The following is a 57,671-nucleotide window of genomic DNA, read 5'->3' on the forward strand; positions in this document are numbered from 1 at the left end:
ATCCAGTTTCAGCTGTTTGGCAATTTCGCGGGACTTCTTGATGAAGTCTGGCGCGGAAATCTCGTCCTCGCCGCGCAGCTTGCGCTGGGAATTCATGGCCGTCCGCACGAAGGTCATCACCGGCACGCCGGGGATCTCGACCGGGTACTGGAAGGACAGGAACATGCCTTTGGCGGCGCGCTCTTCCGGCTCCATAGACAGGATGTCTTCGCCGTTCAGCGTGACGCTGCCGCCAGTGACTTCATAGCCGCTGCGGCCGGTCAGCACATAGGACAGGGTGGATTTGCCGGCGCCATTGGGACCCATGATGGCGTGCACCTCACCTGCGGGCACCTCAAGGGTCAGCCCGTTGATAATCTGCTTGGCCTCTTCAGCCTCGCCCACGGTGGCGGTCAGGTTCTCAATCTTCAACATGGGGCCGATGTAGGACCGACCGGGCCTCAGGGAAAGCCCTTAGGTCAGGAATGGGGTGTTCAGAAAAGCTATTTCGCCTGCCAGTTCTAGCCGACACTGCCTTCGAGGCTCACTTCCAGCAGTTTCTGGGCCTCTACGGCGAACTCCATCGGCAGTTCCTGCAGGACTTCACGGACAAAGCCGTTGACCAGGAGGGCAACCGCCTGCTCCTCGCCGAGACCGCGCTGGCGGGCGTAAAAGAGCTGGTCTTCGGAGAGCTTGGTCGTCGTCGCCTCATGCTCAAGCTGTGCGTCGGCGCGGCGATTCTCGACATAAGGCACCGTGTGGGCACCGCAGCGGCCGCCGATCAGCAGGCTATCGCACTGGGTGAAGTTGCGGGCCTTCTCGGCACGCTTGTTGATCGAGACGAGGCCGCGATACGTGTTGTCAGACTTACCGGCGCTGATGCCCTTGGAAATGATCCGGCTCTTCGTGCGCTTGCCGAGGTGGATCATCTTGGTGCCAGTGTCTGCCTGCTGGCGGCCATTGGTGACAGCGATGGAGTAGAACTCGCCCACGCTGTCGTCGCCGCGCAGGATACAGGACGGGTATTTCCAGGTGACGGCAGAGCCGGTTTCGACCTGGGTCCAGCTGATCTTGGAGCGAGCGCCCCGGCAATCGCCGCGCTTGGTCACGAAATTGTAGATGCCGCCCTTGCCATCTTCATCGCCGGGCCACCAGTTCTGGACGGTGGAATATTTGATTTCGGCATCGTCGAGGGCGACCAGTTCCACCACGGCGGCGTGGAGCTGGTTCTCGTCACGCATCGGCGCGGTACAGCCTTCGAGATAGGAAACATATGCACCTTCGTCGCAGACGATCAGGGTACGTTCGAACTGACCGGTATTTTCCGCATTCATGCGAAAATAGGTCGACAGCTCCATCGGGCACCGCACGCCCTTCGGCACATAGACGAATGTGCCGTCCGAGAACACGGCGCTGTTCAGCGTGGCAAAGAAATTGTCAGACTGCGGAACGACAGTGCCGAGATATTTCTTCACCAGCTCCGGATGCTCGCGCACGGCTTCGGAGATCGACATGAAGATCACGCCAGCCTTTTCCAGCTCCTTGCGGAACGTGGTGGCGACGGAAACCGAATCGAAGACGGCATCGACGGCAACGCGCGGGGCCTCACGGGCAGCAGCCGCGGTCTCGGCAGCGCCTTCCACACCCAGCAACACTTCGGCCTCTCGCAGCGGGATGCCGAGTTTCTCGTAGGTCTCGAGGATTTCCTTCGGAACATCATCGATGGACTCATACTTCGCGCCGCTCTTCGGGGCCGCGTAGTAATAATAGGCCTGATAATCGATCGGCTCGTACCGGACCTTGGCCCAGGTCGGCTCTTCCATGGTCAGCCAGCGGCGATAGGCAGCAAGGCGCCAATCCAGCAGCCATTCCGGTTCTTCCTTCTTGGCCGAGATGAAGCGGATCGTGTCTTCCGACAGGCCCTTCGGCGAGAACTCCATGTCGATGGCGGTGGAGAAGCCAGCGGAATAATTCTCGGACTCGAGCGCCTTCGCGGCCTCGACCGTTTTCGCGTCGATACCTTCCTTGACCGTCACTTCCGTGCAGTCGTCTTCGTGCTCGTCCGTTCCGCCGCAGCAGTCCATCTTACTTATTTGTCCTCATCGGTCTGGCCGGTGCTACGCTCATGCCGCGCCTTGTCCAGCCGCTCAAAGCAGGCTCGACGGGCTTCGACGTCGACCTCCTGCTCGCAGGCCCTGATTGCTTCGCGGTCGTAGAACCCACTCCCGAACACATTCAGCGCAGAGCAGCCAGACATCACCAGAGTGCTCACCAGCACCGCGATTGGCAGAATACGTTTGCCTGTCAGTCGCATCAGGTTGTCTCCTTCTGTACTGCGCGCTCGGCCGCCTTCAGCCATGCATCCGCGACGCCGTCAAAGTCTGACGGCAGTGTACTCCATCCAAAGCTGGTGCGGATTGCCGATTCTGCAAGGGTGTCATCCGCGCCCATCGCCATGAGGACAAGGCTGCGTTTGACCTTGCCGGAGGAGCAGGCGGAGCCCGCAGAGATGCACACGCCTGCCAGATCCATGGCCATGACCTGCGTTTCCGCGGAGAAGCCCGGCTTTGCGAAATTTGAGACGCCCGAGAGCCGTGGGGCTCGCTTGCCAGTAACCAGCACACCGCCTTCAGCTTCGAGGCGGGCCTCCATGGCATCACGAAGAGGGCCAAGCGCCGCGTATTTCGACAAATCGCGCATGGCCGCCTCAATCGCTGCACCAAACCCGGCGATCGCAGCGACATTCTCCGTACCGGAGCGGAGCCCTCGCTCCTGCCCGCCGCCATATTGGACGGCTTTCAGCGGCGCACCGGCCCGGTGCCAGAGGGCACCTGCGCCCTGCGGCCCGCCGATCTTGTGGGCGCTGACAGCGAGGTAGTCGACGCCCAACAGACCCACATTCACCGGTATTTTTCCAAGGCCCTGGACTGCATCGCAGATGGTCAGCCCGCCAGCTTCGCGAACCAGCGCGGCGGCCTCTGCGACCGGCTGGATGATGCCCGTCTCGTTGTTCGCGAGCATCAGGCACAACACAGGCGTGCCTTTGGCAGCATGATTCCATGTCTTCAACCGACCTGCGAGGTCTTCCAGGTCCACCGTCCCGGCAGAGGTAAGGTAGGCCGTCTCCATCACGACGCCGGAATGCGCCGCGGCCTTGCCAATGGCTTCATGCTCCAGCGCCGAAACGATCAGCGTGCATTTGCCCTCAAGTCCTGCCACTGCGCCGTGGACCGCCAGGCTGTCGGATTCGGTGCCGCCGGAGGTGAAAACGATGTCCTCCGCCCGGCTGCCGATGGCACCCCCCAGCACCGAGCGCGCCCGCTCGACAACGCCACGCGCCGCGCGCCCAGCCGCATGCACAGAGGACGGGTTTACGGCCCCCATGTCATAAACGGCGAGCATGGCCTCGCGCGCTTCCGGGCGCAGCGGGCTGGTCGCATTGTGGTCGGCATAGATCATGCGCCCCATATAGCCTTTCATGCGCATGGGTGCACCTGCAGAAAAATTTGCTTTTCAGTGCGCGTTTGGCTTATCACCCGGCGCTTAACCCGAAATTCCGAGGATGCCATGGCAGAACTCATCATTCCGGGCCCTCAGGGCCGTATCGAAGCGCGTTACACAGAGCCGCCATATGATGGCGCGCCGATTGCGTTGATCCTCCATCCCCACCCGAAAGCCGGTGGCACGATGCAGGACCCGATCTCGATCATGTTGTACCAGATGTTCGAGAAGCATGGCTTCGGCGTTCTGCGCTACAATTCCCGCGGCGTCGGCCGCAGCCAGGGCCAGTATGACCAGGGCATTGGCGAACTGGAAGACGCCGCCTATGTTCTTGATTACATTGAAAACATGGCAGAAAGCCCACGCTATGTCTGGTGCGCCGGCTACTCTTTCGGCGCCTGGATCACGCTTCAGCTGCTGATGCGCCGCCCGGAAATCGATGGCTTTCTCGCCATCTCGCCGCCGGCCAACCATTACGACCTGTCGTTCCTGGCCCCGTGCCCGGCGTCCGGCCTGATCGTGTCCGGTGACAGTGATGCGGTTTCTTCCCCGGAAGATGTGGAGCGCGCTCTCACCAAAGTGCGGGTCCAGAAAGGCGAGGAAATCGAGCGGACCACCGTGAAAGGTGCGAACCATTTCTACCAGGATCGCCGCGAAGAACTGATCGGCACCTGCGAGGAATACCTGCTTCGCCGCCTTGCTGCCGCCGAAGAGAAACTGCGCCTTGAAGCTGAAGGCGACTAAGCCAGCACAATTCCACCCGTCATTGGTTCCGGCACGCCCGTCGTGCCGGGCCAGCTGATGGGCAGGCCCCGAGCCGAACGCGCAGCCAGATAGGCAAAGGCTTCAGCCTCGATACTGTCACCTCGCCATCCGGCCGCCTCCGCACTCAGCACGGGGCACGGCAATGCCCGGGCGAGGGCATCCATCAGCGCCGGATTATGGCGCCCGCCACCGCAGGCAATGACCCGGGAAGGCACTTCCGGAAGTTGAGAAACACCCGCAGCGACAGCCCGCGCCGAAAACTCTGTCAGGGTCGCTGCGCCATCTTCCACGGACATGCCCTCAACCATGGCGGCCGAAAAATCATAGCGGTCCAGCGATTTGGGCGGCGCCTCGCTGAACCAGTCATGCTGCAACAGCCGCTCAAGCAGCGCCTCGTCCGCCGTGCCGGTCTTCGCAAGGGCGCCGCCAAAATCATGCGTGCCTCGCCCATGCCCTTCGACCCATTCGTCAATCGGGCCATTTGCCGGGCCAGTATCGAAGGCAATCAGCGTACCGTCAGCCAGTTTGGCCGTGATGTTCGCCACACCGCCAAGATTCAGGACGCAAGCCGCACCATCTCCCAGACGCTGCAGGAGTGCTGAATGATAAGCCGGGGCGAGCGGCGCGCCCTGCCCGCCTGCGGCGACATCCGACGTCCGGAAATCGCAGGCCAGCGGCACACCCAAAGCCGCCTGCATGGCAGGCGCATTAATCAGCTGCAGCGTTGCGCCCGGTTTGCCGGGCACAGGACGCCGATGGAGAACCGTCTGGCCATGCACGCCCGCCAGCACCGGCGCCGGACCAGACCAGGCCGAGAGCAATTGCTGCATGGTTTCAGCATGCGTCTGCGTGACGACCGCTTTCGCCGCCTCAAAGGCCGATTCCGGCTCGGGGCCGGACCAGTTCCAGGCGCGGGCCGCATCTGTTGCCTGCTGCAGGATACGGCGTTCCTCAGGCAGGTATTTACGCTCGGCTGTCGCGCCAAACTCCAGCACCTGCTCGCCATTCGTCAGGATCAGCGCTGCATCCACAGCGTCCAGAGAGGTGCCGGACATGAAGCCCGCCACCCATTTTGGCCCAGAATCTGAGAGGGAATCTGAAATCGCGGTGTTCAAGCGGCTCCCTTTCCGTGCTACGCGCCCTGCCTTCACGGAGACACGAGAAGATGAGCGAATACAAGTCGGAATTCCTGAAGACGCTGCAGACGCGCGGCTTCATCAAGCAGGTCACTCACCCGGCCGAGCTTGACGCCTATTGCATGGCGGGCGTTCCAATTGCGTATATCGGCTTCGACGCGACGGCGGACAGCCTTCACGTCGGCTCGCTCCTGCAGATCATGATGCTGCGCCACCTTCAGAAGGCCGGCGGCAAGCCCATCGTCCTGATGGGTGGCGGCACCACGAAAGTGGGCGACCCGACCGACAAGGAAAAGTCCCGCCCCCTGCTGACAAATGAGCAGATCGAGGCGAACATTGCCGGCATCAAGAAAGCCTTCGAACCGTTCCTCACCTTCGGCGACGGCCCGACCGACGCCATCATGGTCAACAATGACGACTGGCTGGGCAAGCTCGGCTACATCGAACTGCTGCGCGAAGTCGGCGTGCACTTCACCATCAACACGATGGTGAAACAGGACACGGTTGCCCGGCGTCTGGCCAATGAGCAGCCCTACACCTTCCTCGAATTCAACTACCTGCTGATGCAGTCCTACGACTTCCTTGAGCTGTTCCGCCGGCAAAATTGCCGTCTGCAGCTCGGCGGATCTGACCAGTGGGGAAATATCGTTGGCGGCGTGGACCTCGTTCATAAGGCAGCGGGCGGTGACGTTTTCGGACTCACAGCCCACCTGATCACGACCGCTTCCGGCGGCAAGATGGGCAAGACGGCCGATGGTGCGGTCTGGCTGAATGCAGACCGCAAGAGCCCCTACGAATACTGGCAGTTCTGGCGTAACTGCGAAGATGCCGACGTCGGCCGCTTCCTGCGCCTGTTCACCGAGTTGCCGCTGGATGAGATCGAAGCACTGGAAAACCTTGAAGGTGCCGGGATCAACAAGGCCAAAGTTGCACTTGCCAATGCAGCGACAACAATGCTGCACGGCGAAGCGGCAGCAAAGGAATCCGAAGCGGCAGCGTCCGCTGTATTTGCCGGAGGCGGAACAGCCGCCGCCTTGCCGACCGTGGAGATTCCGTCTGCGGAGCTGTTCAGCGATTATCTGGTTGCCGCGGCTTTTACAGCCGCAGGCCTGACAGAAAGCAATGGTGAAGCCCGCCGACTGATCAAGCAAGGCGCCGCGAAGATCAATGACCAGCAGGTGAAAGATCAGAACGCTACGCTGGCGGAATCCGACGTGGTTGACGGCACGATCAAGCTGTCCGCCGGCAAGAAACGCCATGCACTGGTAAAGCCAGCCTAACCCCTAGAACTCTTCGTCTGGAATGGGCGGCAGCTCCGAGGGGATCGGCTCATCCGGCGGGCGCGGCCTGGCTTCCGGGATCCGCGTATCCGACGGGTTTTCAAAGATCCGTCGGATGACGCCCGGTGCCAGCGCGGAAAGCGGATTCACCGAGACGTTCGCTTTCTCCATCGTGCCGCGGATCGCATAGGTAAGCGAGAACACGCCCTCACCGTCCCGGCCGACAACCAGATCCCCCAGGATCGGGATTGTTCCGAGGGCGGAGTTCATACCGAAGCTTGGCACGAGGACGCCGTCGAACTCGATCGTGCCGTCCTTGGCGTCGAAATAGCCGTTCGTCGTGAGGCCGAGAGCAGGCCCCTGTGCTTTTGCACCTGATACGACGTATCGCTCCCCCGCCACGGTCAGCGGAATATCCAGCCGGGAGAACAAGACGCCCTCTCCGCCGAGCGTATCCGCCAGTCCGCGCAATGACGCGAGCGAGAGAATTTGCGTCAGGAAGGGTGCATTGTTCAGACGGGTGTTGGTGATGGAAATATCGAACTTGGACGGCTTGTTGTCGTTCGCCAGCATGCCATCCATTTCCAGCTTGCCGCCATCGAGATAGTCGATGCCGAGGAAAGCGCTGGCGATGAAGCCTGCATCTCCACTGGAAACATGGAAGGTCGCCGCCTGGCCACCATTGGTGTCGAAACGCGCCTCAAAGGGGGATCCATCGGCAGCGAGACCTGTGGCCTTGAAAGTCTCTATGCCGGCGGCGCCGGTGGCCATGGAGAACTTCGCCTCCGTCATGTCGAGGCCGGGGCGCAGGGTGAGCGTGTCGACATTCGCCGAAACGCGAATGGGCGTTTTACTTCCTGCATCATCCGCATCCCCAATGGCACCTACACCGGGCATCGCGCCGGAAAGATCCAGATAGGTGCCGGTCAGGCCAAAATTGAGCGCACCGTCCCTGCGCGTGACGGTTCCGCCGACATCCGCCTTGTTCTTCAGATAAGCCCGACGCAGCGTCGCGGAAACAAGTTTGGAATCGCCACCCAGCGTGAAGTCACCGTCGAGATAGGCGTCGTCCGCATGGAACACCACTGTGGCCGTATAGCCTTCTTCGAACCCTTCATAGTGAACCGAAGCCTTGGCCGGCTTGTCCCGTCCTTTCACCCAGCCGATCTCGGAAAGATCCAGTCGGGATTCGGTCAGGTCCAATGCGGTGTCTGCAATGATGCGGGATCCCTCCCCGATTTCAGCCTGCACCTCGATCGGGATTTCTCCTGACAGATAAGCACGGCCCAGAACACCGAACTCGTTCAGGAAGTCCGGCGTAACAATACTGGTCGCCGACAATAGCGATGGCTGGTCACTGTCATTGAATGCATCGCGCCAGGTGAATTGAACAGGAGACGGACCAAGGTTTCCAAAGCCGGAAATGGTCATGCCGTCCTGGTCAACATTCACTTTCGCCGAACCTTCCGTCAGATCGAAGCCAAGCGCAGCATCCCTGAGCCCAGCCTCAGCGACGTTGCCGATCGCAGTGAACCGGATATCTTCATACGGAACATCGTCCAGCGCAGGCCGGAACATTTCGAAAGTCATTTCCCCGTCGCCAGACAGGCGCGCAGGGTCGAAATCGATTTCAAGGCGAGAGTCGACCAGCATTTTCATGATCAGAGAAATGGGCCCATGACCGCGCGCAAAAACCCGGAAATCTCCACCGCGAACATTGAATGCTGGCATCAGAAATGCGCCCTCGTCGAGGTCCCACCCGCCATATTCGCCGGAATCCAGCGTCACCCGGAAAGAGTTGCCGGTCAGCCACCCAGTCCCGCGTCCTTTTTCGACGGGAGGAAGGTCCGACAGGAATTTCACCCAGGCGTCTTCCGCTACGAAGGTAAGCTCAAGGTCTGAATCGCGCAGGTAGCCGTCTTCGCCAAAGCTGTCGCGCTTCAGGTCGATATGGCCTTTGATGTCCTTAAGTGCGCCGGCCTCGACATGATCCCGCGCGAAGTTCCTGCCACCGGTCCCAAGCCCAACGGGCCAGAACGCCATCACCGTATCCTTGGTCACATCCCCGCTGGTCTCCAGAGCGATGTGGCCGAGGACCGGCGGCTCACCCTCCTGCTGGTCCTGCGTAAGGCCAATGTTACCCGTCACAAGAAAGCCTGCGTCCTGCTCCATAAACACGAGGGCGAGCTCGTCGACTTTCCGGTCAGCGACACTCATCAATCCGGACGCCTTCAGGCCAGTCAGGGTAATTGGACGCTCGAACACCGGCGTGAAATCCAGCGTGAGCTCTTCACTCGAGAGCTCAAAGTCGTGTGCGGACTGTCCTTGCAGGATGTCTTTCAGCGTCAGGCTCGCCTGTCCGCTGGCCGGACCAACCTTGTCGCCCGTCACGTCCACCCGCATCGTGTCGTCATTGGCAAGATAGGTCGCGGTGACATCGAGCCCTTGCACGTCAAGACCACCAGCAAACGGCATGTGACCTTCGCCCATATTGGAATGAAAGGCGATCTCGCTGATGCCGGTGGCCTGAGCGTAGTCGAGAGTCACATCGGCATTGGCGGGCAGGCCATCGAAGGCATCCACTTGCGCACCGAAGCGGGCCGCCAGATCCGCCAACGGCCAATCCGCCACCGCGAACTCTGCATGCAGCTTTTCCTCAAGCGTGTAGGAGCGGATCGTCGCCGCCAGCCCGCCTGGCAAACCCGCGCCCGCGCCAGTCCCGGCCGCGCTGACCAGGATACCGTCCTCCTCACGTGAAATCCGCCCCTTCGCATCTGTTATGTCGAGAACGGGTTGCTGGTTGCTGTCCCGGAGACGGAATTCGAAGCCGGCAAAGCCCAGATATTCGAGCGCATAGTTCTGCTCGCCCTGCTTCAGCGCCTCCAGGATCGGCGGAATCACTTCATTAGCGCGCTGCAGCCACTCCTGCGGGGTTTCAGGCAGCTTTCCGACAGGGATTTCCGGCAGAGGCTCACCGCCGACAAACCAGGTGGAGGGTGTTTCCTGGTCGATATTGACCCAGCCATCCTCGAGATCGAGGCGAAGGACTTCTATATCGCCCAGAACCAGCGATGATCCTGAAAGGACGATATTGGCATGTTGTGCTTCCGCACTGACATTGCCTTTCGCATCCATCATCTGGAGCCGTGATCCGGAAATATGGAGACGTTTGTCTTCCGCCGACCATTCGAGCTGCACTCCGCCGAGGCGCACCTCCCGTCCATCGCGCGCTTCTGTCATTGCGCGCTCCAGGTCGTCCCGGAACATCGACAGGTCCATCGGGCCGGAATAGAGCCGGGCGGCGAGCAATCCCGCTGCCACAAACACAAGCAGGATCAAACCGCCGAGGATTTCGAGAAAAATCAGTGAGGCGGTCTGGCGGACCAAGGGCGCGCTCCGTACAAGTCGGGTCCAGTCATATACGCCGTTCAGCGCTGTGTCTGGTATAAGCAGTACAGCCGGAGCGCACCATAGGAGGATTACATGGCAATCGGGCCCAAAGAAGGCGGACGTGCCCCGAATTTCAGCATGGATTCAACGCAAGGGCCGATAAAGCTCGGCGACTACAAGGATCAGGTGTTGGTTCTCTACTTCTATCCGAAGGACGACACGCCTGGCTGCACGACCGAAGCGAAAGACTTCACAGACCTTGCACAGGAGTTCGAAAAGGCCGGCGCGAAAGTCGTGGGCGTGTCTCGTGACACGCTGGCGAAGCACGAAAAATTTGCGGCAAAACATGATCTCGCCGTGACGCTTGCGTCGGACGAAGACGGCAAGGTTTGCGAAGCCTACGGCGTCTGGGTCGAGAAGAAGAATTATGGCCGGACGTATATGGGAATCGAGCGCTCAACATTCCTGATCGGACCTGACAAAAAGGTAATCCGAATCTGGCGAAAAGTGCGCGTCAAAGGCCATGCCGAAGATGTACTCAATGTCATCAAATCGGGCGCCTGAAATCTGGCCTCGTGCAAACAATTTTCCCATGTTTAACAAGCCTTTTACCCTCATGGGCGAAAATTTACATGAATTCTGTGCCCGAGGGGTTACACCTCGTATCGAAATCGGTATGTATTATCTTCAAGGGTTTGGGAAACCTGCTGTAGTGACTGCTGCAGTGGGGGCGTGATTTTCCGGTTCTACGGGTGGCGTGAATGGCGAAGTTGAGCGCGAATCTGAAGGCGGCCTTCAATAAAGCCTTCCCTGAGCGTCAAATTTACCATCGTAGCGGCGGCACAGTCCGCTATATTTCTGTGTCTCCATGGCAGCAGGCGATTTTTGCTGCGGGCATTGCCGCCCTGGCAGGATGGACCGTTTTTGCGACCGGCTCCTTTGTCCTCAGTGGCGGTAGCAGCGCCCTTTCCGGTAATCCGGATGGCCGCGAACTCGCCAAGTATGAGCGCTGGGTTCAGGAACTGCGCGCCAAGGATGCGCTGTCCCGTTCGCTGCTGGAAGAACGTACCGACGCCTTCCAGAAAGAAACCGTGGAGTGGGAAGAGCGTCAGAAGGCCCTCGAAGACCTCTACAAGCAGCTTAAAGGCGAGGACGACCTCGAAACGTCTTCCCTGAAGGGCGATGGCGCTGCGCTGCTTGTGCAGGCATCTATCGAAGAAGCCGACAGCCGTCAGTCGCGTGAACCTGTCCGCATCACCGCCCAGTTTGAAACAGCCAGCTCTCGCGGGTCGGTGCGAGCCCTGAAAATGGATCAGGAACGCATTCTAGATGAAGCCGAGGAAATCGCCACGGAGCGCACTGAACGCGCCCGGGGCATCCTGGCACTCACATCCGTTGGCTCAGACCGAATCGTGGCCAGCAGCGAAACGGGCGGACCGTTCATTTCGCTCGCCAATGCGACCGCCGGGCCCGATCTCAGCAATCTCTCGCTGACCGATACCACTTTCTATTCCCGCCTGTCGCAGACTCAGGCGCGCGTCGCGGAAATGCTTTACTATGAGGACATTGTTTCCTCACTGCCGCTGGGACGCCCCGTCGGGGTACCGTACCGGCTGACCAGTAATTACGGCGTTCGCGTCGATCCATTCAAGAAACGCCCAGGCTGGCACAACGGCATCGATATGGCGGCTTATCACGCAGCCCCGATCGTCGCCGCAGGGCCTGGCGTCATCTCTTATGCAGGTCCCCGTTCGGGCTACGGGCGGCTTGTAGAAATCGACCATGGGCACGGCTTCAAGTCGCGCTATGGCCACCTCAGCGGAATTACGGTAAAAAAGGGACAAACCGTGGAGGTCGGCGATCTTGTGGGCAAGATGGGTACAACCGGTCGAAGCACGGGGGACCACCTTCACTTCGAAGTCTGGTTTAACGGCAAACCTTATGATCCAATAAAATTCCTGAAAGCAGGCCGTCATGTTCACCAAGAGTAACAAACACAACGATACGCCGCCGGCTCCTGAGCCAGCAAAGGTCCAACCTTCCGTCGATGCCATCCGTGGCGCCGCTTCAAAGCCGGCTGCCCGGGCTGCGTCCATCATTTGCGCAGACATGAAGATCAACGGTTCGGTGACCTCTGAAGGCGCACTGCAGATCGACGGCACCGTCGATGGCGACGTCGCCGCAACCGACATCACGATCGGCGCTTCCGGTCACATCACCGGCGAAGTGAAAGCCGAAGTCGTGAAGGTCAAAGGCCGTATCAAGGGCTCGATCCGTGCCCGTAAGGTCGAGCTTGAGACGGGTGCTCATGTGAAGGGTGACATCGTGCACTCCTCACTGCAGATCCAGTCCAACGCTGTGTTCGAAGGCCAGGTGAAGCATTCCGAGGATCCGCTGAAGGATGCCGCACCGCGCGCTGCCGCCAGCGATGCTCGTCCTTCTACTTCGCCGTCGTCCAGCGCGGCCCCGAACGCGACCAGCGGCTTCGGTATTGCACCGACCGCTTCCTGATCGGTCCTGCTTCTGAATTGAGACGCCGGCATCAAGAGATGCCGGCGTTTTTCTTTGTTTCGCAAGACATTGGCCTGAGCCCTGGTCTTGCCCGGCGTTTTCCACCTGATAGGGTCCGCCGCAATCGTGATTGCGGAGTATCTGATATGCGTGCGTGTTTGATTGCCTTAGGTCTGGCCCTGTCCATGGGACCCGCATTTGCTGAAGAACCGGCAAGACCTGGAACGTCTGAACCCGCCGCCAGCAAAGCAGATATTCCTGAGGCGAAAGTCTTCACTTCCGACCACACGTTCAAACTTCGCGGCCAGACCATCAAGTACAAGACGATCGCGGGTGAAACCTATCTCCGGGATGAGAAAGACGAGCCGACCGCATCCATCTTTTCGGTGGCCTATATCCGTGATGGCGTGAGCAATCCGACCACCCGCCCTGTGACGTTCGTCTTCAATGGTGGCCCTGGGTCCGCGTCGCTGTGGCTGCACATGGGCGCCTTCGGACCGAAACAGGTGATCACGCCATCGGACGCGCGCGGTGTCGGCGCCCCGCCCTACACGATCCAGGACAATCAGAATTCACTCCTGGACGTCAGCGATCTGGTCTTCATCGATCCCGTCGGGACGGGTTACTCTCGTCCGCTGGGAGACACAGAAGGCAAGGAGTTCTACGGCGTCAACGAGGACGCGGAGAGTATTGCCGAGTTCATTCGCATCTGGCTGACCGAAAATGGCCGTTGGAACAGCCCGAAATTCCTGGCCGGTGAAAGCTACGGAACCACCCGGGCGGCTGCCCTGACGGAGAAGCTGCAAGGCGGCTGGAACGGCATCGGTCTCAATGGTGTCATCCTGATCTCGGCGATCCTCGACTTCCAGAACGCCCGATTTGCGCCTGGAAATGACTCCGCGCATATCTCTTTCTTCCCAACAGAAGCAGCCATCGCCTGGTACCACGGCAAGGCAAACAAGGCACGATGGAACAATAATTTCGATGCGTTCGTGGCTGACGCCCGCAACTATGCGACAGACACATTGGCCCCGGCCCTGATCCGCGGTTCCACTCTTACCGCAGAGCAAAAGAGCGCCATTGCCGCTGACATGAGTGACTATCTGGGCGTTGCTGCGAAGTGGATTGAGCTGGCCAACCTGCGAGTGGACCCAACGCGGTTCCGCAAGGAGCTGCTGCGCAATGAAGGCTATACGGTTGGGCGGTTCGATGGCCGCTACAAAGGCATCGACAGCGAAGGCACGTCAGACACACCTGAAAATGATCCATCCGGATACGGAATGGATACAGCCTATGTCGCTGCGATCAACGACTACTTGACCCGCGAGCTGGACGTGGATTTCACGCGCCCCTACAAAGTCCTGACTGGCGGACCGGGTTCCCAATGGAACTGGAGCATGAGCGAAGGTGGCTGGCCTGCTTACGTGAACGTCACCCCCTGGCTTGGAAAAGGCATGCGTGAAAACCCGGATCTGAAGGTACTTCTCGCCTCAGGCTGGTACGATCTGGCGACCCCGTTCTTCGGTGCCGAAATGGCCATGTATCAGAATGGCGTCGTTCTTGATCGGGTTCAGTTCGATTACTACGACGCCGGTCACATGATGTACCTGAAGGAATCTGACGGCACGAAGCTCTCCGACGACGTCCGTAAATTCATCGAGGCTGGCCAGTAAGCTCCATCGGAATCACGCACTCTTTCGGACCAGCGCTGTGTTCATACGGGCGCCTTCGACCACGATGACATCGCCATTGTGGATGATCTCGGAGCCATCGACGATCTCCGCGCCCCAGACAGTGTCGCCGATCTTTACGCGTCCCTGCCCGGCATTCGTGAAGTCCGATGTGGCGACGCCGCGCTGACCGACAAGGCTATCCATTCGCTTGTTGAGCGTCGGATGTTCTGGTGTGGTCTTGCGCATGCCCGACAGGACCGTGCGCCCAACAACAAACAAGCCGACCGATGCTGCGCCGAAGAACAGGACTTGCCCCTGCCATGTGGCGAGACTGTCCGGGGCGAGCCAGGCAAAAGCGGCGGTAAGCCAGGCTGCGATGGAAATCATCAGCAGATCGAACGTCCCGGTCATCATCTCGATGCCGAAGAGCATCAAGCCAAGCGCAAGCCAGTGCCAGACAGTGAGATGGGTGAAGAGTTCTTCCAACATTGTCGGTCTCCTAGAAGCAGGTTGGCATTCCGGTCCCCGGCCGAGGCCGGGACACCAGGAAAAATCCAGCCTTAAGTCCGTGTGGGCGGCACAGCGCCCGATTGAACCTGAACGTCCTTCGCAGCGCCCGTAAGGCCTTTAATGCCCTCGATCGCTCCGATGATGCTGGAGAACTCTGCCGGAATGATGACCGTCTTCTGCTGGTTGGAAGTCGCCAATTTGCCGAAGGCTTCGACATAGGCCTGGCCGAGGAAGTAGTTGATCGCATTAACGTCACCGCGCGCGATCGCTTCGGACACCATTGCGGTGGCCTTGGCTTCCGCTTCGGCTTCGCGTTCCCGGGCCTCAGCATCCCGGAAGGCGGCTTCACGGCGGCCTTCTGCTTCAAGGATCTGCGCCTGTTTCTGGCCTTCAGCTTTCAGAATCGCCGACTGCTTGTCGCCTTCTGCGGTCAGGATCTCCGCACGCTTCAGACGTTCAGCTTTCATCTGGCGGGCCATGGCTTCAGTGATGTCTGCCGGCGGGCTGAGGTCGGCGATCTCGATCCGGGTCACCTTTACGCCCCACGGATTGGTCGCGGCATCGATCACGTTGAGCAGGCGGGCGTTGATGTCATCGCGGTTGGACAGGACTTCGTCGAGGTCCATCGAGCCGACCACGGTACGGATGTTTGTCAGTGAAAGGTTCTGGATAGCGTGGTGAAGATTGTTGACTTCGTAAGCCGCAGCCACCGGGTCGATCACCTGGATAAAGACGATGGCATCGCAGGACACCATGGCATTGTCCTTGGTGATGACTTCCTGTTGAGGAACATCAAGGACCGTCTCCATCATGTTCATTTTCCGCCCCACTCTGTCGATGAAGGGCGTGATGACAGACAAGCCGGGCGTCAGCGTCTTCGTGTAACGGCCAAACCGTTCGACCGTGAAATTGTAGCCCTGAGGCACGAATTTGAATGCCGAAACCAGACCAATGACCGCGACGGCCATTACCAGCACGATCACTGCAAAAAACGGATCCATGGGGTCCCTCTCCTTTGTTACGCCCATAAAGGTGGGGAGAGTTTTCCGTTTTTCAATAAATACCCAACCAAAAACGGCGTGCTCGTCCCCAAGCACGCCGATCATGGATCAAATTGGTTAAAACGCGTTATGCCTGATAAATCAAAGTTGTTCGAGCATGTAGTCAGCGCTGGAAACTTTGAATTCGCCGCCTTGCTCGACATTGAGCTCTGTAACCACTCCGTCTTTGACGATCATCGAGTAGCGCTGCGAACGCTGCCCCATTCCGAAGCCTGAGCCATCCATCTCAAGACCGAGCGCCTTCGCGAAGGTGCCGTTACCGTCCGCCAGCATGCGGACCTTGCCGTCCGCGCCAGCGCTCTTGCCCCATGCGCCCATGACGAACACATCATTGACGGAGGTGCAGACCACATCGTCCACACCTTTGCCTTTCAGGTCGTCGAGCTTCTCAACGAAGCCCGGAAGGTGTTTAGCGGAACAGGTCGGGGTGAAAGCACCCGGAACGGCAAAAAGGGCGACCGTCTTGCCGCCAAATACGTCTGCTGTTGTGCACGGCGCTGGACCGTCTGCGGTCATTTCCATGAAAGTTGCGTCTGGAAGCTTATCACCGACCTTGATGCTCATCTGCTTTTCTCCCTGCAGGTTTGACCAAGGACATAGGTCTCCCGGTGCTGCGAAGCAAGGATTCCCGCCCTTGCCAAAGCGACCGGGATAGCCCAGCCTCGGCTCTGAAGGATTTCCGCGCGCCATGGACACAGACCTGACAGGAAAACTGCTGATCGCCCTGCCCGGCATTGGCGACGCCCGGTTTGCGCGATCTGTCATCCTCGTGTGTGCACATTCCCCGGAGTTCGCCATGGGCATCGTGCTGAACAAGCCGATGGCCCATTTGCGCCTACCGCAATTGTTCGAACAGCTCGATGTGCCCATCGAAGCTGACGTACCGGACACGTTTGTTCTGGATGGCGGCCCGGTCAGCTCTGATCGCGGGTTCGTGCTTCACACCGACGATGTCTACAATGAAGGCGCCAGCTTGCCGGTTGATGGTGATATCTGCATGACCGCAACGCGGGACATCCTGCACGCCATGGGCTCCACTCACCCCCCCAGGCGCAGCGTGCTTGCACTCGGTTATTCTGGCTGGGGTGCAGGCCAACTGGAAACGGAACTCGCGGAAAATGCCTGGCTCGTCTGCGACCTTGATCCGGAGCTGATCTTCTCCAGCGCTCATGAACGCAAATGGCGTCATGCGCTGGGCCGGCTTGGTATTGATAGCGCGAGATTGCAGATTGTTCCTGGAAACGCCTGATCAGTAGCGCATGAAGCGGATCGCGGATTCGATGTCCATCGGCCGCGCAAACGCAAACCCCTGGACATGATCGAAACCAAGCGCACGTAGCCGTGCCGCATCTTCCTTGCGCTCCACCCCTTCAGCCGTGCTGGTCATGCCGAGACGGTTTGCAAGAAGCGTGATTGTCGACAAGATCGTGTCGGTCCGATGCTGCCCGAGACGCCGTGTCAGGCCGTGATCGATCTTCAGGCTGTCAGCAGGCAGATCGGCCAGCCACGCAAACGAAGAATGTCCCGTTCCGAAATCATCCAGAACCAGTCCCGCCCCGACCGCCTTCAGGGCAAGCGCAGCCGAGAGGGCAAAATCGGCATCGCGAAGGGCGGCTTGTTCCGTCAGTTCGATCTTCATCGACCGTTCCGGCAAATTGTACCCATTGATCAGCGCCTCGACGAGCGCAGGCAAGGTCCCGCGGGCAAGGTCCCGCGCGGTGAGGTTCACCTGCATGAACAGGTCGTCCCTGCCGGTAATGTCCCGCAATCTCGCGAGCGCCTCGGCCGAGCGGATCAACATGTTAGATGCCAGCGCCTCATCCTCGTACCGGCTTGGCGGCGAAGTGAGGTCACCGTCGTCCCAGCGTGCCAGCGCCTCAAACCCGGCAACCTGTCCATTGCGAAGCGATACGATGGGCTGAAATACCGGTGCCAGATCCGGACCGGGCTTCAGGTCCGACGGATCGATCTCCTGCAGATCGTCGCCGGTCAGTAGCATCCCACGTGCTTCGGTATCGCCGACAAAGGCTCCCACGAGATGAACGCCCCGTCCGCTCGACAGGCGAAGATTACACCGCACAGGGCCTTCCCCTGCATCGAAGGTCCGCTCCAGTCGTCCGCGGCTCAGCCCTTCCAGCATCTGTTCCAGAGCATCAATGGACCAGTCGCCCGACAGTTCGGAATAGGCTGACCCTCGCGGCACTTCGATCACAAGGCGCCTTGCTTGAGCATTCCAGTGCCAGTTGCCCTGAAGGCTTGTCTCGGAGGTTTGCGCCATGATGACCGGAATCTAGCGCGGCATCGCCGGCCTGACGAGGGCGAAAAGTATGTGGTCTTCCCGCCGTCCCGCGATCTCAAGATAATCCCGGGCATAGCCTTCACGCTCGAACCCGACCTTGGCGAGCACCCGTTGGGACCGTTCATTCGTCGGAAGGGTCCCGGCTTCGATGCGCCAGAGATCCAATACCTGGAATGCCCAGGTGCAGATCGTGCCAACGGCCTCATGCATGTATCCGTTACCTTGGAACTCCGCCCCGATCCAGTAGCCGAGATTGGCGGCCTGCGCCGGCCAGCCACGTACATTGGTGATCGACACGCCGCCCAGAAGCCGGTTGTCGCTCTGGCGGCGGATCAGGAAGACATGAGCCCGGCCATTGCGCCAACTGCTATGCCAGGCCTTCAGCCGCCGCCCCCAGTCTGCCTTTGAGTGTACATCATCCGGCCAAACCGGTTCCCACGGTTCCAGATGCGCCCGGCTTCGTTCACGTACATCAGCCCACTCCGCGAAATCCGCCCGGAATGGTGGTGAAAGCACCAGCCGCTCCGATGTTACCAGCGTTTCGCGCAAGGGCGGCAGCATTTTACCGGCTCCGGCCAGCGTGCTGTTCGATACGTGCCCGAACTGCAGCCAGTGAAGCCTCTGTCCGCTCGAACACTTCCTCTTGCTCATAGAGCACTTCAGCCCGGGCGGGCATTGTCGGCTTGCGACCTGTGGCCTCTTCCACCGTTTCCGGGAATTTCGCCGCTGCGGCCGTGGCCAGCACCACCGTTGTCACATCAGCCGCCGGCAGGCGCCGCGCGTGAAATGTACCAACTGCCGTATGCGGACAAATCTGCCACCCCGTCTCCTGCTCGAATCGTTTCATCTCACCCATAGTCTCGTCATTGCTGACAGAGGAAGCCGAAAGGCCTGAACACTTGAGGCGTGAAACCGCTTCGTCGGGCAATGACGCTTCGCCGACCTGCTTGTAAGTGTCATAGGTGTTACGAACCGCATCAGCATCACGCCCGGTCATTTCGAACAAGAGACGTTCGAAATTGGAAGGTACCGAAATATCCATGGCCGGGCTTGGGGTCGCAACGGCTGACGCGCGGGACATGACGCCGGTATTGAACAGGCGGGCCAAGGCGTCATTTGCGTTCACAGCGCAAACCGCCTCGAAGCCACCGCTCAACAAGCCACATCGGGCCGCAACATAGCCTGCCAGTGCATCACCCATGTTCCCGCTGGGCACGACGAACCGCAGCGCACCGCCGAGAGCCGCCTGCACGGTTGCATAATAGACCGACTGAGCGGCCACACGGGCCCAGTTGATTGAGTTCACGCCGGACAGGTTCACCCGGTTCACGAATTCCCGGTCTCCGAACATATCCTTCACAATGGCCTGGCAGTCATCGAAATCGCCATCGAGCGCCAGATTCACGACGTTCGACGCACCGGTCGTCGTCATGAACATCCGCTGCACCGGTGAAATACGACCGTGGGGATGAAGGATGATCAGGTCTGCGTGCTTCGTTCCGGCAAAAGCCGCTGCCGCTGCGCCGCCAGTATCACCCGACGTTGCGCAGACAATCATCATGCGCTGGCCGGATTTGGCCAGCAGGTAATCATAGATCTGCGCGATGATCTGCATCGCGATGTCCTTGAATGCAAGCGTCGGCCCGTGGTGCAGCTCCATCAGCCAGGCATCCTGCCGCCACTGCGTCAGCGGCGCGACGCACTGGTGCGCGAAGCTGCCATAGGCCCGCTCGCAAAGCGGCTTCAGGTCTTCGAGCGGGATCGCATCACCTGTGAAAGCTGACAAAATCCGCGCCGCCACTTCGTGATAGGTTTCGCCCTTGGCAGGTGGATCAATCTGCGGGAAACTCTCCGGCACATAGAGGCCGCCATCCGGCGCGAGACCGGCCAGACATGCGCCGGCAAAGTCTGTAGACGGAGCCTGGCCCCGGGTCGAAATATACTTCACGATTTGCCCTCGTTCCGGAACCTGAGCCGTCCCTTCTGGTGATGAAAGGCGAGATATACGCCGATGAGCGCCATGGCCAGCCCCCACCAGGTGATCGCATACCCAAAATGTCGTTGTGGCGGCAATTCATCATCCAGGCGCAGGCGTGCATAGGGATTGTCGATCAGGTAGGGCCCGTTCTCAGACACAAACCGGATCACTTCGGGCTCGAACACGTCTGCCGATACACGTGAAGCCGCCTCACCCGGCAAAAGCGACGCAAACACCGCCGGGTCAAGCACATAGAAAACGCGATTGGCTGTGTCGTCTGCTGCGGTAAAGGCATTCCGCTTGAAGGCCGGCTTGTAGATCCCACGGGTTGCGATTTGACCGGCCGGACAAGTCTCACCTTCGCATGCGGCAGGCGGATCGATCTGCTGGACGATTTCGATCGGCGTATAGACCACTGCATCACCAGTATCGACCGCAACAACGCGCATCCAGCCGGATTGCCCTTCCACATAGTAATATGAAAGGACCTCACTCGCCGGAATGATTTCGCCTTCCAGCGTGGTCCAGTCCGGCGTTTGGCGGTCGATCTCCATTTTCTGGAGGAAGCGGCCATACTGCCAGTTGCCGAGCCAGATCAGAATACCCAGGCTGATGAGCGTGAACACGGTCATCACGGGATACGGACGAAAAGTCATCTTCGACCCTTTCAAGCGCAGGGATCGGCCCTGCCCCAATAAGCAGAGCCCGCCGGGCGATTGCGCGCCGGCGGGCCCCTGAAAGTCAGCGCATGGGATGCGCGGCCGTCTAGTGCCCTGCGCCCAGTGCGAGGTATGGGGTCACGTAGACAAAGGCGAACAGGAACAGCCAGACCACATCGACGAAGTGCCAGTACCAGGCAGCAAATTCGAAGCCGAGGTGCTTCTGGGCCGACATGCCACCCGTAAGCAGGCGAAGCAGACACACGATCAGGAAAAGTGTACCGATCACGACGTGCGCACCGTGGAAACCGGTCGCCATGAAGAAGGCCGAACCATACAGCGTGCCATCAAAGCTGAACTGTGCGTGGCTGTATTCGAACACCTGCAGCGCAGTGAAGGCCATGCCGAGCAGGATAGTGACCAGAAGTCCCAGCTTCGCGCCCGAACGGTCGTCATGCTGGAGAGCGTGGTGCGCCCAGGTCACGGTGGTCCCGGACAGCAGCAGGATCAGCGTGTTGATCAGCGGCAGGTGGAACGGATCAAACGTCTCGACGCCGACCGGCGGCCAGTCGCCGAACTTTGCAAGGGCATCTGCAAACAGCGGGTTCGCTGCATCCCAGTTCTCGCCAACGCGCGCGCTGTGGAAGATTGCGAATTCGAAGAAGCTCCAGAACCAGCCGACGAAGAACATCACTTCTGATGCGATGAACAGGATCATGCCGTAGCGCAGGCCGATGGAAACAACCGGCGTATGATCGCCGATCTTGCCTTCCTTGATGACTTCGCGCCACCAACCAATCATGACCCAGCCGACCATGGCGAAACCGACGGCCAGCAGCCATACGGTTCCCTTTTCCATGCCGAAAAGGCCCTTCATGTAATTGACGCCGCCAAGCGCCAGAACCAGTACCGACAACGAGCCGAGCAGCGGCCACGGTGACGGGTTGACCAGATGATAATCGTGTTTGACTTCGCCGTGAGCCATGTCTGGCGGACCCCTTGATTTATATCCCTAGAATCTCTGAGCTGTTTAGACCGCTCCGGACCGAAAGTGCAACAGTTTCAGCCGCCCGTGGCTGAATTCGCCGCACCCACGGCCGCCTGTGTCGTTGGCCCTTTATACTTCGAACTTTCATAGAAAGTGTAGCTGAGCGTGATGGTTTCCAGCTGATCTGCCACGTGGTCTTCCACCATGTCGGGCGAGATGAAGTAGACCACAGGCAGCTTTTTCGTCTCATGAGGGGCGATGACCCGCTCATCGAAGCAGAAACATTCCAGTTTGTTGAAATACTTGCCGGAATAATGTGGCGTCACATTGTAGGCCGCGATGACGTGGATTTCCTCGTCCGTGGGATTGGAAACCTCAAAGAAGGCAAGCCCATGTTGGCCGATCTTGACGTCTTCGGAGCGCTGAAGCGGGCGGAATTCCAGTGGCGTATCTGCCACATTCGTATCGAAACGGACCGTGATTGTCTGGTCGACAATCTCCTTCGGGGCCGACGTCGCAATACGAGTCGTCCCGCCATAACCGGTCACCCGGCAGAATGTGCCGTAAAGCGGCTCCGCTGAAAAACCGAGTCCCAGCATCGCCGCGAAAACCGTCAGCGATATCCCGGCGACCTTGGCGTTGGACAGCTTCATTGCTCGGGTGTCTCCTCTTCGTCGGCCGTGGCATCAGGCCCAACCGGTTCTGTCGACAGATTTGCCGGCGGCGCAGCCTGATCCGGCGACATTCCGGGCGGAAGCGCAGGTGCCTCCTCCTGCCCAGTCTGGTTCATATTGTAATAGAAGTTGGCCTGGTTGTCCTCTGAGCCACTCAGGCGGACGAACGTCGTGAGCCCGACGAGAAACACAAAGCCCAAAAGCGCCAGTCCGAGCCACAGATTACGCCGCTTCTGAGCCGCACGCGCTGCGTCATCCAGATGCGCTGGTTCCGGGAACTGTTCGTCGCCCTTCTTCAAGCCATCACCGCTCATTTACAGGCCTCCGACAGGAAAATGCAGACCAGCTGCGTGCTCCACGATCAAGGCCGCGAAGACGATGAACAGGTACAGGATCGAGAAAAGGAACATGCTGCGCGCAAGTTTCTGGTCTGCTCCAGGCGCGCCGCTGTCACCTGCATGCGAGCGCCAGACGCGCACCGCGAAATACAGGAAGGCAAGGTTCAGCACACCTGTCACCACGCCGTAGATCCAGCCACCAAGTCCGGTCACCAGCGGCATCATCGAAACAGCCGCAAGGACGACCGTATAGATAAGCATCTGCAGCCGGGTCGCTTTCGCACCGTGCGTCACAGGCAGCATGGGCACGCCGGCCTTTTCGTACTCGGAATGTGCCAGCAGGCTCAGCGCCCAGAAATGCGGGGGCGTCCAGAAGAAAGTGATGGCGAACAGGATCCACGCATCGAGGGGTGTGTTCCCCGTCACTGCGGCCCAGCCGATGACTGGCGGAAAGGCCCCGGCCCCGCCGCCGATAACAATGTTTTGCGGCGTCGAGCGTTTCAGCCACATCGTATAGATGACGCCGTAGTAAAAAATCGAGAAAGCCAGCAACCCGGCTGCCAGCCAGTTGGATGCGAGCCACATGAGCAGGACGGACACGCCGCTCATGATCATGCCCATCGCTATCGCTTCTTCGCGCGGCACAGCACCGGATGGAATTGGCCGTGTAGACGTCCGAGTCATCACCAGGTCGATATCGGAATCGTACCACATGTTGATCGCGCCGGCGGCGCCAGACCCAAGCGCGACCGCCAGTACAGCAATCGCCGCCATCACCGGGTTCATCGACTGCCCGGTCACACCAGTGGCCGCGATCAGGCCGGCGACTGCGGTGAACACGACCAGCATCATGATGCGCGGCTTCAGCAGCTGAACATAATCACCAGCGGTGCCGTAGCGCTTTTGAGGAGTGGCGGGGGCGTCGGTCATTTCGGGTCCAGTTGGTGTGTTTCTGGTATGGGTCTGCGAGCCGGCGCTGTCAGCGCGACAATTGGGCCGTTCCGGCCGAACGCGGGCTTATTCCTTATCAAACTTGCGGTTCAGGCGCCATTCGAGCGCGAGGTAGGTGGCTTCGGCGATCATGAAGGCAATCGGCACAAGGATCAGGCTGATCAGGTCAGTCGCCGAGCCGGAGAGTTTCTGCATCACGTCGAATATGGCCGCAAACACGATCCCGACGAGGCCGGAATTGATGATCACCAGCTTACGGCTCGGCTTTGTCCTCAGCAGGCCTTTCGGCTGGCGCCAGAGCATCCAGAGGCCGATTCCCCCGGCAATCAGTGCAACAACGGAGATCGTTATTGCGATATTCGGATCGATCGTCCGTACCTTGTCGAACAGCCGGTCCACGGCCGGATTTCGCGGCAGGAACACCACGATGAAGGCATACATGCCAATCACGATGGGCAAGCGCATATTCAACAGATCAGGTCCTTCTTTCCGGGACTTTCGAAAGCGAACGGCCTCCCGTGGGACGAGAGGCCGCTGCGATTGAGTGGTTCAGGCAATGTAGGCCTAGTGACCGCCCTTGGCCGTCACGTGCGGCAGTTCATTGTACTGGTGGAACGGCGGCGGCGAAGGCAGCGTCCATTCCAGCGTCGTGGCACCTTCGCCCCACGGATTGGCGACACCCTTGCGACGACGGATCAGCGCTTCGGCGAGGCCGATGAAGAAGATCAGCGTTGCAACCATGGTGATGGCGTAACCGATCGACGAGATTTGGTGCCAGGTGGCGAAGCCATCAGCATAGTCGATGTAGCGGCGCGGCATGCCCTGCAGGCCCAGGAAGTGCTGCGGGAAGAACAGGACGTTCGAACCGATGAACATCAGCCAGAAATGCAGGCCGCCAATCATGCCGTTGTACTTGATGCCGAACATCTTCTCGAACCAGTAATACCAGCCAGCGAACAGGCCGAACACGGCGCCCAGCGACAGCACGTAGTGGAAGTGGGCCACAACGTAGTAGGTGTCGTGCAGCGAGTGGTCGATGCCTGCGTTGGCCAGGACGACCCCCGTCACACCGCCAACGGTGAATAGGAAGATGAAGCCGATAGCCCAGAGCATCGGGACTTTGAACTCGATGGAGCCGCCCCACATCGTGGCGATCCAGGAGAAGATCTTGATGCCTGTCGGGACGGCAATGACCATCGTCGCAGCGACGAAGTAGGCTTTCAGGTCAACGTCCATACCGACCGTGTACATGTGGTGCGCCCACACGACGAAGCCGATGACACCGATCGACACCATGGCGTAAGCCATGCCGAGGTAGCCGAAGATCGGCTTCTTGGAGAAGGTCGACACGATGTGGCTGATGATGCCGAAGGCCGGCAGGATCATGATGTAGACTTCCGGGTGACCGAAGAACCAGAACAGATGCTGGAACATGATCGGGTCACCGCCACCAGCCGGATTGAAGAACTGAGAACCGAAGTTCCGGTCCGTCAGAAGCATGGTCAGCGCAGCGGCAAGCACCGGCAGGGACAGAAGCAGCAGGACAGCCGTCACAAGAACACCCCAGGCGAACAACGGCATCTTGTGCAGGGTCATGCCCGGGGCACGCATGTTCAGGATGGTCACGATGAAGTTGATGGCACCGAGGATCGACGCGATACCGGCTGTGTGCAGCGACAGGATCAGCACGTCCATCGCCGGACCGGGGTGACCAGTCGTCGAGGACAGCGGCGGGTAAAGCACCCAGCCGCCAGCGAAACCATTACCAGCCGAGCCACCAGGGATCATCATCGAAATGGAAGCCAGGATGAAGGCAGCGACCGTCAGCCAGAACGAGATGTTGTTCATACGCGGGAACGCCATGTCCGGCGCACCGATCATCAGCGGTACGAACCAGTTGCCGAAGCCGCCGATCAGGGCCGGCATGACCATGAAGAAGATCATGATCAGGCCGTGATAGGTGATGACCATGTTGTAGAAGTGCTTGGCGTTCTGGATCGCCACGTCGCCTTCGCCGGCAACAAAGCGCGTCAGCACGCCGATACCGGGCTCAGCGAGTTCCCAGCGGATCAGGCCGGACAGCGTGTAGCCCACGATCCCCGCGATCATCGCGAAGATCAGGTACAGCGTACCGATGTCCTTGTGGTTGGTGGAAAACAGCCAACGCGTGAAGAAACCAGGCTTGTGGTCGTGATCGTCGTGGGCGTGGTCGAGGGCGACTTCATCCATAGGCATGGGACGTACTCTTCTCTCTCGGTTTATTCAGTGACCGCAGCGAACTTGGTCGCCGGTTCAATGGAAGCGATGTTCTGCACCGAAGCGGCCGCAGCATCATAGTCGCCAGCGAGCATCAGCTCCGCCCAGCGATCGAATTGTTCTTGCGGCACAACCCGGACCTCAATCGGCATGTAGGCATGGTTCACACCGCACAGTTCGGAACACTGGCCGTAGTAAGTGCCGGGCTCATCGACGAGGAACCAGCCTTCATTCAGGCGGCCAGGAACGGCGTCAGTCTTGATGCCGAAAGCCGGGACAGCGAAAGAGTGAATCACGTCAGCGGCAGCCGTGTAATAGCGGACATAGCGGCCAGCCGGCACGACCATCGGATAATCAACGGACAGGTTACGAACACCTTCAGTAGAGTCGGTCGACAGGCCGACTTGAAGCGGGTTCGAAACGAACTCCAGCGGGTAGCCGGCGTCGTCGGTGATGTCAGGATAGGTATAGGTCCAGTTCCACTGGTTGCCCTGCGCCTTGACGTTCACGAAGCCTTTCGCAGCGGCTTCCGGATTATATTCCTTGGTGAAGCGCTCGTATTCCGCAGACTTGCCATCAGCGAGGAGCTGGTTGGCCTTGTCCTGAACCTGCTGCAGGTTCGGCGGCACATCCTGATAGTAAAGGTTCGGGAAGGACTGGCTGGCAATGGCCACGAGGATCAGCGCCGGAACAACCGTCCAGATGACCTCGATCAGCGTATTGTGGCTGAATTTGCGCGGTGTGGGGTTCGACCGCGAATTGTGGCGCAGCATCACATAAAGCAGCAGCAGCAGAACGAAAATCGTGATTGGAATAATGATCCACAGCAGGAAAGTGTGGAAATGGTGGATACGCTCGGCAATACGCGTCGCGGCCGGTTGCATACCAAGCGCGCCATCGCGCGGAATGGCAGCAAAGGCCGGAGCGGCGAACAACGCTGCGCTAAGAGCGGCAAGAAGGTGTCGCACGAAGGAATCCTCGTCTCGTTGGAATCTCTGCTCCTGTATCTACAATACGTATTAGCCGCAACCTACCTCTTTCCGCGCTCAATATTGTCGCAGCCTGTCGTCGCTCCATCGCTTTGATGCTAAACTGATCCTACATAAACTCGTTCATTCGGAGGCTATCATGATCCGGACTGCCCTGCTCGCCGCCAGCCTTATCGCGCTCACCGCGCCAACCGCATACGCCCAAGTATCGGTGATTGGTGGTGGAATCGCCCGTGACTGCTACGAAGCGGCCCTTTATGGACGCACGTCTAACCAGGAAGGCGAGCGAATCTGCACCAAGGCCATTGAGGCCGAACTGATGAAAATGGAGAACCGGGCTGCAACCTATACAAATCGCGGCGTGCTGCGCATGCGGGCTGGCGACTATGATGGTGCACTGTCCGACTACTCCACTGCCAAGAAGATGAAGCCTGAACTTGGCGCGATCTGGCTTAATGAGGGAGCCGCCTACATTTTCCTCAAGGATTTCGACTCAGCCCTGATCTCGCTGGACAAGGCGATCGAACTCGACAGCCAGGAGCTCTACGCCGCCCACTACAACCGGGCGATCGCACGGGAAAATACCGGAGATCTGGCAGGGGCGTACGCAGATTTCCAGAAAACCCTGGAACTCAATCCGGAGTTCGAGCGCGCGAAATGGCAGCTGACCCGGTTCACCGTCACGAATTGAGCCCGGAATCCTCATGCAGGCCTCTTGCCGCCCCTGCTGCGGACGCGCATCTAGTCTGAATGACAGAAAACGCCCTGCCCTTCGATCTCCGCCAAGCCACTGAAATTCTCGCTGACGCCGTACGCGGCGGCGATGACGGCGACCTCTATGTCGAACGCTCCCGCTCCGAGAGCTTCGTATTTGACGATGGCCGGCTGAAGTCGGCCGCTTTCGACACGGATCAGGGCTTCGGCCTGCGCGTGGTCGCCGGTGAAGCGCAGGGGTCAGGTTACGCATCCGAACTCACACTGGGGGCAATCCGTCGGGCGGCCTCGACAGCATCGGAAGCCAAACGCGGCTATTCTGGAAAGCTGGCGGCAAGTCCGATACCGACCAATCGACGCCTGTATCAGCCAATCGACCCTACCGCCGCGCCCGATTTTTCCGTGAAGACCGGGCTCCTGGCAGAGATCGATGCCTGGGCCCGGGCAAGCGACCCGCGAGTCGTGCAGGTCTCGGTCTCCCTTTCCGGCAGTCATACAGAAATCGACATCCTGCGCCCGGACGGCGCAGCCTTTTCGGACATCCGTCCTCTGGTGCGCCTCAACGTATCCGTCACGCTGGAGGAAAATGGCCGAAGGGAATCAGCCGGCGCCGGTGCAGGTGGACGCGCTGCGTATGACGACTGGATCCGGCCGGAACGCTGGCAGGACATGGTCCGCCGCGCCATTCGCAAGGCATCGGTCAATCTTCAATCCATTGCTGCGCCAGCTGGTGAAATGGAAGTCGTACTCGGCCCGGGCTGGCCAGCCGTCTTGTTGCACGAAGCAGTTGGCCACGGCTTGGAAGGCGACTTCAACCGCAAAGGCACCAGCGTCTATGCCGGGCGCATCGGTGAGCAGGTCGCCGCGAAGGGTGTCACCGTTATCGATGACGGATCCATAGAAGCCCGCCGTGGTTCGCTCTCATTTGATGATGAAGGCACGCCGACACAGCGGACCGTTCTGATCGAAGACGGCATCCTGAAAGGCTATATGCAGGACCGTCTGAATGCCCGCCTCATGGGCCAGCAGCCGACCGGCAATGGTCGGCGCGAAAGCTATGAAGCGCAAACGATGCCGCGGATGACCAACACCGTGATGCTGGGTGGTGACAAGGATCCGGAAGAAATCGTCTCATCGATCAAGCGCGGTCTATGGGCGGTCGATTTCGGCGGTGGCCAGGTCGACATCACCTCCGGCAATTTCGTCTTCCAGTGCACGGAGGCCTATCTCGTAGAGAACGGAAAGGTCATCGCACCGGTGAAAAACGCCACCCTGATCGGCCACGGTCCGACCGTCCTCCAGGACGTCACGATGATCGGCAACGACTTCGCCATGGATGACGGCGTGGGCATGTGCGGCAAGGCCGGTCAGTCTGTTCCGGTGGGTGTTGGACAGCCGACCCTCAAGATTGGTGCCCTGACTGTAGGCGGCGCAGGCTAAAATTGCTGTAACAACCGGGGCTTGGGACTTGAAGCGCCGGAACCGTTTTGTCACTTTCTGGCCACAATCGGGCGGAGGGATACGAACTGATTCGTTCGTGCGCCCGGTCAGTAGAGGACGGTAATACGATGCGTTTCCTGATGGGTGCCCTTCTGGGGGCGACTTTCATGGCAGCTCCTGCATTGGCTGAGCCTGGCGCCCTGCCAGCAGATTCGGCTTGGCAGATGGTGCAGAGGGGCGAGATTGTCGTGCTTGATGTACGAACCCCAACGGAGTGGGCGATGACGGGCCTTCCCCGCGACAGCCATGGCATCAATGTGAAAGACCGGGACTTCATTGCCCAGGCACGCGGCGCTGTCCTGGGCGATCTGGATCATCCGATCGCCGTGATCTGTCGGAGCGGCAAGCGCTCAAGTGAAGCAGCGAGCGTTCTGGAGAAGGCTGGCTTCACCCACGTCTTTGACATCCGCGAAGGCATGGTCGGAAATGAAGAAAGCGGCGAAGGCTGGCTGAAACGCGGCCTGCCAACTGACCCCTTCATACCCCCCTACAATTGACGCATCCCTTCGACCGCATTTCAGACGCACAGTCCCATGAAAAAGGGCGGCCCAGTCAGAGGCCGCCCTTCTCATATCTGGTTTCTTTTTTTAGCAGGCGTTAGCTGAGCGTCTTGTCCGGCGCCCCCGGATCGGTGTTCGACCCGAACGTATCCACGGTGCCGACATCCGCCACGGAATCGTCCGACAACGTATCAAGATGCATCATCTTGGTCATGAAAGGCGCTGCAATCGCAAACAGGACTCCGACTCCAATCGCGAACCAGCCGACCTTTATGTAGACCGACAGCACGTTCCCGACACCTTCACCGCCAGCGGCAGTCGCCTGGGCGATGATGGCCGCCACCGCGTTACCAGCGCCCGACGCCAGGAACCAGGCACCCATCATCAGGCCGACCATGGAAGTAACTGACAGCCGGGTCATGGCTGACAGGCCAACCGGGCTCATGCAAAGCTCGCCTGTCGTGTGCAGCAGATAGATCAGGAAGATGAAGATCACCGGCGTCATGGCTCCGGCGCTGGAACCGAACGCCAGCACGAGGAAGCCAGCGCCAAGCTGCATCAGAGCCAGGGCGAACTTCATCGGTGCACTTGGCTCCCATCCTTTCTTGCCAAGCCACACCCAGAGCGCGGCAAAGACCGGGCCCAACGTCATGATGTAGAAGGCGTTGATCGACTGGAACATGGAAGCCGGGACTTCCCAGCCAAGCAGGTTGCGGTCGACATGCTCGTCCGTGAACAGGTTCAGTGACGACCCCGCCTGCTCGAACAGGCCCCAGAACAGGACGTTGGTGGAGATCAGGATCAGCGCGACGATGATCCGGTTTCGCTGGTGCGGGTTCAATTTCGCGATCGCGCGCCAGACAATGTAGAGATACGTGATCGTCATGGCGATCAGCAGCAGCGTGTTCACCGTGCCTTGGCTGCGCACAAGGAACCAGACAATGAACGTCGTTACGATGGCGCCCAGCCAGATCATGTGCTCGCGATTCAGCGGTCCCACCATCGGTGCGGCGAGTTTTGCCGGATCACTCGGTTCGCCCGCCCCGCGCAAGGCTGGCTTGCCCCAGACAAAGACGATCAGGCCGAGCAGCATGCCAATCCCGGCCGCGCCGAAGCCATATGCCCAGCCGAAGGTCTCACCCAGATAACCTGCAATCAGAGCCCCCAGGAAGGCGCCGGTATTGATACCTACATAGAAGATGGTGAAAGCGGAATCGCGCCGCGTGTCCGTCTTCTTGTAGAGCGAGCCAACGATGGTCGAGATGTTCGCTTTCAGGAAGCCGACCCCAACAATGATCAGCGCAAGGCTGAAATAGAAAATATTGAGAACGCCCGGATCGGGTGACTGCCCATCCAGGACCGGGTCCCCTTCCACCGCCATTCCAAGGTGGCCGAGCACCAGGAAAATGGCGCCGATCGTGACCGCCTTGCGGGCGCCAAGGTATTTGTCGGCCAGGAAGCCGCCGATCACCGGTCCGATATAGACCAGCGTCGTATAGGCGCCGTACAGGCCATAGGCGGCCTCTCGATCAAACAGGAAGTGCTTGGTCAGATAGAGAACCAGTAGAGCCCGCATGCCGTAGTAGGAAAAACGCTCCCACATCTCAGCAAAGAACAGGACAAACAGCCCTGTCGGATGGCCCAGAAAGGTTTTCTCCTGCCCCTGGCCGGCAGCAATCGCGTTGTCGGTCACTTGTTTCACTCCCTCAGCTTCCCTGAATTGCGCATATTGAGCGTGCTATGCGGCAAGGCTCAAGGCAGTTTCTGCTTTTTCGGAAGGAATGGGGGGAAGGCTATGCCCTAGTAAGCCTTTTCCGTGAAAACGTGACGCACGTCTCGGTTCCAGGCGCCATAGTAGCGTTCCAGAAGCCGGTCCGCCGGCGTTTTGCCGGATCGGGCGATCTCGTCGAGTTCGGCAAGGTAACCGGTTTCATTCTCGCCAGACGCGGAGAGATTGTTACGGTTACTGAGACCGATACGGGCAAGGTCCAGCATCTCCATCGCCAGGTCCTGCATCGTGGCACCGCCTGGAATTGGCGTCTTCAGGCCCAGCGTCCGGACGGACTGGCGCATGGCTTCACGCTCCGCTGCGGTCCAGGTCTTCACGCGATCCCAGGCGCCATCGAGACAGACCGGGCAATACAACAAACCAACCCAGAAAGCTGAGAACGCACACAAATGCGACCAGGGCCCAGCGTCGGAGCCACGCATTTCAAGGAATCGCTTCAGGCGGACTTCCGGGAAGATCGTGGAGAGGTGGTCGGCGAAATCATCCATTGCAGGCAGCTCGCCGGGCAGGATTTCCAGCTTTCCGTCCATGAAGTCCCGGAAACTGAGGCCGCTGGCGTCCAGGTATTTCCCGCCGCGGCGCACGAAATACATCGGTACGTCGAGTGCATAGTCGACATAGCGCTCGAACCCCATTCCATCCTCGAACACAAAGGGCAGCATGCCGGTGCGGTCCGGGTCGGTATCGGTCCAGATCTGCGATCGATAGGACAGGAAGCCGTTCGGGCGGCCTTCCATGAAGGGTGAATTGGCGAACAGCGCGGTACCGAGCGGCTGCAGCGCAAGTGCCACGCGGAACTTCTTCACCATGTCAGCTTCGGAGCCGAAGTCGAGATTGGTCTGCACCGTGCAGGTACGGAACATCATCTGGCGGCCAAGACGCCCGACCTTGTCCATGTATTCCATCATGATCTTGTAACGGCCCTTGGGCATCACAGGCGTCTCGGCGAGGCTCCACAGCGGGCTTGCGCCAAGCCCGAGGAACGAAATGCCGAGCGGATCGGCAATCTCGCGGACTTCTTCGAGGTGACGCCCGACTTCGGTACAGGTCTGGTGGATGGTCTCAAGGGGAGCGCCGGAAAGCTCGAACTGACCGCCCGGCTCCAGCGAAACGCTGGCGCCGTCGCGCTGCAGGCCGATCAGCTTGCCGCTTTCGACAATCGGGGCCCAGCCGAACCGGTCGCGCAGGCCTTCCAGCATGGCCAGCACAGAAGCCTTGCCCTCATAGGGCAGCGGCGCAAGATTCTCACGAAGGAAACCGAACTTCTCGTGTTCCGTCCCGATGCGCCAGTCTTCCGACGGCTTGCAGCCGGCTTCCAGATACTCGACAAGCTCATGCTTTCCCGCGATGCGCGGAGAGGTTTCGTCGATGTCCGACGTTGGCGTGGTCATCCCGAACCCCCTGTTGCGAACCAGAATGAGGCTTGCAGATAAGGTTGTTTCTCTTGAACGCCAACCGCGTTATTCTCACGAATTCGTTTAGATGAGAGTCCGCAGATGACCAAGATGACCACCGATGAACGCGACGACCTGAAAATGTGGGCGCATCTGCACGTTCGGGGCGGCTATGAACCGCTGGAAGAAATCGAGGAAATCCTGCTGGATTACGTTCAGGATTTCCGGAGCCCCCTCTCTGACCGCGACCGCCAGATCGAGGTTCGAAATGCCTTGGTGCATGCGGTGACAGCGCTCATGGAGGATCAGGAATCCTGGCCGGTTCTCACTGATTTTGACCGCCTCTCCCTCGCTTTTGACATGCTGGAGGATGAAGACATCGTCGCCCGCCAGCATTTTACCTGCTGCGGCACGTGCGGCGCCGCCGAAATCGGTATCGAAATGGACGACTTCCGGGACATGTCCGGCCGCGAGCCGACAGGCTATGTCTTCTTCCATCAGCAAGACACGGAAAGTGCTGTCGAAAGCGGCAGCCTCTATATCAGCTATGGCGCGGCAGACGCCACGGCCTCTCCGGAAGAGAACATCGCTATCGGTCAGCGTCTGCATGATATCCTTCAGTCCGTCGGGCTGAAGCCTGTCTGGGACGGCAAGCTCAACCACCGCGTGGGACTTGCGATAGACTGGAAGCGCCGCTGGGAAGGTGCCACACCTAAGCCGATGAAGCGCTGGTTTTACTGATTTCCGCAGAGTTTCTGCACAAATCCTGCATCTGGAATATTTATAAACTGCCATAATGTGGCGGCAAACGGATTGCTGCGTCCAGCAATCCTCGAATTTGGCAGATCGGAACCCGGGCCCATGGCCTTCGACAAGAATGACAAAGACGATCTATCCGCGAAGGATGCGATTGAAGAGCGCCTAAACTGGGTCCGCCGCTGGAGCCGGATCGTCCTGCGCCAGCTTGCGCGTTCTGTGGCGCATGAGGAAGTGATCCAGCATGCCCGCGAAGAAGGCCAGATGTCCGGCCGCTTCGTATTCATGGTGGTCATGTCCTGCGCCATTGCGACCCTCGGCCTACTCCTGTCGTCTCCAGCGGTCATCATCGGCGCCATGCTTATCTCGCCGCTGATGGGGCCGATCATGTTGATGGGCTTCTCGCTCAGCACGTTTGACTTTCCAGCCATGCGCCGGGCGATGGTCAGCATGGCCTGGGGCGTCATTGCCGCAATCTCGATCTCGTTCCTGATCGTTCGCCTGTCTCCACTGAGTGAAGTGACACCGGAAATCATCGCCCGTACACGGCCGAACCTCTTTGATCTGCTGGTCGCCATCTTCTCCGGCCTTGCTGGCGGCTATGCCACGATCAACCGGAAGGGTGAAACCATCGTCGGCGTGGCGATCGCAACGGCACTCATGCCGCCGCTCGCCGTCGTTGGCTACGGCTTGGCTGTTGGTTCAGCTGGCATTTCAGGCGGTGCATTCTTCCTTTTCATGACGAACCTATTGGCCATCGCCCTGTCAGTGACCGTTCTATCCCGCATCTTCAGCTTCGGCGCCAGCCATGGACGGCGCAGCACGCTCTGGCAAAGCGTCGCCATCGTGTTCGTGTTTGGTGCCCTGTCCATACCGCTCGGCTTATCACTTCGGGATATCGCCTATGAGACGCAGGCCGTCAGTACGGTGAAGTCCCGCATCCTGCTGCCTTTCGACGACGAGGAAGCGCGGATATCCGACGTTTCGGTCGCATTCCCTCGCAAGGAATCGATCCAGATCGATGCGACGGTCCTGACGAAAACCATCGTGCCGAACGCAGAAACAACCCTCGCGGCAGACCTTGCTGACCAACTCGGCCGGCCTGTGATTGTCAATTTGGGTCAAGTCCTCGTGGACGAGGACAAGGAACTAGAAGCAGAAGCCTTCCTGCGTCTTGCTGAATCAAGCCTTGCAGCGCCTCTGCGGACGGAAATGTCGCGTCTCGAACAATACGGGCAGCTACGCCAGTCGGAAGCTGAGCTGCGCGCAGCTATTCCGTTCCAGGTAACCGCAGCCGACATAGACGCGGCCTCCCGCCAGGCGACCCTGATCGCCGCGCCGCAACCGGGTCTAACCGTCACTTCCTACAGAACGCTGGAAACCGGGCTTTCCGGGAACTTCCCGGACTGGTCAATCAAGGTCATTCCTCCAACCAGCGAACTACCGCTTATCGGGTTCGACAATGGCAGCGATGTCGTGTCCCCCGCCAATGCAGGCCTGATCGATGACATTCTCTGGGTGCTGGACCGCTGGATCGTGAAGAGCGTGGAAGTCGTTGGATATGCCTCCACGTCCGGAGAAGTCCGCCGATTCGACAATCAATCCCTGGCGCTGCGCCGTGCACAGAACATTTCTACGATTCTGGAAGAACGAGGCCTTATCGCTTCGCCGACAGGAGAGTATCGCGCCTTCCGGCAGTCGACTGATGAAAAACTGAGAGGCTACCAGCGCTACCAAACGGTACTGATCCGCCCCACTGGCTAAACCGCGCTCAGCGCCAGTCTCCTTTCAGGGCCTGCCAGACCGAGAGGGCTGCCACGGCGGCCGTTTCCGCCCGCAGGATACGCGGACCAAGACTCACTGCCGCGGTATTGTCACGCGTACGCAACCAGCGGCGTTCCTCCGGACTGAAGCCGCCTTCCGGGCCGATCAGGATGGCGACCGGCACATCTCCAAGACCGGCGAGTACTTCGATAATGGGACCTGCACGACCCGTCTCACCACCCCAAGGTGCATCCGCATCGTCGCCCCGTTCATCGCAGAAGATCACCACCGTACCTTCCGCCAGAACATCAAGCGCATTTGCGAGCGGCTGCAGGTCTTCCACCTCGGGCAGGTCCAGCCGTTCGGTCTGCTCTGCCGCTTCAAGAACAATCTTCTGGAACCGGTCCAACCGAACCGTGCGGGTCTGGGTTCGTTCGGTCAGCACCGGCATGATGCGCGCAGCACCCAGTTCGGTCGCCTTCTCCACGATGAAATCCGTCTCGGCTTTCTTGACCGGCGCAAATAGCAGAATGGGTGCACTTGCCGGGGAGGCCGGTTGTGGCCGGATTAGCGTCATCGGCTCGATGCTGGCCCGCTTGCCCTTAACGTCTCCGATCCGGGATTCCCATTCGCCATCGCGTCCATTGAACACGCGCACGGGCGCGCCAGTGCCCAGTCGCAGGACACGGAGCAGGTAATTGGATTGCGCATCGTCCAGTGGGAAGGCAACGCCTTTGGCCAGATCCTGCATCATAAACAGTCGGGGTGTGGAACTCATGGGCGGGGTATAGGCTTATAAAGGGACAAGGTTAAGTCAGGAGCCCGCCATGCCAGAAAGACAAGTACAGTCAATCAACCCGGCAAATGGTGAGGTGATCGAAAGCTTCACACCGTTGAATGCGGCACGTATCGACACCGCGCTGGATAAAGCAGCCAACCGGTTCCGCAACTGGCGGACAGTGCCATTGGCAGAGCGCGCTGAACTGCTGAACCGCGCAGCCGAAGTCCTGGAGGCCAAGGCCTCCGAATATGCTCGCGACATTACCCTGGAAATGGGCAAGCCGATCTCACAGGCCGAAGCCGAAGTGAAAAAGTGCGCCGCCGCCTGCCGCCATTATGCCGAGCACGGCGCGGCCTATTTGCAGGATGAAACCATCAGCACGGAGGCTCATCGCGCCTTTGTCCGTCACCTGCCCATGGGGCCAGTGCTCGCTGTCATGCCGTGGAATTTTCCGTTCTGGCAGGTCTTCCGCTTCGCTGCTCCAGCCCTTATGGCGGGCAATGTCGGCCTCCTGAAGCACGCCTCAAACGTCTGGCGCTCCGCCCTGAATATTGAAGACGTCTTCCACCGGGCCGGTTTTCCGGAGGGGTGCTTTCAGACATTGTTGATCGGATCTTCTGAAGTCGAAAGCGTCATTCGCGACAACCGGGTCAAAGCCGTCACCCTGACCGGATCAGGCCCGGCCGGACGGAGCGTCGCCGCCATCGCAGGCGACAGCATCAAACCCAGCCTGTTGGAACTCGGCGGGTCGGACGCCTTCATCGTCATGCCTTCCGCCGACCTCGGCAAGGCGGTCAAAACGGCCGTCACGGCGCGCATCCAGAATTCGGGGCAGTCCTGCATCGCGGGGAAACGATTCTTTGTGCATGCCGACATCTATGATGATTTCGCCAAACGGTTCACCACTGCATTCGATGCCCTCAAAGTCGGGGATCCGATGAAAGCGGACACTGATGTCGGTCCGCTTGCCACTCTGGCGATCCGGGACGAACTCGCAGATCAGGTCGAACGCTCCCTGAAAGGCGGCGCTGAACGCCTGACAAAAGAGCGCACAGTGCCCGGAAATGGTGCCTGGATCGCGCCGCAAATCCTGGCGGATGCGCATTCTGGAACGCCTTCGACAGACGAGGAAATGTTCGGCCCGGTCGCCAATCTCTGGAAAGTGTCCAACCTCGACGATGCAATCACCCGTGCGAACCGCAGCGTGTTCGGCCTCGGTTCTGTTCTGTTTTCAAAAGAAGAATCGGAAATCGACCAAGCGGTGCGGGAGCTCGAAGCGGGCGCCACTTTCGTCAATTCCATGGTGGCGTCCGATCCGCGTCTCCCCTTCGGCGGGATCAAACAGTCCGGCTATGGCCGGGAACTGGCGGCTGACGGTCTTCGCGCCTTCATGAACCGCAAAACCGTCTCGGTGGCGTAAGCACTCCCCTGAGAGGTGCGTTGACCTGTCGGAATCGGGAATCCGCGCTATAAGCCGCTCCGATGACAGAGACACAACTCTCTCCTGCTGACAGCGCGCTGCCGGGCTGGCTTTCCAAGCTACCGGCGGGCCTGCGCCCTTACGCCATGCTGGCGCGCTGGGACCGGCCTGTGGGGATCTGGCTTCTCTATTTGCCCTGCCTGATTGGTCTCGCCTTTGAACGGATCAAGACCGGCCTCTACCTGACCGACTTTCTCTGGGCGATCCTGTTCCTGACCGGCGCGATCGCCATGCGTGGCGCCGGCTGCACCTGGAACGACATCACCGACCGTGATTTCGATGCCAAGGTGGAGCGAACGGCGCTGCGTCCGCTGCCGGCAGGCCTCGTCACCCTGCGCGAGGCGCACATCTTCCTGGGTATCCAGCTGGCCGTAGGCCTCCTTGTCTGGCTCTGCCTGCCAGGCGACGCCAAGATCGTCGCGCTGCTATCCATCCCGCTGGTCGGAGCCTACCCGTTCATGAAACGCGTTACTTGGTGGCCGCAGGCCTGGCTGGGCGCGACGTTCAATTGGGGCGCGCTGGTCGGTGTCGCCGTCGCCGGCTCGATCGGCTTTCCAGCGATCCTCCTTTATATCGGGCTGGCCTGCTGGACGGTAGCCTATGACACCATCTACGCCTTACAGGATCGCGAAGACGACGCCCTGATCGGTGTGAAGTCCACCGCGCGTCTCTTCGGCAAGCATGCAGCCCTCTACAGCTTCGGCTTTTTCATCATTGCTGCCGCGCTGATTGCTGCTGCCTCCGGCCTACAGGGCGCTGGTAGGATGGGTGCTGTGACATCGTTGGCCTTTCTCGGTCATGCCACAGCGCAAATTTCCCGGTTGAAGCGCAAAGGCGAAGGCGTCGCGCTGGCTGTATTCAAATCGAATGTGTGGACTGGCGCGCTGGTGACACTCGGCCTGACACTGGCGGCCATGACACCAGAACCCGCCCCCCGTACCATTTTCTCAGGGCCGGAAATCGTGCCTGCGGGCGAACCGGACAAAGTCTCCCTGCCCTTCGGCCTGGAGCTGAAGAAAGGCCCCCGCGAGCCCGGGCTGCCTGAGACATGGCTTGTCAGCGAAATACGCCGCACACTGGAACGTGATGGCTATGTCTTCCCTGCCCCCCCGGAAACGCCAGACGAGCCGTGACGCAGGCCGCACGATGGCATAAGGTGGCACCCATGCCTGTTGTCATTGAAATGGTTTCCGATCTCGTCTGTCCCTGGTGCTGGCTCGGCAAGCGCCGCATCGAAGCGGCCATTGCCATGGTGCCGGACGTGGATGTGCAGCTCCTGTTCCGCCCTTACGAACTTGACCCCACCATCCCTGCGGGCGGCGTCGATTATAAGGAATACATGCGCAAGGCCTTCAGCTCGCCTGAAGCGAAGGAACGGTCAGGCGCCATGCGCCAGGCACTGATCGACTACGGCGAAGCCGAAGATATCCCCTACCGGTTCGACGAGATCAGCTGGCGTCCGAACAGCCTGGATGCGCATCGCCTCGTCCACTGGGCGCAAGGCCAGCAAAAGGGAGCCGCCGCCAAGGAAGCGCTGTTCCGTGCGTTCTTCCATGATGGGCGTGATATTGGCGATCATGGCGTCCTTGTGGACATTGCCCGCCAGATCGACCTCGACCCGACGATTGTGGCTGATCTTCTGGCCACGGACGCCGACGTGGTGACCGTACGCGCCGAAGAGAAATTTTTCCGAGAAGTCGGCATCACCGGCGTTCCGACCTATATCGCGAACCGGCAATTTGCTGCTCAAGGCGCTGAGACACCTGAAAAGCTCGCCCGCTTTATTCGTCATGCAGCCGAACATCCCCCTGCAGAGACCGCATGAGTGACCTCGTCCAGATCGAGATTGATGGCCGGGTCGCCATCGTCCGCTTCGACACAGGAGCGCGTGCCAACGCCCTCAGCCAACAGCTGATGCAGGACCTGACCGAGGCCGCCCTGAAGTTCCACGACACACCGGAAATATCGACCGTCATCCTGACCGGCCGCGCCGACCAATTCTCCATGGGCGCAGACCTGAAAGATCCAGCCGGCACAACCGCAGCGAAGTCTTCCCTCCGGGAACGGAGAATTCTTTTACGCCGCGGCCCACGCATGTGTGAGGCATGGGAGAATATCGACGCCCTGACCATTTGCGCCGTGGAAGGCTGGTGCGTCGGAGGCGGCGTCGCGCTTGCCACATCATGCGATCTGCGTGTCGCCGCCGAGAACACCGTCTTCTACGTTCCGGAAGTGGAGCGTGGCATGAACATGAGCTGGGGCTCTATCCCCCGTTTCGTTGCATTGGTCGGCCCTGCGCGGGCAAAGCGGATTGCCGGCCTGTGTGAGAAGATTGACGCTGCAACGGCCCTCAATTGGGGGCTTGCCGATCATGTCGTCCCGGCCGGTACGGCGATGCACAAAGCCCGGGAAGTGGCTGCAGCCGCTGCGCGCCTGCCGCCCACGGCACTCAAAATGGTAAAACAGGATGTAAACGTGGCAGCCCACGCCCTGGCGAAGGCCACCGCGCACCGGGATCTTGAAGCTTTCGCCTTGCTCCAACGGTCCGACGATTTCCGGGAAGGCATCAAAGCCTTCCTCGAAGGTCGCGACCCGGAATTTACCGGCGACTAGTTGTGTGCCCCTGCTTGCGGCAGGAGCTCAACCTTGTTGCCCTGATCGACTGTCCAGACCGTTAGCGGGTATATCCAAGCAGTTCACGGAGCCCGGGCACGGCGTAATCCACCAGCTTCTTCTGAGCCTCTGGCAGCTCATCGGGAAAGCGGTCATGTTCGATGGTCAGATTTTCGCGGGCAGTGGCGCTCTGCTTCTTGTCGCTGCCGATCAGAATCCGCTGACGCCAATCATCAGGCATCGCGATGCCGCAAATATCCAACAGTTCACCAAAGAAGGTTTTCGCCTCATCTGAATCGAGGTTTTTCAGATTCCGGACGATATCTTCATAACGGTACACATGCACACCGGGCAGCCCCATCCATGCAGCCGCATTGAATGAGAAGACGTCACTCATAGGCGGCGCCTTCTGATGGATCCCGAAGATCATCATGTTCATCAACGATTCCGGTGAGAAGATGTCGTGCTTCAGATGTTCGAGATTTGCGTCGAAATTCTCCGAAACAAAGAAGCGGGCACGCGCAAGCACCCATGTGTATGGATCACGAACCAGCAGAACATGGCGTGCTGTGCGCGTCGCCATGACGGATTCGTCCGAGAACAGAAGATGCCCCCAACTCAACATCGGCTTGGCGGGATTGAAGACATTCGGCGCGTGATTCCGAAGATTCGGGATCTGAATGAACGTTTCATGATACTGCTGCTCCACCGGAACGAACATGCGCATGATATTGCGGATCAGGTGCGTGCCGGATTTCGGAACAGAATTCAGAAAGACAGGAGACTGCAGCGGCGCCTGGATAAATTCCCGGTTCCGGTCATTCAGATTGTCCTGCTTCATCGTGATCTGAGGCAATTTACTTCCTCCTTTATGGGTGGGTTATTCTAACCCTTTGCAAAAAGCAAAAAAAGCGGCGGAGCTGCCTCCGCCGCTTTTCATGATCAATTTGGTCTTACTAGAACTTCTTGGTGAAGTTCACGAAGGCGCGACGGCCCAGCCAGTCATACTGGGAGTAGAAGGCCGACGTACCAACCGTATTGTACTCGCCAAGCCCCAGCGTGGTGACTGCCGGCGGATGCTCGTCGAACAGGTTCGACACACCCACACGAACATCAATGTCGTAAGGCAGTTCGCGGCTGAGTGAGACGTTGTGATAGGTCGTCGCTTCAGTTTCCAGTTTGAAGAACACAGGGGTACCGAAATAGGTGCCCGTCGTGCCGCCATAGCTTTTCACGTTGGACGTTTCACCAACGAAGTCCATGCCCCAGAAGAAGGACCACGGGCCTTTGTCGAGAGTGAAGTTCAGCTCACCAACCCATTTCGGGTCGCCAGCTTCACCATTGGTGTCGATCGGAGCACTGTTCGGGAACAGCGAGATCTTGTCCTCGATCTGGAAAGAGTGCTGCGTGTTCACCGACAGCGTACCGAAGGAAAGCTCTTTCGAGTACTCAGCGGAGATATCAATACCCCGGTTCGTCTGTTCCGCGACATTGATGTAGTTGTTCGTGACATCAGTCACCAGGAAGTTGGAGTTCCGGGAGAACAGGTCACACAGAGGCTCGGTCGCAAAGTTGTCCGAGTTGTAGCACCCGAGCAGGATGTTGTTTGCGCCAAGTTGGGTGATCTGGTCCTCGATCGTGATCTCGAAATAGTCGACCGCGACGCGGAAGTCCACGAAATCAGGTGCCCAGACGAGACCAGCGGTGAAGGAGTCCGAAGTCTCGGCTTCCAGCGTACCGGCATTACCCGATGCGAAGACCGTGGCGCTGCTGCCCGAACCATTGTGGGTCGACGGAATTCCGTCAGCGGCACAGTTGTCAGCCAGACGCTGAGAAATGCTGCCGTCGGCCAGGTTGCCGCCCCAGTTGATACAAGGGTCGATCGTCCGCTGGCTTGCGAAGCTGGTCTGCTCTGCCAGGTACAGTTCGAACAGAGCCGGAGCACGGAACGAGGTACCATAGGTCGTACGCAGGCGCACCGACGGAACGATCTGCCAGCCGAGACCGGCCTTGTAGGTCGTATCGGAACCGTAGACGTCCACATCCGTGTAGCGGGCGGAAAGCGACAGTTCGACTGCTTCAGCCAGCGGCAGATCCTTCACGATCGGGATCGCGACTTCGCCGAACACAGCGGTCGTTTCCTTCGATCCCTTCGTAATGCCTGCAGAGCTGGAGCCCCAGGCATTGCCGATCTGGAAGGTTTCAGCCGGCGTATCATTGATACGCTCGTCGATGAAGCTCACACCGAAGCCGCCATTGACCGTACCGGCCGGCAGGGTGAACAGCGGACCATCGATATACGCTTCGAACTGGGTCTGTTCGTACACGGTATTACCCGTTTCACGGCCGAACAGGAACGCGCGGTCCACATCCGAGATGTTACCTGCCAGAAGGTCCGGGCTGTACCAGTCGACGTCAACACAAGGGATGCCGCGAACCGGGGTGACCGGATAAGCCGCACAATTGCCGCCATCGAACCACGCATAAGGCGAGATCGCATCGTCGTAGATCACGTCAGAGGTGTAGTCGCCGTCCGAACGCGAGAATTGCAGGAAGGTATCGTATTCCCAACCCGGCATGAAGCGGAGCTCACCACGTGCACCGGCAACGGCGCTCATGTAATCGACCGTCACGGAGTCGTCAGCATGGTCGGTAATCGCCGTCGGGCTAAGACCGATGAAGCTGAACTCACCTGCCGTTGCCGTGAAGCCGTTGGCCACCAGGCTCGGGCTATTCGTGTAGATATAGCCCAGATAGTTGTACATGTAGTCGTACTGCCAGAACTGGCGGTAGCCGTTCACCTGCGTTTCACGGCGGTTCAGCAGGAACTCGCCATAAAGGGTGTCGCTGTTCGTCAGCTCAAACTCGCCATTCGCATAGAACGTGGCGCGTTCGATTTCCGGAATCATCGACTGCTGGTCCTGGAACGGGTGATCGTAGTTCAGCAGGCCTTCAGACAGAAGTGCTGTCGGACCATAGAACGCATCAGGAGTCGCGCCGGGAAGCGCAAGCTCACCAAGGCCGACCGGGAACCAGTTGGCCGGAACGCCCAGGCCGAAATCGTTCGGTCCCCACGGCGCCAGGCCGTTAGCAGCCAGCGAACCGTCATAGTCATACTGCAGCAGCTGCGGACGCGACTGCCACGGACGACCTACAAAGCCACTGTCGAGATAGTTGTACAGCCAGACATGACCCCAGAGCAGGTCCTGACAGGCAAAATTGCCCGTGCGCGGGTCAATGACGTCGGCACGGCTGCCGTCGCGATTGAACACGTAGGGCTGGCCGCAGCTGAAATAGTCGCGGTCGCCTTGTGCCAGTTCTTCGTTTTTCGTGTAATCCACGGTTGCGAGGATGCGGCCACGGTCCCAGCTCTTGCCCCAGGCGCCGCTGACACGCAGCTGCTCACCGCCGCCCTCTTCCGGCGCGCTGTAGAAGAAGTCGATATCGGAGACATCATCGGTCTTGGTGATGATGTTCACAACACCGGCCACAGCGTCCGAACCGTAGATTGACGAAGCGCCGTCTTTCAGGATTTCGACGCGCTCCACAGCCGACAGCGGAATGGCGTTCAGGTCGAATGCGGACACGCCACCACGGGTACCAGCCGGACCAGCCCGACGGCCGTTGAGCAGCGTCAGCGTACGGTTCGCACCCAGACCGCGCAGCGAGATCGTCTCGGCGCCGATACCACCGCCCTGCACGAAGGCGGACGACGTTGCAGCCGTCACCTGCGGAGAACCTGCAGCAACCGTTGCAGTTTGCAGCAGGCGGCCAACGTCGGCGATACCTTCCAGCGCGGCCGTGTCAGCCGTGATCACGTCCAGCGGCGCGATGCTCGTGAATTCGTTTGCGAGGCGGGAGCCCGTCACGCGCACCTTTTCAAGGCGGGCCTCATCCTCAGCCGGCTCGTCCGCATCAGTCGTGCGAATGACTTCATCTTCGCCCGCCTGATCAGCGTCCTGGGCGTAAGCGCCAAACGCCATACCTGCGCAAAGCGCCGACAATGCTGCTGTACGCAACAGCAGATCACCAGATCCACGTTTTTTCATATTACTTGTTTCCTCAATTGAGCCACAACTTGGTCCAAACGCTGGTGTAGCCACTGGGCGCCCTACACGCCCACGAACGACAAACGCGATCTGCAATTGACGAACGAACCACACCCCCTAGGCGAACATTCTAGGTAAGCCCCAACATTAAAATCAATACATGTGGAACGTTTTTGCCCCTTTTTTTGCAGCGAGCGAAATTTATTTGGGAAGCGTGTCATTTTCCACACAAACTGCAACAAGCCGAAAATGAGGGTTCGCGGGGTATCCCTCATCGGTAGAATTGCTTCTATGCTGAAATCCAGCCCCGCCTCCGCTCGCAAGGTCAAAACGCCCATTGAGCGGAACTCGAATCCAAGCTTGCGAAAGGCTCAATGAACTCATGCCCGGCCGAATCATCTTTCGCCACACCACGAAACCGCTTGCCGCCATTATTGCGGGATTGACCGCACTGGCAGCGCCAGCCGCCTCGCAACCGGTCCCCATCGAGGACATCGCTCGCCTGCCGGCCATTTCCAGCGTCACTGTTTCCACCGACGGAGACACGATGTTCGCCCTCGTCGGCCCCGCGACAGGAGACGATCAGGATCGTTCCGTAATCGCTGCCTGGGACCTCAATGACCTGTCCAAGCCGCCGGTAACCGCCGCGCCAGACGGCAACGATTCCGAATTCATGTTTCTCCGCGCACTGAAAGACGGAAAGGTCCTTACCTATGTGCGTGAACCTTTCACAGGATCTCTTCGGGGATGTTCCGAAGGCAAGCTCATCGGCAGCACCCGGACCTGGGTCAGGAAAACCCTGATCACCGATACGTCATTCAAGAAATTCGATGAGCCTTTCCTGGAAAGTACAGGCGGCAAGGGAACCAGCAAATCCACCGAGACATGTCTTCGCCTGGAAGCGAGAGGCTCCGTCTACTCCCGCCTGCCTCTTGATCAGACCGATATCGTCATCTCCCGGCTGGACGCCAGGACTTTGGATAGCGCCCTCGTCCGCTACAATCTGAACACTGGGCGCAGCGAAATGCTTTTCCAGAACACCTCTACGCGGGAGGCAGGATACATTGACCCGTCCGACGGCGAAGTGATGTCTGCAGCCGGATCGGACAATACGGATGGCACCTACAAACTTCAGGTCTGGGTCAAACCGGAAAAAGGTGCCGAACTTGAGCGCCAGGAAGAGCTGGAAGTCGATCTCGTCAAACGCCAGGAACTGGACATTATCCACTGGGACGAAGAGAACGGCCGCTATTTTGTCCTGACCAACAAGTTCTCCGACAAGAAAGCGATCTATGGATACGATCCCGTCGCGCGGAAATATAGCGAAGCCCCCCTGTTTGCGAACCCGGACTTCGATGCCTCAGGCGTGGTCACATCCCAGGCTCCCAGCCGATTCGGGAGAATTCTTGGTTTCACTTACGATGCGGATGTCAGAAAGACGCTCTGGGTGGATCCTGAAGTCGGCGGTCTGATGCTCGGCATCGAGAAAAGCTTCGAGAACGAACATGTCTCGCCGATCTATATATCCGACGACTTCAACAAGGTGGTCTTCTCTACCGAAAGCTCGAGCCAGCCACCCCGTTATTTCATGCTGAAGGACAAGTCCCAGCTGCAACTCATCGGGTCCGAAAGGCCATGGATCGACACCGCCTCCATCGGCGACAGCAAGCTGACTTACTATGAAGCACGAGACGGCCGCACATTGCCGGCGATTTTGACCCCGAGGGCCGGTTGGCAGCCGGGTGACGCGCCCGGCAAGGCCGTGGTGCTGCCGCATGGAGGCCCATGGTCACGTGATTACGGTGGCTGGGATTCCAGCGGCTGGGTCCCTTTCCTGACATCGCGCGGCTTTTCGGTAATCCAGCCGCAATTCCGTGGCAGCACCGGCTGGGGGCTGGACCTCTGGCTCGCGGGCGACGCGCAGTTCGGATACAAGGCCCAGGACGATAATGAGGATGCTGCGGCCTGGCTGGCCGATGAAGGATATGCGGATCCGAACCAGGTCGTCATCTTCGGCTACTCATACGGAGGCTACGCCGCGATGGCTGCGACCACGCGGGCCGATTCTCCCTTCCAGTGCGCCATCGCTGGCGCTGGCTATGCGGAGTCCGCCAAGATCAACAACGGTCTGGACCGCAGCCGTTTCGGACGGATGGCATATGCAAACGCCCTGTCAGGCCGTGATGTGATCAAGGATGTGGAGAATGCCGAAATTCCGGTGCTGGTATTCCATGGCGACAGGGACGTCCGTGTGCCGAACGAATATGGCAAGGCCTTCTATGACGCCGTGAAAAAACACACCAGGGCAAAATATGTCAGCATCCCCGACATGCCGCACAGCCTGCCCTGGACGCCTGACCAGCAACGTGCCAGCCTCGGTGCCATCGAGTCCTTCCTGGCCAGCGAATGCGGATTGGACAGCAGCCGCTAAGCCGCAATCGTGGAATGCTCCAAACAGACAGGGCCGCCGAGTGATCGGCGGCCCTCGCTCTTTTACGGGCTAGCGTGCACCGGCCCCGCTCTGACGTTCAGCTAGTCGAGGCACTTCATGATCGTCGCATGCCAATGATCGGCATCCTCTCTGTCCGCGCCCAGGACAAATCCCGTGACGACCGATGCTGATGGAACGGACGGCATTTCGCGTCCATCGATTGCGCGGAAAATGACAACGCGCCCGGAATCGATATGCCTGCGCAATGCGCGTTCTGCGCCCCTGATATCCAGATCAGAATTCACATTCAGCGAACGGCTCGCGCGAAACCCGCCACGTTTTGCCGCCGCAGCGTGGAACGAGGCTTGTTGAGTAGATCCCTGCGGCCGGAAATTGGGATCGAAGACGACGAACCGTCCATCGGCGGACACGCCGATGTCCATTCCAGCCGGACCTCTGAATCCCATCGTCCTTGCATTTTCGCCGACAGTAAGAGCCACCTTCACGCCTTCCTTTGGGAAGGGGTGGTCGTCATCGATCACACTGCCGCTCTGACGCGCGGGAGAAGAGAAGAGTTGCTCAGCCGCTCCGAGATACCGCACGCCGGTCTCATCGATTGACAAGCTGATACACCAGCATCCAATCACGGGGACCGCTTCTTCCACGATGAGTTCGTCACTCACCCCGAGGGATTTGAAGAACTCCCAGGCGTCCTCCACGTCGGCCTGTGTCTCGCAATACCGCACCGCGTACCCCATGCCGGTTGGCATGTCGCCGCCCGCCTTGAGATAACAGGGGGTCGAAATAGTCGGTGCCGATTTTGTATTGATACTGATAATTGCCCGCTCGGCCAGATACTCGCTTGGCACAATCAGCGGAAGGTTCCGCTTGGAATTCAGTTTACGCCACAGGCGAGGTGCGACGAGGTTCGCAGTCTCCCGATAGCAGCCTTTCTGTGGAGGATAGGGCCATGCGAGCTTGTAACCATCGCGTATCAGGCTTTTCGCATGCCTGTATGCCTCTTCCGGCTCGCTAAAGGTGCGCATGTCTTCAGAGACATCAATGCCCGAGCGCGCGATCATTGCCAGGGAGTCTGGCGTCGCGCCACCCTTATGCCGGATGGTCGGCCGCCCGTTCATCAACCCCATCATGGTTGTTGAGACTGTATCGGCCGCACTTTCTGGCACGCCCAGAAACTTCAGCTGCGCAACATCCACGCGCGGCGCAAATGCAACACCAGGCGGCAGAAAGCCATGGCTTCCGGCCGTGGAGACAAGGGGAGATTCCAGAATTTTCATAGGTATGCCTCAATTCCTTCAGACAGCATCCGCACACGTGGCGACTCCGCCGGATCCGAATGGCCGAAAGAAGGTGTCTTGTTCGCATCGAGCAGGAATGCTTTTCCGTCATGCTCGACATAGTCGAACTTTCCGTAGTCAAATTTCATTTCATCGCGAAGCGCGCGCAGGTTCTCAGGAATGTCGGAGAAGAACTCGTGACGCTCGGTCGTGGCCACCTTCACCAGAGGGTCAGTTGCGAGATTGCGATAGGCGTATTCACGGTCGCCGAAGAAGATCCATCCGCGCACGCCATATAATCCATCTTCGGTGCGCTCCGGCAAAAACCTCTCGACAATCAGGCGTTCGTCTTTCCAGACCCAGCCAGGCACGTCGTCCTTGCCTTCCAGGACGGGATACAGACCGGGCGGCAACTGGCGAGCCAGTTTCCAGGAACGATGGGAAAGCCGGCTACGGACCTTGGTACAGAACGATGATATCAGGCCGGCGCGTTCCACCTCGCCGTCTTCCGGACAGCCAAAATGATTCAGGTCTGTTTTCACGATGACCGGTCCATTCCAGTCATCCGCCTCAGTGGTTTGAAGAACAGAAATATGCGTTTTGGATATGTCGAGGACGTTCCCGTTCAGGACAGCAACGCCTTCCGGCGCATTCGCAAGTTCGCTGGGATTCAGCCGCGTCTTGTCGTGATGCAGGATACAGACGTCCGCATGTTCCGAATAAATGTCGTTGCACTCGACCTGAAGGCCTTTTTCGCGCCACAGGCGCATCAACGCCGACAACATGTAATGCTCCGGCATCTGAGGCGTCAGGTTCGAGATGCTGATGAGGGTATCGCTGCGCATTCCGTGACCGCTTCCCAACCTTTCCTAGAAACAGGGACACAGGGATGCATGAATCGGACCGTGTCGGCCCTACCCGGAAGGGAAGCCCGAAATATTCAGCAAAAACAGGAGGCAAGCGGCGGACGCCGCCGCGAAAGCCGTGATTGTCCCACAAAACAAACGGGCCGCTGAACTCGTCAGCGGCCCGTTCTATCTACCGGAATTATCCGGCCTGAATGGAGTTCTGTTCCTAGTGGACCAGAGCAGCCTTCAGGCTCTCGAGATAGTCGTAATGTTCCTGCAGGGTCGCGCGGTTGGAATCGTCCTTGTCGAGCGACTGGATCTTCAGGTGAGTGGCTTCCATCTCGGCCTGAACGTCCTCTGCTTTGACATCATCGAGCATGCGGGCTTCTTCAGCAAGGATGGTGAGGCCGGCCGACGTGATGTCTGCAAAGCCGCCACGCACGAAGATGCGCATCTTGACCGTGTCGCCTTCCAGCACGCGCACCACGCCATTGCGCAGCGTCGTCATGAAGGGCGCATGATTCACCAGCACACCGAACTCGCCGTCCGAACCAGGCGCGATCACATGATCGACCTCTCCGGAGAAGAGCTCTTTCGCGGGCGAAACGAGCGAGAAGTGGAGTTTATCGGCCATCTATCCTGTCCGCTTACGCGTCTGCCATCATCTTGGCGGCCTTGGCTTTGGCGGCTTCGATGTCGCCAACCATGTAGAAGGCCTGTTCCGGCAGGTGGTCATAGTCGCCAGCGATCAGGCCTTTGAAGCCCTTGATCGTGTCTTCCAGTTTGACCTGCACGCCCGGCGAACCGGTGAAGACTTCCGCCACGTCAAACGGCTGCGACAGGAAGCGTTCCACTTTCCGGGCGCGGGCCACGACGAGTTTGTCTTCTTCCGACAGTTCGTCCATGCCGAGGATGGCGATGATGTCCTGCAGCTCTTTGTACTTCTGCAGGATCTCCTGCACGCCGCGAGCAACCGAGTAGTGCTCTTCGCCAACAACCAGGGGGTCGAGGATACGGCTGGTGGAGTCCAGCGGGTCCACGGCCGGGTAGATGCCTTTTTCCGAGATGGCGCGGTTAAGAACCGTCGTCGCATCAAGGTGGGCAAACGAGGTGGCAGGCGCCGGGTCGGTAAGGTCGTCAGCCGGAACGTACACAGCCTGGATCGAGGTGATCGAGCCTTTGTTCGTGGAGGTAATCCGTTCCTGCAGCTGGCCCATGTCGGTGGCCAGCGTCGGCTGATAGCCCACAGCGGACGGGATACGGCCGAGAAGTGCGGACACCTCGGCACCGGCCTGGGTGAAGCGGAAGATGTTGTCCACGAAGAACAGCACGTCCTTGCCTTCCTCATCGCGGAAGTATTCCGCCTGTGTCAGGCCGGTCAGGGCGACGCGGGCACGGGCGCCCGGAGGCTCGTTCATCTGACCGTAGACCAGAGCCACGCGGCTCTCGCCTTCCAAGTTGATAACCTTGGATTCGATCATCTCGTGGTAGAGGTCGTTACCTTCGCGGGTCCGCTCGCCGACACCGGCGAAGACCGAGTAGCCGCCGAACAGTTTTGCGATGTTGTTGATCAGTTCCTGGATGAGAACGGTCTTGCCCACGCCGGCACCGCCGAACAGGCCGATCTTACCGCCTTTTGCGTAGGGGCAGAGCAGGTCGACAACCTTGATACCGGTGACGAGCACTTCGGATTCGGTCGACTGATCGATGAATTCCGGGGCCGGAGCGTGGATCGGGCGATCCATGTCGGAACCGATCGGGCCACGTTCGTCGATCGGCTCGCCGATGACGTTCATGATGCGGCCGAGCGTTTTCGGACCAACCGGAACCGTGATGGCCTTGCCGGTGTCGGCCACCGGGCCGCCGCGGACGAGACCTTCGGTGGAGTCCATGGCGATGGTGCGCACTGTGTTCTCGCCGAGGTGCTGAGCAACTTCCAGCACCAGGCGCGTACCGTTGTTGTCGGTCTCAAGCGCGTTGAGGATAGCCGGCAGCTCGCCATCGAACTCAACGTCGACAACGGCGCCGATGACCTGGGAAATGCGGCCTTTGGCGTTTGCGGGAGTGCTCATGCGGGTCGTCTCCTTTGGAGCGGGTATTCTCTGGGTTCTTGTTCTCTAGAGCGCTTCCGCGCCCGAAATAATCTCGATGAGTTCTTTGGTGATCTGGGCCTGGCGTGCGCGGTTGTACTGCAGTTCCAGCGAGTCGATCATCTCGCCGGCATTGCGGGTCGCGTTATCCATGGCGGTCATCTGGCTGGCGTAGAAACCAGCAGAGCCTTCCAGCATGGCCGACAGGATCTGCGTGTTGATGTAGCGCGGCAGAAGCGCCTCAAGGATCGCATCTTCCGACGGCTCATAACGGTAGATCGCATTGCCCAGATCGATGGTCTCGGCATCGGCAGGGGCCGCGGCCGGGATCAGTTGCTGCGCGGTCGGAACCTGGCTCAGCACGTTCTTGAACTGCGAATAGATCAGTGTCGCGACATCGAACTCGCCATCCTCGAACCGGGCGGTGAGGTTCTTGCCGAGGGCAATTGCCGGCTCGGCAAAGTCGTCACTCTTCACGGAAGACATGTCGACGTGTCCGATGAACAGGTCTGCGAAGTCGCGCTTCAGCTGCTCCCGGCCCTTCTTGCCAACGGTCAGCACCTTTACCGTTTTGCCTTCGCTCTGCAGCGCGGAAATCGTCTGCTTTGCGAGTTTGGCGGTATAGGTGTTGAAGCCACCGGCGAGGCCGCGCTCTGCGGTCATGACGACAACCAGATGTGTCTGATCGCTGCCGGTTCCGGCGAGCAGTTTCGGTCCGCCAGCGCCGGCAGATGCCGACAGGTTGGCGAGAACCGCAGCCATGCGTTCGGCGTACGGGCGGGCAGCCGTCGCGGCGTCTTGCGCGCGCTTCAGCTTCGCCGCGGCCACCATTTGCATGGCCTTGGTGATCTTCTGCGTGGATTTCACGCTTGAGATCCGGTTTTTCAGGTCCTTCAGGCTGGGCATGTCAGGCCTTCCAGTTGGTGCTCAGTCGTCCGGGGCTCAGGCAAACTTCGAAGTGAAGTCGTCCAGAGCCTTCTTGATTTCAGCTTCAATCTCGTCGGTGAGGGCTTTCTCAGCGGCGATCTTGGCCAGCAGGTCTTTGTTCGCACCGCGAAGGTGAGCCAGAAGCTCTTTCTCGTAGCGCGTCACGTCTTTCAGTTCGACCTTGTCGAGGTAACCACGCGTACCGGCGTAGATCACGCAGACCTGCTCTTCCATCAGCAGCGGCGAGTACTGCGGCTGCTTCAGGAGTTCGGTCAGGCGCGCACCGCGGTTCAGCAGGCGCTGGGTCGCAGCGTCGAGGTCGGAACCGAATTTCGCGAAGGCGGCCATCTCGCGGTACTGGGCGAGTTCGCCCTTCATGGAGCCGGCTACCTTTTTCATCGCTTTCGTCTGGGCAGCAGAGCCCACGCGCGACACCGACAGACCAACGTTCACGGCCGGGCGGATACCCTGGTAGAACAGGTCCGTCTCGAGGAAGATCTGGCCGTCGGTGATCGAGATCACGTTCGTCGGGATGTAGGCCGACACGTCGTTGGCCTGGGTTTCGATGATCGGCAGGGCCGTCAGCGAGCCGCCACCATTGTCGTCGTTCAGCTTGGCAGCGCGCTCCAGAAGGCGCGAGTGCAGGTAGAACACGTCACCCGGATAGGCTTCGCGGCCCGGAGGACGGCGCAGCAGCAGGGACATCTGACGATACGCAACAGCCTGCTTGGAAAGGTCATCATAGATGATCAGGGCGTGCATGCCGTTGTCGCGGAACCACTCCCCCATGGCGCAGCCGGTAAATGGCGCAAGATATTGAAGCGGGGCCGGTTCGGAAGCCGTCGCAGCCACGACGATGGTGTAGTCAAGCGCACCGCGCTCTTCGAGCGTCTTGACCACCTGCGCCACAGTGGAGCGCTTCTGGCCAATTGCGACGTAGACGCAAAACAGCTTTTCGCTGTCGTCCTTGGCCGCCTCATTGGTCGCTTTCTGGTTCAGGATGGTGTCCACACAGATCGCGGTTTTCCCGGTCTGGCGGTCACCGATGACAAGTTCGCGTTGCCCGCGGCCGACCGGGATCATCCCGTCAATGGCCTTCAGGCCGGTCATCATCGGCTCGTCCACCGACTTACGTGGAATGATACCCGGCGCTTTCACGTCCACACGCTCACGCGCAGCGACGTTTTCCAGAGCACCCTTGCCATCAATCGGATTACCGAGCGCATCCACGACGCGGCCGAGCAATGCCTTGCCGACCGGAGCCGAAACGATTTCATCAAGGCGCTTGACGGTATCGCCTTCCTTGATTTCGCGGTCGTCACCGAAGATCACGACGCCGACATTGTCATTCTCGAGGTTCAGCGCCATGCCCTTGATGCCGCCGTCGAATTCGACCATTTCGCCGGCCTGGACGCTGTCCAGACCGTAGATGCGGGCGATACCGTCGCCCACTGACAGAACCTGACCGACATCCGAGACTTCGGCTTCAACGCCGAAATTCTCGATCTGCGACTTCAGGATGCCCGAAATTTCTGCTGCTGAGATATCCATCGAGCGACTAAGCTCCCTTCATGGCGGTGTTCATGCGTTCCAGTTTGGCGGCAAGGCTTGCGTCAACGAGTTGGGACCCGATGCGCAGCTGGATGCCGCCGATGAGCGAGGCGTCAACCTCGCTGGTAAGTTCCACCTCGCCGCCAACGGCCTTGGCGAGGATTGATTCGATGCGCTGGCGCTCGGCGCCGGTCATTTCCTTGGCGGTGCGCACAATGGCGCGCTTCACACCGCGCTGTTTCGCGTAAAGTTCGTCAAAAGCAATCGCGGCGCCCTGAATGTCGCCCGAACGGCCGTTCTGCGCCATGGTGCCGACGAATTTGCCAAACAGGCCGGAAAGGCCTGCCTTCGCTGTCACCTCGCCCAGCGCCTTCACCTTGTCTTCACGGGAGAAAGCCGGCGAATCCAGCAGAAGCGCCAGGTCTTCAGAGCCATTCACCATTTCGGCGAAGGCTTTGAAATCCTTATAGACATTGGCGAGTTCGCCTTTGTCCTGCGCGAGTTCGAAGAGCGCACTCGCATAACGGCGTGCAGCTTCGTTCGCATGTGTCATCTTTGATCCAGCCAAGGGTCTATCGTCCATGTTCAGGTGGGCGGTCTGGCCCGAAAACAGCAAACAGGGCTGCGTGCGAAATGCCCGCGCCCATGAAAACTGTGCGCCGCTTAGCATCAGTCATCTGACCTGACAACACAGGCATGGCGCCAATGTCTGCGGCGAAATGACAATTATGACAACATGCCCCTAAAGCCCCGCAGTCTTTGGCTTTCCGGGACCAACCGGCTTTGCCCTCCGGCATCCTGAGGAACACGCCGAAACGGTACCTTCTGCGGCTCGGCCGCTGAGGCCGTCCCCCTACCGATTCTCGGCCGGCTAGAGGAAGGAATAAGGGTCGATGTCCACCGACATACGCACGGGTGTCGGCAGCTTAATCTTCGCCAGCCACGCCGTCATATAGGCCGACAGGTCCACATTGCGGGGGGACTTCACCAGGAATCGCCGGCGGTGGCGTCCGCGCAGTACCGTAATCGGCGCCGGGGCCGGTCCGAACAGCTCAATTCCCTGCCCGTTCGGCGCAAGAGCCGCAACGTCCCGCGCGGCCTGGTCAACCATCTCCGCAGACGGCGCCGACAGAATGACTGCCGCGAGCCGTCCGAATGGCGGCAGGCCGAGCTCCGCCCGCACATCTCGCTCGATCTGCAGGAAGCCGTCCCGGTCGCCGTCGGCCAGCGCCAGCATGGCCGGATTGTCCGGTGCATAGGTCTGCACCAGCGCGCGGCCCGGCCGTTCGGCCCGGCCGGCCCGGCCGGCAACCTGGCTCAGCAGCTGGTAGGTCCGCTCACCTGCGCGCAGGTCCCCGCCCTTCATGCCGCTGTCGGCGTCCACAACACCCACAAGCGTGAGGTTCGGGAAGTTATGTCCCTTGGCCACGATCTGCGTGCCGATCAGGACATCGATCTCGCCTTGCTCCATCCGTTCGACGATGCCGCGCGTGGCCTCCCCGCCCTGCGCCGTATCGGACGAGAAGATCTCGATCCGCGCCTCCGGCATCAGTACGCGCACTTCCTCGGCCACACGTTCCACGCCAGGGCCGACGCCCATCAGCGAATCGACCGCCCCACAGTGCGGGCACATCTGCGGCTTCAGGATGGAATAGCCCGTGACGTGGCAGACGAGCCGATTGGTGTAGCGGTGCTCGGTCAGCCAGTTCTCGGTGCCCGGCGTCTTCAGCCGCTCCCCGCACGCCTTGCAGATGACCAGCGGCGCATAGCCCCGGCGGTTCAGGAACAGCAGCGTCTGCTCCCCTGCCTCCAGCGTCACGCGCATCTCGTGCACCAGCCGGGACGACAGCCACATGCCCTTGCCCGGCGGATCTGACCGCAGGTCCACCAGCTCCACGTCCGGCAGCCGCGCAGAGCCCGGCCTCGCCGACAGTTTCAGCCGCGTGTAGCGCCCCATCTCGGCATTTACGATCGTCTCCAGCGCCGGGGTCGCCGAGGCCAGCACCACGACCGCCTCCTCCAGCTTGCCCCGCATCACGGACATGTCGCGCGCATGATAGGTTACGCCGTCTTCCTGCTTGAAACTGCCATCATGCTCTTCATCCACGATAATCAGTTTCAGCTTCTGGAAAGGCAGGAACAGGGCCGAGCGGGCCCCGATCACGATCCGGGCGCGGCCGTGCGCCGTCTCGCGCCAGGTGCGCCGGCGTTCCTTGTCCGACAGGCCGGAATGCCAGGGCGCAGGCGGCGCGCCAAACCGCGCGGTGAAGCGCGACAGGATCGCCTGTGTCAGCGCGATCTCCGGCAGCAGGACCAGAACCTGCGCTTCCGGATCGGCCTTCAGCGCCTGGGCAATCGCCTCGAAATAGACCTCCGTCTTACCGGAGCCGGTGACGCCGTCGATCAGGAAAGTGTGGAACGTATTCTCGCGGACCGCCGCGCGCAGTTCTTCTGCCGCCTCCGCCTGCTCCGCTGTCAGGGTCGCGCCCGTCAGGTCCGGGTTCACAGGTGGGAACGGCGGGTCCGTCGGCACGTCGATCGCCTGCAGCGCGTCTGCTTCGGCGAGGCCCCGCACCACGCCGGACGATACACCTGCCGCCTCTGCGATCTGCGCCGCCGTCATGGGCGCGTCTGCCGCCTCCATGACATCCAGTACTTTCGCGCGCGCATCCGTCATGCGCGGCGGTGTCTTGCCGGTAGCCGTGAACACCGTCTCCGTCGGTGACGGCAGCAGGCCCGCCCGCGCCCTCAGCGCCATGGAGAGCAAATGCCCCGGATGGCTGACAGTGTAGCGTGCCGCGAAGGCCAGAAAGTCCCGCATCGCCCTGGTCATCGGCGGCGTTGGGTAGACCTCCGACACGACCTTCAACGTGCGCCCTTCAGCCGCCTCATCCCCCAGCATTTCGACGACAATGCCCAGTCGCTCATACTTGCCGAGCGGCGCGGCGACATAGCTCCCTTCCACCACGTCCAGATCGTCCGGCACCGCATAGTCAAACGGCTCCGGCAAGGGCATGGGAAAGAGAATCCGTGCGACGGGCATGGCCCAAGGCTTAGCCCCTCAGCCTGCCTCCGTCACGCCGCGCCTTCAGCGCTGCTGGGCGGCAGCATAAAGCGCGCCAAACTCCTCAGCGACCAGCCGCAACGGCGCTTCATCCCCGCTGACCCGGCACTGGATCAGCGCCCCCTCAAGCGCCGCGATTGTGAACCGGGCAAGGCGTTCGGCACGGGGCTGCGCGATCCCGGCAGATACGGCGGAGTCCGCCAGCACACTGGCCCAGTCTGCAAATGCCGCAGCCCCCGCCTCGCGGATCGCTTCATGCTCCGGCACGGTTTCCAGCAGGGTCGTCGTAATCGGACAGCCGTCCCGATAGTCCGAGGCGGCCATCCACCCGGCCAGCATGTCGAAATAGCGTTCAATCAGGTCGCCGGGCCCGGCCGTCTTCTCAGCCAGCTCTTTCAGCGTGCGCGTCACGGTCTTGCCGGCCAGGCGAACCGCCTCTGCCCCGATTTCGGCCTTGCCGCCCGGAAAGTAGTGATACAGCGACCCCTTGGGCGCGCCGCTCTCCGCCAGGATCTCGGCAAGCCCGGTCGCCGCGTATCCCTTCTGACGGAACAATCTCACCGACGTGGCCAGAAGCGTTTCCCGATGTTTCGCAGCAGCCGCCATCCCGCTCTCCAAAATTATATAGACTGGTCTACATGATTTCGATACACCTCGATCCGTTAACAGGCAATGAGGAGACGGCAGATGGCGGACAACATTCCGGAGGGGTTCGCCCCGCACTTCAGGAAGAGCGGCCTGACCGACCCGTGGGAGCCGCTCTATTCACGCAATACCGGCGAGGCGATCCGGATCGGCCTGCGCGCCGGCCAGGCCCACGCCAATTCGCGCGGCTTCGTCCATGGCGCACTGATCTCCGCCCTGGCTGACAATGCGATGGGGCTCAGCTGCGGCCTGTCTCTCATCGGCATTTCCGGGCTCGTCACGGTGGGCCTGTCATTGGACTTTCTGTCCACGGCCCGCCTCGGCCAGTGGCTGGAAATCCGCCCCACCGTCCTCAGAACGGGAAAGAATTTGTCCTTCTGCACGGCGACGATCCATGCGGACGAAACCCTCTGCGCCCGGGCCAACGCAACCTTCCGCGCGCTCCAGGCGGCATGATCCGTCAAAGTCCGGCATAGTCCGCTATCGTCATGACAGGTCATGCCTGCTCATGACCGGGTCATTTATCGTGCCCCGCCGGT

General features: G+C 59.9%; 52 protein-coding genes (1 of these 52 running past the window's edge). 18 read left to right on the plus strand and 34 right to left on the minus strand.

Annotated features, from left to right (window positions below; genetic code table 11):
• From sufC to HY17_RS03770, 4 genes are all read right to left on the minus strand, one after another.
• Positions 1-414, minus strand: the 5' portion of a protein-coding gene (sufC, locus tag HY17_RS03755; RefSeq protein WP_034762860.1) for a Fe-S cluster assembly ATPase SufC. 348 nt of this gene lie to the left of the window's left edge; only the first 414 of its 762 coding nucleotides appear in the window; its start codon is at positions 412-414; the stop codon falls past the left edge of the window.
• Positions 415-500: 86 nt separating this feature from the next.
• Entirely contained in the window at positions 501-2,063 is a 1,563-nt protein-coding gene (gene sufB, locus HY17_RS03760; RefSeq protein ID WP_051599636.1) for a Fe-S cluster assembly protein SufB, read from the minus strand.
• A 5-nt stretch (positions 2,064-2,068) separates the two neighbouring features.
• The gene (locus HY17_RS03765; protein ID WP_034762862.1) at positions 2,069-2,293 is read right to left on the minus strand and encodes a hypothetical protein; all 225 of its coding nucleotides are present in this window, start codon (positions 2,291-2,293) and stop codon (positions 2,069-2,071) included.
• Positions 2,293-3,459, minus strand: coding sequence for a cysteine desulfurase family protein (locus tag HY17_RS03770; RefSeq protein ID WP_233348609.1), 1,167 nt, complete (start codon positions 3,457-3,459; stop codon positions 2,293-2,295). Before HY17_RS03770 ends, HY17_RS03765 begins: the two co-directional genes overlap by 1 nt.
• Positions 3,460-3,546: 87 nt before the next feature.
• Here HY17_RS03770 and HY17_RS03775 point away from each other — a divergent pair, with 87 nt between their 5' ends.
• Positions 3,547-4,224 (plus strand): alpha/beta hydrolase, encoded by a 678-nt coding sequence (locus tag HY17_RS03775; protein WP_034762866.1) that lies wholly within the window; start codon positions 3,547-3,549, stop codon positions 4,222-4,224.
• Here HY17_RS03775 and HY17_RS03780 read toward each other — a convergent pair.
• Positions 4,221-5,396 (minus strand): anhydro-N-acetylmuramic acid kinase, encoded by a 1,176-nt coding sequence (locus tag HY17_RS03780; protein ID WP_081812960.1) that lies wholly within the window; start codon positions 5,394-5,396, stop codon positions 4,221-4,223. The two genes, HY17_RS03775 and HY17_RS03780, sit on opposite strands and share 4 nt — an antisense overlap.
• 14 nt (positions 5,397-5,410) lie before the next feature.
• On the opposite strand from HY17_RS03780, the gene tyrS reads away from it, so the two are divergent.
• Positions 5,411-6,661, plus strand: a complete 1,251-nt coding sequence (gene tyrS, locus HY17_RS03785; RefSeq protein WP_034762868.1) for a tyrosine--tRNA ligase — start codon at positions 5,411-5,413, stop codon at positions 6,659-6,661.
• Between the two features lie 3 nt (positions 6,662-6,664).
• Here tyrS and HY17_RS03790 read toward each other — a convergent pair whose 3' ends face one another.
• Positions 6,665-10,048 (minus strand): AsmA-like C-terminal domain-containing protein, encoded by a 3,384-nt coding sequence (locus HY17_RS03790; RefSeq protein ID WP_034762871.1) that lies wholly within the window; start codon positions 10,046-10,048, stop codon positions 6,665-6,667.
• 96 nt (positions 10,049-10,144) lie between these two features.
• Between HY17_RS03790 and bcp the strand changes: the two genes are divergently transcribed.
• From bcp to HY17_RS03810, 4 genes are all read left to right on the plus strand, one after another.
• Entirely contained in the window at positions 10,145-10,615 is a 471-nt protein-coding gene (gene bcp / locus HY17_RS03795) for a thioredoxin-dependent thiol peroxidase (protein WP_034762874.1), read from the plus strand.
• A gap of 197 nt (positions 10,616-10,812) precedes the next feature.
• The gene (locus HY17_RS03800; RefSeq protein WP_034762876.1) at positions 10,813-12,042 is read left to right on the plus strand and encodes a M23 family metallopeptidase; all 1,230 of its coding nucleotides are present in this window, start codon (positions 10,813-10,815) and stop codon (positions 12,040-12,042) included.
• On the plus strand, positions 12,026-12,562 hold the full coding sequence (locus tag HY17_RS03805; protein ID WP_034762877.1) for a polymer-forming cytoskeletal protein: 537 nt from the start codon (positions 12,026-12,028) through the stop codon (positions 12,560-12,562). Before HY17_RS03800 ends, HY17_RS03805 begins: the two co-directional genes overlap by 17 nt.
• A 185-nt stretch (positions 12,563-12,747) precedes the next feature.
• A complete protein-coding gene (locus tag HY17_RS03810) occupies positions 12,748-14,235 on the plus strand; it encodes a S10 family peptidase (RefSeq protein ID WP_197020219.1) in 1,488 nt (495 codons plus the stop codon).
• A gap of 12 nt (positions 14,236-14,247) precedes the next feature.
• On the opposite strand, the gene HY17_RS03815 is transcribed toward HY17_RS03810, so the two are convergent.
• The 3 genes from HY17_RS03815 to HY17_RS03825 form a co-directional block, all read right to left on the minus strand.
• The gene (locus tag HY17_RS03815) at positions 14,248-14,724 is read right to left on the minus strand and encodes an NfeD family protein (RefSeq protein ID WP_051599638.1); all 477 of its coding nucleotides are present in this window, start codon (positions 14,722-14,724) and stop codon (positions 14,248-14,250) included.
• Positions 14,725-14,795: 71 nt separating this feature from the next.
• Positions 14,796-15,713, minus strand: coding sequence for an SPFH domain-containing protein (locus tag HY17_RS03820; protein ID WP_369802163.1), 918 nt, complete (start codon positions 15,711-15,713; stop codon positions 14,796-14,798).
• Positions 15,714-15,887: 174 nt separating this feature from the next.
• The gene (locus HY17_RS03825) at positions 15,888-16,370 is read right to left on the minus strand and encodes a peroxiredoxin (RefSeq protein WP_034762882.1); all 483 of its coding nucleotides are present in this window, start codon (positions 16,368-16,370) and stop codon (positions 15,888-15,890) included.
• 124 nt (positions 16,371-16,494) lie between these two features.
• Here HY17_RS03825 and HY17_RS03830 point away from each other — a divergent pair, with 124 nt between their 5' ends.
• The gene (locus HY17_RS03830) at positions 16,495-17,055 is read left to right on the plus strand and encodes a YqgE/AlgH family protein (protein WP_034762883.1); all 561 of its coding nucleotides are present in this window, start codon (positions 16,495-16,497) and stop codon (positions 17,053-17,055) included.
• On the opposite strand, the gene HY17_RS03835 is transcribed toward HY17_RS03830, so the two are convergent.
• From HY17_RS03835 to coxB, 11 genes are all read right to left on the minus strand, one after another.
• The gene (locus HY17_RS03835; protein WP_051599640.1) at positions 17,056-18,084 is read right to left on the minus strand and encodes an EAL domain-containing protein; all 1,029 of its coding nucleotides are present in this window, start codon (positions 18,082-18,084) and stop codon (positions 17,056-17,058) included.
• 12 nt (positions 18,085-18,096) lie between these two features.
• Positions 18,097-18,666, minus strand: a complete 570-nt coding sequence (locus HY17_RS03840) for a GNAT family N-acetyltransferase (protein ID WP_034762884.1) — start codon at positions 18,664-18,666, stop codon at positions 18,097-18,099.
• 1 nt (position 18,667) lies between these two features.
• Positions 18,668-20,053 carry a threonine synthase gene (gene thrC, locus HY17_RS03845; RefSeq protein WP_034762886.1) on the minus strand — a complete coding sequence of 462 codons (1,386 nt, stop codon included), beginning with the start codon at positions 20,051-20,053 and terminating at the stop codon, positions 18,668-18,670.
• Positions 20,050-20,739, minus strand: a complete 690-nt coding sequence (locus HY17_RS03850; protein ID WP_081812962.1) for an SURF1 family cytochrome oxidase biogenesis protein — start codon at positions 20,737-20,739, stop codon at positions 20,050-20,052. The genes thrC and HY17_RS03850 overlap by 4 nt, the downstream gene beginning before the upstream one ends.
• Before the next feature lie 109 nt (positions 20,740-20,848).
• Complete coding sequence (locus HY17_RS03855) at positions 20,849-21,727, minus strand: cytochrome c oxidase subunit 3 (protein WP_034762889.1); 879 nt, start codon at positions 21,725-21,727, stop codon at positions 20,849-20,851.
• Between the two features lie 77 nt (positions 21,728-21,804).
• A complete protein-coding gene (locus HY17_RS03860; RefSeq protein WP_034762891.1) occupies positions 21,805-22,383 on the minus strand; it encodes a cytochrome c oxidase assembly protein in 579 nt (192 codons plus the stop codon).
• Positions 22,380-22,718 (minus strand): hypothetical protein, encoded by a 339-nt coding sequence (locus tag HY17_RS03865; RefSeq protein ID WP_034762893.1) that lies wholly within the window; start codon positions 22,716-22,718, stop codon positions 22,380-22,382. The genes HY17_RS03860 and HY17_RS03865 overlap by 4 nt, the downstream gene beginning before the upstream one ends.
• Positions 22,719-23,672: a heme o synthase gene (gene cyoE, locus HY17_RS03870; RefSeq protein WP_034762895.1), complete on the minus strand. Its 954-nt coding sequence runs from the start codon at positions 23,670-23,672 to the stop codon at positions 22,719-22,721.
• A gap of 87 nt (positions 23,673-23,759) precedes the next feature.
• A complete protein-coding gene (locus HY17_RS03875) occupies positions 23,760-24,158 on the minus strand; it encodes a hypothetical protein (protein ID WP_034762897.1) in 399 nt (132 codons plus the stop codon).
• A gap of 99 nt (positions 24,159-24,257) precedes the next feature.
• Entirely contained in the window at positions 24,258-25,928 is a 1,671-nt protein-coding gene (gene ctaD, locus HY17_RS03880) for a cytochrome c oxidase subunit I (RefSeq protein WP_034762898.1), read from the minus strand.
• A 23-nt stretch (positions 25,929-25,951) separates the two neighbouring features.
• Complete coding sequence (coxB, locus tag HY17_RS03885) at positions 25,952-26,917, minus strand: cytochrome c oxidase subunit II (RefSeq protein WP_034762899.1); 966 nt, start codon at positions 26,915-26,917, stop codon at positions 25,952-25,954.
• A 160-nt stretch (positions 26,918-27,077) separates the two neighbouring features.
• On the opposite strand from coxB, the gene HY17_RS03890 reads away from it, so the two are divergent.
• The 3 genes from HY17_RS03890 (at position 27,078) to HY17_RS03900 (ending at position 29,649) form a co-directional block, all read left to right on the plus strand.
• Entirely contained in the window at positions 27,078-27,629 is a 552-nt protein-coding gene (locus HY17_RS03890; protein WP_034762900.1) for a tetratricopeptide repeat protein, read from the plus strand.
• A gap of 59 nt (positions 27,630-27,688) precedes the next feature.
• Positions 27,689-29,092 carry a metalloprotease TldD gene (tldD, locus tag HY17_RS03895; RefSeq protein ID WP_034762903.1) on the plus strand — a complete coding sequence of 468 codons (1,404 nt, stop codon included), beginning with the start codon at positions 27,689-27,691 and terminating at the stop codon, positions 29,090-29,092.
• A gap of 128 nt (positions 29,093-29,220) precedes the next feature.
• Positions 29,221-29,649, plus strand: a complete 429-nt coding sequence (locus HY17_RS03900; RefSeq protein ID WP_051599642.1) for a rhodanese-like domain-containing protein — start codon at positions 29,221-29,223, stop codon at positions 29,647-29,649.
• Between the two features lie 100 nt (positions 29,650-29,749).
• On the opposite strand, the gene HY17_RS03905 is transcribed toward HY17_RS03900, so the two are convergent.
• Together HY17_RS03905 and HY17_RS03910 are read right to left on the minus strand one after the other, a co-directional pair.
• A complete protein-coding gene (locus tag HY17_RS03905) occupies positions 29,750-31,345 on the minus strand; it encodes a peptide MFS transporter (protein ID WP_233351543.1) in 1,596 nt (531 codons plus the stop codon).
• Positions 31,346-31,452: 107 nt separating this feature from the next.
• Entirely contained in the window at positions 31,453-32,832 is a 1,380-nt protein-coding gene (locus HY17_RS03910; RefSeq protein ID WP_051599644.1) for a glutamate--cysteine ligase, read from the minus strand.
• A gap of 105 nt (positions 32,833-32,937) precedes the next feature.
• Between HY17_RS03910 and HY17_RS03915 the strand changes: the two genes are divergently transcribed.
• Together HY17_RS03915 and HY17_RS03920 are read left to right on the plus strand one after the other, a co-directional pair.
• Entirely contained in the window at positions 32,938-33,576 is a 639-nt protein-coding gene (locus HY17_RS03915) for a hypothetical protein (RefSeq protein WP_051599646.1), read from the plus strand.
• A gap of 120 nt (positions 33,577-33,696) precedes the next feature.
• Entirely contained in the window at positions 33,697-35,355 is a 1,659-nt protein-coding gene (locus HY17_RS03920; protein WP_051599647.1) for a DUF389 domain-containing protein, read from the plus strand.
• Positions 35,356-35,362: 7 nt separating this feature from the next.
• Here HY17_RS03920 and HY17_RS03925 read toward each other — a convergent pair whose 3' ends face one another.
• On the minus strand, positions 35,363-36,133 hold the full coding sequence (locus HY17_RS03925) for a 16S rRNA (uracil(1498)-N(3))-methyltransferase (RefSeq protein ID WP_034762904.1): 771 nt from the start codon (positions 36,131-36,133) through the stop codon (positions 35,363-35,365).
• 49 nt (positions 36,134-36,182) lie between these two features.
• Between HY17_RS03925 and HY17_RS03930 the strand changes: the two genes are divergently transcribed.
• The 4 genes from HY17_RS03930 to HY17_RS03945 all read left to right on the plus strand — a co-directional run bounded on the left by HY17_RS03930 (position 36,183) and on the right by HY17_RS03945 (position 40,229).
• The gene (locus HY17_RS03930) at positions 36,183-37,556 is read left to right on the plus strand and encodes an NAD-dependent succinate-semialdehyde dehydrogenase (RefSeq protein ID WP_034762906.1); all 1,374 of its coding nucleotides are present in this window, start codon (positions 36,183-36,185) and stop codon (positions 37,554-37,556) included.
• A 62-nt stretch (positions 37,557-37,618) separates the two neighbouring features.
• Positions 37,619-38,749 (plus strand): 4-hydroxybenzoate octaprenyltransferase, encoded by a 1,131-nt coding sequence (gene ubiA / locus HY17_RS03935; protein ID WP_051599649.1) that lies wholly within the window; start codon positions 37,619-37,621, stop codon positions 38,747-38,749.
• A gap of 32 nt (positions 38,750-38,781) precedes the next feature.
• Complete coding sequence (locus HY17_RS03940) at positions 38,782-39,441, plus strand: DsbA family oxidoreductase (RefSeq protein ID WP_034762907.1); 660 nt, start codon at positions 38,782-38,784, stop codon at positions 39,439-39,441.
• The gene (locus HY17_RS03945; RefSeq protein WP_034762909.1) at positions 39,438-40,229 is read left to right on the plus strand and encodes an enoyl-CoA hydratase/isomerase family protein; all 792 of its coding nucleotides are present in this window, start codon (positions 39,438-39,440) and stop codon (positions 40,227-40,229) included. The genes HY17_RS03940 and HY17_RS03945 overlap by 4 nt, the downstream gene beginning before the upstream one ends.
• 61 nt (positions 40,230-40,290) lie before the next feature.
• Here HY17_RS03945 and HY17_RS03950 read toward each other — a convergent pair whose 3' ends face one another.
• Together HY17_RS03950 and HY17_RS03955 are read right to left on the minus strand one after the other, a co-directional pair.
• Positions 40,291-41,085, minus strand: coding sequence for a hypothetical protein (locus tag HY17_RS03950; RefSeq protein WP_034762911.1), 795 nt, complete (start codon positions 41,083-41,085; stop codon positions 40,291-40,293).
• A 100-nt stretch (positions 41,086-41,185) separates the two neighbouring features.
• Complete coding sequence (locus tag HY17_RS03955) at positions 41,186-44,278, minus strand: TonB-dependent siderophore receptor (protein ID WP_051599650.1); 3,093 nt, start codon at positions 44,276-44,278, stop codon at positions 41,186-41,188.
• A 382-nt stretch (positions 44,279-44,660) separates the two neighbouring features.
• Here HY17_RS03955 and HY17_RS03960 point away from each other — a divergent pair, with 382 nt between their 5' ends.
• On the plus strand, positions 44,661-46,709 hold the full coding sequence (locus HY17_RS03960; RefSeq protein WP_051599652.1) for a S9 family peptidase: 2,049 nt from the start codon (positions 44,661-44,663) through the stop codon (positions 46,707-46,709).
• 101 nt (positions 46,710-46,810) lie between these two features.
• Here HY17_RS03960 and HY17_RS03965 read toward each other — a convergent pair whose 3' ends face one another.
• From HY17_RS03965 to HY17_RS04005, 9 genes are all read right to left on the minus strand, one after another.
• Positions 46,811-48,007 carry a hypothetical protein gene (locus tag HY17_RS03965; protein WP_034762913.1) on the minus strand — a complete coding sequence of 399 codons (1,197 nt, stop codon included), beginning with the start codon at positions 48,005-48,007 and terminating at the stop codon, positions 46,811-46,813.
• On the minus strand, positions 48,004-48,852 hold the full coding sequence (locus tag HY17_RS19160) for a hypothetical protein (protein ID WP_051599654.1): 849 nt from the start codon (positions 48,850-48,852) through the stop codon (positions 48,004-48,006). Before HY17_RS19160 ends, HY17_RS03965 begins: the two co-directional genes overlap by 4 nt.
• Before the next feature lie 229 nt (positions 48,853-49,081).
• On the minus strand, positions 49,082-49,489 hold the full coding sequence (locus tag HY17_RS03975; RefSeq protein ID WP_034762914.1) for an ATP synthase F1 subunit epsilon: 408 nt from the start codon (positions 49,487-49,489) through the stop codon (positions 49,082-49,084).
• Between the two features lie 13 nt (positions 49,490-49,502).
• Positions 49,503-50,927 (minus strand): F0F1 ATP synthase subunit beta, encoded by a 1,425-nt coding sequence (gene atpD / locus HY17_RS03980; protein WP_034762915.1) that lies wholly within the window; start codon positions 50,925-50,927, stop codon positions 49,503-49,505.
• 45 nt (positions 50,928-50,972) lie between these two features.
• Positions 50,973-51,851 (minus strand): F0F1 ATP synthase subunit gamma, encoded by an 879-nt coding sequence (locus HY17_RS03985; protein WP_034762916.1) that lies wholly within the window; start codon positions 51,849-51,851, stop codon positions 50,973-50,975.
• A gap of 36 nt (positions 51,852-51,887) precedes the next feature.
• Positions 51,888-53,423: a F0F1 ATP synthase subunit alpha gene (gene atpA / locus HY17_RS03990; RefSeq protein ID WP_034762917.1), complete on the minus strand. Its 1,536-nt coding sequence runs from the start codon at positions 53,421-53,423 to the stop codon at positions 51,888-51,890.
• Between the two features lie 7 nt (positions 53,424-53,430).
• A complete protein-coding gene (gene atpH / locus HY17_RS03995; protein ID WP_051599656.1) occupies positions 53,431-53,976 on the minus strand; it encodes an ATP synthase F1 subunit delta in 546 nt (181 codons plus the stop codon).
• Positions 53,977-54,294: 318 nt separating this feature from the next.
• The gene (locus tag HY17_RS04000; protein ID WP_034762918.1) at positions 54,295-56,466 is read right to left on the minus strand and encodes a primosomal protein N'; all 2,172 of its coding nucleotides are present in this window, start codon (positions 56,464-56,466) and stop codon (positions 54,295-54,297) included.
• Positions 56,467-56,511: 45 nt separating this feature from the next.
• The gene (locus HY17_RS04005; protein WP_034762919.1) at positions 56,512-57,093 is read right to left on the minus strand and encodes a TetR/AcrR family transcriptional regulator; all 582 of its coding nucleotides are present in this window, start codon (positions 57,091-57,093) and stop codon (positions 56,512-56,514) included.
• An 81-nt stretch (positions 57,094-57,174) separates the two neighbouring features.
• Between HY17_RS04005 and HY17_RS04010 the strand changes: the two genes are divergently transcribed.
• Entirely contained in the window at positions 57,175-57,588 is a 414-nt protein-coding gene (locus HY17_RS04010; RefSeq protein ID WP_034762920.1) for a PaaI family thioesterase, read from the plus strand.
• Positions 57,589-57,671 lie beyond the last annotated feature (83 nt).

The organism is Hyphomonas sp. CY54-11-8, from assembly GCF_000682735.1.
Classification (GTDB): Bacteria; Pseudomonadota; Alphaproteobacteria; order Caulobacterales; family Hyphomonadaceae; genus Hyphomonas.

Coding starts and splice junctions, on each gene's coding strand:
- sufB (WP_051599636.1), bottom strand. CDS start 2,063: ATGGACTGCTGCGGCGGAACGGACGAGCACGAAGACGACTGCACGGAA.
- HY17_RS03765 (WP_034762862.1), bottom strand. CDS start 2,293: ATGCGACTGACAGGCAAACGTATTCTGCCAATCGCGGTGCTGGTGAGC.
- HY17_RS03770 (WP_233348609.1), bottom strand. CDS start 3,459: ATGAAAGGCTATATGGGGCGCATGATCTATGCCGACCACAATGCGACC.
- HY17_RS03775 (WP_034762866.1), top strand. CDS start 3,547: ATGGCAGAACTCATCATTCCGGGCCCTCAGGGCCGTATCGAAGCGCGT.
- tyrS (WP_034762868.1), top strand. CDS start 5,411: ATGAGCGAATACAAGTCGGAATTCCTGAAGACGCTGCAGACGCGCGGC.
- bcp (WP_034762874.1), top strand. CDS start 10,145: ATGGCAATCGGGCCCAAAGAAGGCGGACGTGCCCCGAATTTCAGCATG.
- HY17_RS03800 (WP_034762876.1), top strand. CDS start 10,813: ATGGCGAAGTTGAGCGCGAATCTGAAGGCGGCCTTCAATAAAGCCTTC.
- HY17_RS03805 (WP_034762877.1), top strand. CDS start 12,026: ATGTTCACCAAGAGTAACAAACACAACGATACGCCGCCGGCTCCTGAG.
- HY17_RS03810 (WP_197020219.1), top strand. CDS start 12,748: ATGGGACCCGCATTTGCTGAAGAACCGGCAAGACCTGGAACGTCTGAA.
- HY17_RS03815 (WP_051599638.1), bottom strand. CDS start 14,724: ATGTTGGAAGAACTCTTCACCCATCTCACTGTCTGGCACTGGCTTGCG.
- HY17_RS03820 (WP_369802163.1), bottom strand. CDS start 15,713: ATGGCCGTCGCGGTCATTGGTCTGGTTTCGGCATTCAAATTCGTGCCT.
- HY17_RS03825 (WP_034762882.1), bottom strand. CDS start 16,370: ATGAGCATCAAGGTCGGTGATAAGCTTCCAGACGCAACTTTCATGGAA.
- HY17_RS03830 (WP_034762883.1), top strand. CDS start 16,495: ATGGACACAGACCTGACAGGAAAACTGCTGATCGCCCTGCCCGGCATT.
- HY17_RS03835 (WP_051599640.1), bottom strand. CDS start 18,084: ATGGCGCAAACCTCCGAGACAAGCCTTCAGGGCAACTGGCACTGGAAT.
- HY17_RS03840 (WP_034762884.1), bottom strand. CDS start 18,666: ATGCTGCCGCCCTTGCGCGAAACGCTGGTAACATCGGAGCGGCTGGTG.
- HY17_RS03850 (WP_081812962.1), bottom strand. CDS start 20,739: ATGACTTTTCGTCCGTATCCCGTGATGACCGTGTTCACGCTCATCAGC.
- HY17_RS03855 (WP_034762889.1), bottom strand. CDS start 21,727: ATGGCTCACGGCGAAGTCAAACACGATTATCATCTGGTCAACCCGTCA.
- HY17_RS03860 (WP_034762891.1), bottom strand. CDS start 22,383: ATGAAGCTGTCCAACGCCAAGGTCGCCGGGATATCGCTGACGGTTTTC.
- HY17_RS03865 (WP_034762893.1), bottom strand. CDS start 22,718: ATGAGCGGTGATGGCTTGAAGAAGGGCGACGAACAGTTCCCGGAACCA.
- cyoE (WP_034762895.1), bottom strand. CDS start 23,672: ATGACCGACGCCCCCGCCACTCCTCAAAAGCGCTACGGCACCGCTGGT.
- HY17_RS03875 (WP_034762897.1), bottom strand. CDS start 24,158: ATGCGCTTGCCCATCGTGATTGGCATGTATGCCTTCATCGTGGTGTTC.
- ctaD (WP_034762898.1), bottom strand. CDS start 25,928: ATGCCTATGGATGAAGTCGCCCTCGACCACGCCCACGACGATCACGAC.
- HY17_RS03890 (WP_034762900.1), top strand. CDS start 27,078: ATGATCCGGACTGCCCTGCTCGCCGCCAGCCTTATCGCGCTCACCGCG.
- tldD (WP_034762903.1), top strand. CDS start 27,689: ATGACAGAAAACGCCCTGCCCTTCGATCTCCGCCAAGCCACTGAAATT.
- HY17_RS03900 (WP_051599642.1), top strand. CDS start 29,221: ATGCGTTTCCTGATGGGTGCCCTTCTGGGGGCGACTTTCATGGCAGCT.
- HY17_RS03910 (WP_051599644.1), bottom strand. CDS start 32,832: ATGACCACGCCAACGTCGGACATCGACGAAACCTCTCCGCGCATCGCG.
- HY17_RS03915 (WP_051599646.1), top strand. CDS start 32,938: ATGACCAAGATGACCACCGATGAACGCGACGACCTGAAAATGTGGGCG.
- HY17_RS03920 (WP_051599647.1), top strand. CDS start 33,697: ATGGCCTTCGACAAGAATGACAAAGACGATCTATCCGCGAAGGATGCG.
- HY17_RS03925 (WP_034762904.1), bottom strand. CDS start 36,133: ATGAGTTCCACACCCCGACTGTTTATGATGCAGGATCTGGCCAAAGGC.
- HY17_RS03930 (WP_034762906.1), top strand. CDS start 36,183: ATGCCAGAAAGACAAGTACAGTCAATCAACCCGGCAAATGGTGAGGTG.
- ubiA (WP_051599649.1), top strand. CDS start 37,619: ATGACAGAGACACAACTCTCTCCTGCTGACAGCGCGCTGCCGGGCTGG.
- HY17_RS03940 (WP_034762907.1), top strand. CDS start 38,782: ATGCCTGTTGTCATTGAAATGGTTTCCGATCTCGTCTGTCCCTGGTGC.
- HY17_RS03945 (WP_034762909.1), top strand. CDS start 39,438: ATGAGTGACCTCGTCCAGATCGAGATTGATGGCCGGGTCGCCATCGTC.
- HY17_RS03955 (WP_051599650.1), bottom strand. CDS start 44,278: ATGAAAAAACGTGGATCTGGTGATCTGCTGTTGCGTACAGCAGCATTG.
- HY17_RS03960 (WP_051599652.1), top strand. CDS start 44,661: ATGCCCGGCCGAATCATCTTTCGCCACACCACGAAACCGCTTGCCGCC.
- HY17_RS03965 (WP_034762913.1), bottom strand. CDS start 48,007: ATGAAAATTCTGGAATCTCCCCTTGTCTCCACGGCCGGAAGCCATGGC.
- HY17_RS19160 (WP_051599654.1), bottom strand. CDS start 48,852: ATGCGCAGCGATACCCTCATCAGCATCTCGAACCTGACGCCTCAGATG.
- HY17_RS03975 (WP_034762914.1), bottom strand. CDS start 49,489: ATGGCCGATAAACTCCACTTCTCGCTCGTTTCGCCCGCGAAAGAGCTC.
- atpD (WP_034762915.1), bottom strand. CDS start 50,927: ATGAGCACTCCCGCAAACGCCAAAGGCCGCATTTCCCAGGTCATCGGC.
- HY17_RS03985 (WP_034762916.1), bottom strand. CDS start 51,851: ATGCCCAGCCTGAAGGACCTGAAAAACCGGATCTCAAGCGTGAAATCC.
- atpA (WP_034762917.1), bottom strand. CDS start 53,423: ATGGATATCTCAGCAGCAGAAATTTCGGGCATCCTGAAGTCGCAGATC.
- atpH (WP_051599656.1), bottom strand. CDS start 53,976: ATGACACATGCGAACGAAGCTGCACGCCGTTATGCGAGTGCGCTCTTC.
- HY17_RS04000 (WP_034762918.1), bottom strand. CDS start 56,466: ATGCCCGTCGCACGGATTCTCTTTCCCATGCCCTTGCCGGAGCCGTTT.
- HY17_RS04005 (WP_034762919.1), bottom strand. CDS start 57,093: ATGGCGGCTGCTGCGAAACATCGGGAAACGCTTCTGGCCACGTCGGTG.
- HY17_RS04010 (WP_034762920.1), top strand. CDS start 57,175: ATGGCGGACAACATTCCGGAGGGGTTCGCCCCGCACTTCAGGAAGAGC.